General features: G+C 72.9%; 56 protein-coding genes and 3 pseudogenes. 30 read left to right on the top strand and 29 right to left on the bottom strand.

The annotated features are described in order from the left end of the window. Positions 1-7: 7 nt before the first annotated feature. The 3 genes and pseudogenes from ACFWIS_RS28795 to ACFWIS_RS28805 all read right to left on the bottom strand — a co-directional run bounded on the left by ACFWIS_RS28795 (position 8) and on the right by ACFWIS_RS28805 (position 1476). Complete coding sequence (locus ACFWIS_RS28795; RefSeq protein ID WP_380463684.1) at positions 8-526, bottom strand: hypothetical protein; 519 nt, start codon at positions 524-526, stop codon at positions 8-10. Positions 527-651: 125 nt separating this feature from the next. Next, positions 652-888: pseudogene (locus tag ACFWIS_RS28800) on the bottom strand (5-methyltetrahydropteroyltriglutamate--homocysteine methyltransferase); the annotation flags it as partial. A gap of 27 nt (positions 889-915) precedes the next feature. Next, complete coding sequence (locus tag ACFWIS_RS28805; protein WP_380463686.1) at positions 916-1476, bottom strand: GNAT family N-acetyltransferase; 561 nt, start codon at positions 1474-1476, stop codon at positions 916-918. Positions 1477-1574: 98 nt separating this feature from the next. On the opposite strand from ACFWIS_RS28805, the gene ACFWIS_RS28810 reads away from it, so the two are divergent. Beyond that, positions 1575-2312 (top strand): ArsR/SmtB family transcription factor, encoded by a 738-nt coding sequence (locus ACFWIS_RS28810; protein WP_380463688.1) that lies wholly within the window; start codon positions 1575-1577, stop codon positions 2310-2312. Positions 2313-2427: 115 nt separating this feature from the next. On the opposite strand, the gene ACFWIS_RS28815 is transcribed toward ACFWIS_RS28810, so the two are convergent. The 3 genes from ACFWIS_RS28815 to def form a co-directional block, all read right to left on the bottom strand. Then, a complete protein-coding gene (locus ACFWIS_RS28815; protein WP_380463689.1) occupies positions 2428-3636 on the bottom strand; it encodes a serine hydrolase domain-containing protein in 1209 nt (402 codons plus the stop codon). Positions 3637-3829: 193 nt separating this feature from the next. Continuing rightward, positions 3830-4471, bottom strand: a complete 642-nt coding sequence (locus tag ACFWIS_RS28820) for a class I SAM-dependent methyltransferase (protein ID WP_380463690.1) — start codon at positions 4469-4471, stop codon at positions 3830-3832. A gap of 9 nt (positions 4472-4480) precedes the next feature. Next, a complete protein-coding gene (def, locus tag ACFWIS_RS28825) occupies positions 4481-5062 on the bottom strand; it encodes a peptide deformylase (RefSeq protein ID WP_380463692.1) in 582 nt (193 codons plus the stop codon). Between the two features lie 46 nt (positions 5063-5108). Here def and ACFWIS_RS28830 point away from each other — a divergent pair, with 46 nt between their 5' ends. Further along, positions 5109-5687 (top strand): winged helix-turn-helix domain-containing protein, encoded by a 579-nt coding sequence (locus ACFWIS_RS28830; RefSeq protein WP_380463694.1) that lies wholly within the window; start codon positions 5109-5111, stop codon positions 5685-5687. Between the two features lies 1 nt (position 5688). Here ACFWIS_RS28830 and ACFWIS_RS28835 read toward each other — a convergent pair whose 3' ends face one another. Beyond that, the gene (locus ACFWIS_RS28835) at positions 5689-6219 is read right to left on the bottom strand and encodes a hypothetical protein (protein ID WP_380463696.1); all 531 of its coding nucleotides are present in this window, start codon (positions 6217-6219) and stop codon (positions 5689-5691) included. An 83-nt stretch (positions 6220-6302) separates the two neighbouring features. On the opposite strand from ACFWIS_RS28835, the gene ACFWIS_RS28840 reads away from it, so the two are divergent. After that, on the top strand, positions 6303-6470 hold the full coding sequence (locus ACFWIS_RS28840; protein ID WP_380463698.1) for a hypothetical protein: 168 nt from the start codon (positions 6303-6305) through the stop codon (positions 6468-6470). Between the two features lie 85 nt (positions 6471-6555). On the opposite strand, the gene hemC is transcribed toward ACFWIS_RS28840, so the two are convergent. The 4 genes from hemC to ACFWIS_RS28860 all read right to left on the bottom strand — a co-directional run bounded on the left by hemC (position 6556) and on the right by ACFWIS_RS28860 (position 11995). Further along, positions 6556-7491, bottom strand: a complete 936-nt coding sequence (gene hemC / locus ACFWIS_RS28845) for a hydroxymethylbilane synthase (RefSeq protein ID WP_380463700.1) — start codon at positions 7489-7491, stop codon at positions 6556-6558. Positions 7492-7516: 25 nt separating this feature from the next. Beyond that, on the bottom strand, positions 7517-8773 hold the full coding sequence (locus tag ACFWIS_RS28850) for a hypothetical protein (RefSeq protein ID WP_380463702.1): 1257 nt from the start codon (positions 8771-8773) through the stop codon (positions 7517-7519). A gap of 89 nt (positions 8774-8862) precedes the next feature. Beyond that, positions 8863-11193: an FtsX-like permease family protein gene (locus tag ACFWIS_RS28855; protein WP_380524038.1), complete on the bottom strand. Its 2331-nt coding sequence runs from the start codon at positions 11191-11193 to the stop codon at positions 8863-8865. A 73-nt stretch (positions 11194-11266) separates the two neighbouring features. Further along, positions 11267-11995, bottom strand: coding sequence for an ABC transporter ATP-binding protein (locus ACFWIS_RS28860; protein WP_380459523.1), 729 nt, complete (start codon positions 11993-11995; stop codon positions 11267-11269). Positions 11996-12134: 139 nt separating this feature from the next. Here ACFWIS_RS28860 and ACFWIS_RS28865 point away from each other — a divergent pair, with 139 nt between their 5' ends. The 4 genes from ACFWIS_RS28865 (at position 12135) to ACFWIS_RS28880 (ending at position 16374) form a co-directional block, all read left to right on the top strand. Continuing rightward, positions 12135-12965, top strand: coding sequence for a sensor histidine kinase (locus ACFWIS_RS28865; protein ID WP_380459525.1), 831 nt, complete (start codon positions 12135-12137; stop codon positions 12963-12965). 106 nt (positions 12966-13071) lie between these two features. Continuing rightward, entirely contained in the window at positions 13072-13773 is a 702-nt protein-coding gene (locus ACFWIS_RS28870; protein WP_380459609.1) for a response regulator, read from the top strand. Positions 13774-13971: 198 nt separating this feature from the next. Continuing rightward, the gene (locus ACFWIS_RS28875) at positions 13972-15180 is read left to right on the top strand and encodes a cytochrome P450 (RefSeq protein ID WP_380459527.1); all 1209 of its coding nucleotides are present in this window, start codon (positions 13972-13974) and stop codon (positions 15178-15180) included. Positions 15181-15216: 36 nt separating this feature from the next. Continuing rightward, a complete protein-coding gene (locus ACFWIS_RS28880; RefSeq protein ID WP_380459529.1) occupies positions 15217-16374 on the top strand; it encodes a type III polyketide synthase in 1158 nt (385 codons plus the stop codon). Between the two features lie 33 nt (positions 16375-16407). Here ACFWIS_RS28880 and ACFWIS_RS28885 read toward each other — a convergent pair. After that, positions 16408-16991, bottom strand: a pseudogene (locus ACFWIS_RS28885) (zinc ribbon domain-containing protein). 173 nt (positions 16992-17164) lie between these two features. On the opposite strand from ACFWIS_RS28885, the gene ACFWIS_RS28890 reads away from it, so the two are divergent. Together ACFWIS_RS28890 and ACFWIS_RS28895 are read left to right on the top strand one after the other, a co-directional pair. After that, positions 17165-17758, top strand: coding sequence for an NUDIX domain-containing protein (locus ACFWIS_RS28890; protein WP_380459531.1), 594 nt, complete (start codon positions 17165-17167; stop codon positions 17756-17758). An 82-nt stretch (positions 17759-17840) separates the two neighbouring features. Continuing rightward, positions 17841-18293 carry an SHOCT domain-containing protein gene (locus ACFWIS_RS28895; RefSeq protein ID WP_380459533.1) on the top strand — a complete coding sequence of 151 codons (453 nt, stop codon included), beginning with the start codon at positions 17841-17843 and terminating at the stop codon, positions 18291-18293. 37 nt (positions 18294-18330) lie between these two features. On the opposite strand, the gene ACFWIS_RS28900 is transcribed toward ACFWIS_RS28895, so the two are convergent. Further along, positions 18331-20847: a Tex family protein gene (locus ACFWIS_RS28900; RefSeq protein WP_380459535.1), complete on the bottom strand. Its 2517-nt coding sequence runs from the start codon at positions 20845-20847 to the stop codon at positions 18331-18333. A 358-nt stretch (positions 20848-21205) separates the two neighbouring features. On the opposite strand from ACFWIS_RS28900, the gene ACFWIS_RS28905 reads away from it, so the two are divergent. Both ACFWIS_RS28905 and ACFWIS_RS28910 read left to right on the top strand, forming a co-directional pair. Further along, complete coding sequence (locus ACFWIS_RS28905; protein WP_380459537.1) at positions 21206-22105, top strand: aminoglycoside phosphotransferase family protein; 900 nt, start codon at positions 21206-21208, stop codon at positions 22103-22105. Positions 22106-22346: 241 nt separating this feature from the next. Beyond that, positions 22347-23693, top strand: coding sequence for a methyltransferase domain-containing protein (locus ACFWIS_RS28910; RefSeq protein ID WP_380459539.1), 1347 nt, complete (start codon positions 22347-22349; stop codon positions 23691-23693). A 31-nt stretch (positions 23694-23724) separates the two neighbouring features. Here the strand turns inward: ACFWIS_RS28910 and ACFWIS_RS28915 are convergent, their stop codons facing one another. Next, positions 23725-24627, bottom strand: coding sequence for a LysR family transcriptional regulator (locus tag ACFWIS_RS28915; protein WP_380459540.1), 903 nt, complete (start codon positions 24625-24627; stop codon positions 23725-23727). Between the two features lie 72 nt (positions 24628-24699). Here ACFWIS_RS28915 and ACFWIS_RS28920 point away from each other — a divergent pair, with 72 nt between their 5' ends. From ACFWIS_RS28920 to ACFWIS_RS28940, 5 genes are all read left to right on the top strand, one after another. After that, the gene (locus ACFWIS_RS28920; RefSeq protein WP_380459542.1) at positions 24700-25098 is read left to right on the top strand and encodes a RidA family protein; all 399 of its coding nucleotides are present in this window, start codon (positions 24700-24702) and stop codon (positions 25096-25098) included. Between the two features lie 84 nt (positions 25099-25182). Continuing rightward, on the top strand, positions 25183-25695 hold the full coding sequence (locus ACFWIS_RS28925; protein WP_380459544.1) for a DUF6232 family protein: 513 nt from the start codon (positions 25183-25185) through the stop codon (positions 25693-25695). After that, on the top strand, positions 25692-26015 hold the full coding sequence (locus ACFWIS_RS28930) for a hypothetical protein (RefSeq protein WP_380459546.1): 324 nt from the start codon (positions 25692-25694) through the stop codon (positions 26013-26015). Before ACFWIS_RS28925 ends, ACFWIS_RS28930 begins: the two co-directional genes overlap by 4 nt. Positions 26016-26112: 97 nt before the next feature. Next, on the top strand, positions 26113-26745 hold the full coding sequence (locus ACFWIS_RS28935; protein WP_380459548.1) for a TetR/AcrR family transcriptional regulator: 633 nt from the start codon (positions 26113-26115) through the stop codon (positions 26743-26745). A gap of 22 nt (positions 26746-26767) precedes the next feature. Beyond that, entirely contained in the window at positions 26768-27502 is a 735-nt protein-coding gene (locus ACFWIS_RS28940) for a tyrosine-protein phosphatase (protein ID WP_380459550.1), read from the top strand. Positions 27503-27718: 216 nt separating this feature from the next. Here ACFWIS_RS28940 and ACFWIS_RS28945 read toward each other — a convergent pair whose 3' ends face one another. Beyond that, complete coding sequence (locus tag ACFWIS_RS28945) at positions 27719-28636, bottom strand: pentapeptide repeat-containing protein (protein WP_380459552.1); 918 nt, start codon at positions 28634-28636, stop codon at positions 27719-27721. A 137-nt stretch (positions 28637-28773) separates the two neighbouring features. Between ACFWIS_RS28945 and ACFWIS_RS28950 the strand changes: the two genes are divergently transcribed. After that, a complete protein-coding gene (locus ACFWIS_RS28950; RefSeq protein ID WP_380459554.1) occupies positions 28774-29415 on the top strand; it encodes a GNAT family N-acetyltransferase in 642 nt (213 codons plus the stop codon). A gap of 72 nt (positions 29416-29487) precedes the next feature. Here ACFWIS_RS28950 and ACFWIS_RS28955 read toward each other — a convergent pair whose 3' ends face one another. Beyond that, positions 29488-30267, bottom strand: a complete 780-nt coding sequence (locus ACFWIS_RS28955) for an SGNH/GDSL hydrolase family protein (protein WP_380459556.1) — start codon at positions 30265-30267, stop codon at positions 29488-29490. Positions 30268-30589: 322 nt separating this feature from the next. Further along, positions 30590-30943 (bottom strand): annotated as a pseudogene (locus ACFWIS_RS28960) (winged helix-turn-helix transcriptional regulator); the annotation flags it as partial. 97 nt (positions 30944-31040) lie between these two features. Here ACFWIS_RS28960 and ACFWIS_RS28965 point away from each other — a divergent pair. Further along, the gene (locus tag ACFWIS_RS28965) at positions 31041-32255 is read left to right on the top strand and encodes a pyridoxal phosphate-dependent aminotransferase (protein ID WP_380459558.1); all 1215 of its coding nucleotides are present in this window, start codon (positions 31041-31043) and stop codon (positions 32253-32255) included. 19 nt (positions 32256-32274) lie between these two features. After that, positions 32275-32607: a YnfA family protein gene (locus ACFWIS_RS28970; RefSeq protein ID WP_380459560.1), complete on the top strand. Its 333-nt coding sequence runs from the start codon at positions 32275-32277 to the stop codon at positions 32605-32607. 37 nt (positions 32608-32644) lie between these two features. On the opposite strand, the gene ACFWIS_RS28975 is transcribed toward ACFWIS_RS28970, so the two are convergent. The 3 genes from ACFWIS_RS28975 to ACFWIS_RS28985 all read right to left on the bottom strand — a co-directional run bounded on the left by ACFWIS_RS28975 (position 32645) and on the right by ACFWIS_RS28985 (position 35305). Further along, complete coding sequence (locus tag ACFWIS_RS28975; protein WP_380459562.1) at positions 32645-34312, bottom strand: purple acid phosphatase family protein; 1668 nt, start codon at positions 34310-34312, stop codon at positions 32645-32647. Positions 34313-34504: 192 nt separating this feature from the next. Then, positions 34505-34759: a hypothetical protein gene (locus tag ACFWIS_RS28980; protein ID WP_270148018.1), complete on the bottom strand. Its 255-nt coding sequence runs from the start codon at positions 34757-34759 to the stop codon at positions 34505-34507. A gap of 117 nt (positions 34760-34876) precedes the next feature. Then, a complete protein-coding gene (locus tag ACFWIS_RS28985; RefSeq protein WP_380459565.1) occupies positions 34877-35305 on the bottom strand; it encodes a (2Fe-2S) ferredoxin domain-containing protein in 429 nt (142 codons plus the stop codon). 166 nt (positions 35306-35471) lie between these two features. On the opposite strand from ACFWIS_RS28985, the gene lepB reads away from it, so the two are divergent. Both lepB and ACFWIS_RS28995 read left to right on the top strand, forming a co-directional pair. After that, a complete protein-coding gene (gene lepB / locus ACFWIS_RS28990; protein WP_380459566.1) occupies positions 35472-36143 on the top strand; it encodes a signal peptidase I in 672 nt (223 codons plus the stop codon). A gap of 245 nt (positions 36144-36388) precedes the next feature. Further along, positions 36389-37327 carry an SGNH/GDSL hydrolase family protein gene (locus tag ACFWIS_RS28995; RefSeq protein ID WP_380459568.1) on the top strand — a complete coding sequence of 313 codons (939 nt, stop codon included), beginning with the start codon at positions 36389-36391 and terminating at the stop codon, positions 37325-37327. 135 nt (positions 37328-37462) lie between these two features. On the opposite strand, the gene ACFWIS_RS29000 is transcribed toward ACFWIS_RS28995, so the two are convergent. Then, the gene (locus ACFWIS_RS29000; RefSeq protein ID WP_380459570.1) at positions 37463-38599 is read right to left on the bottom strand and encodes a HoxN/HupN/NixA family nickel/cobalt transporter; all 1137 of its coding nucleotides are present in this window, start codon (positions 38597-38599) and stop codon (positions 37463-37465) included. A gap of 305 nt (positions 38600-38904) precedes the next feature. On the opposite strand from ACFWIS_RS29000, the gene ACFWIS_RS29005 reads away from it, so the two are divergent. Together ACFWIS_RS29005 and ACFWIS_RS29010 are read left to right on the top strand one after the other, a co-directional pair. Further along, positions 38905-40764, top strand: a complete 1860-nt coding sequence (locus tag ACFWIS_RS29005) for a CocE/NonD family hydrolase (protein ID WP_380459572.1) — start codon at positions 38905-38907, stop codon at positions 40762-40764. A 48-nt stretch (positions 40765-40812) separates the two neighbouring features. Beyond that, a complete protein-coding gene (locus ACFWIS_RS29010) occupies positions 40813-41505 on the top strand; it encodes an aspartate/glutamate racemase family protein (RefSeq protein WP_380459574.1) in 693 nt (230 codons plus the stop codon). Positions 41506-41626: 121 nt separating this feature from the next. Here ACFWIS_RS29010 and ACFWIS_RS29015 read toward each other — a convergent pair whose 3' ends face one another. Further along, a complete protein-coding gene (locus ACFWIS_RS29015) occupies positions 41627-42169 on the bottom strand; it encodes a TetR/AcrR family transcriptional regulator (protein WP_380459576.1) in 543 nt (180 codons plus the stop codon). Positions 42170-42282: 113 nt separating this feature from the next. Between ACFWIS_RS29015 and ACFWIS_RS29020 the strand changes: the two genes are divergently transcribed. Beyond that, positions 42283-42789, top strand: a complete 507-nt coding sequence (locus ACFWIS_RS29020) for a carboxymuconolactone decarboxylase family protein (protein WP_380459578.1) — start codon at positions 42283-42285, stop codon at positions 42787-42789. Then, the gene (locus ACFWIS_RS29025) at positions 42786-42989 is read left to right on the top strand and encodes a hypothetical protein (RefSeq protein ID WP_380459580.1); all 204 of its coding nucleotides are present in this window, start codon (positions 42786-42788) and stop codon (positions 42987-42989) included. Before ACFWIS_RS29020 ends, ACFWIS_RS29025 begins: the two co-directional genes overlap by 4 nt. Before the next feature lie 142 nt (positions 42990-43131). On the opposite strand, the gene ACFWIS_RS29030 is transcribed toward ACFWIS_RS29025, so the two are convergent. The 3 genes from ACFWIS_RS29030 to ACFWIS_RS29040 form a co-directional block, all read right to left on the bottom strand. Further along, positions 43132-43713 (bottom strand): SMI1/KNR4 family protein, encoded by a 582-nt coding sequence (locus tag ACFWIS_RS29030; RefSeq protein ID WP_380459582.1) that lies wholly within the window; start codon positions 43711-43713, stop codon positions 43132-43134. 84 nt (positions 43714-43797) lie between these two features. Further along, complete coding sequence (locus ACFWIS_RS29035) at positions 43798-44367, bottom strand: hypothetical protein (protein WP_380459584.1); 570 nt, start codon at positions 44365-44367, stop codon at positions 43798-43800. Between the two features lie 52 nt (positions 44368-44419). Further along, positions 44420-45493: a hypothetical protein gene (locus ACFWIS_RS29040; RefSeq protein ID WP_380459586.1), complete on the bottom strand. Its 1074-nt coding sequence runs from the start codon at positions 45491-45493 to the stop codon at positions 44420-44422. A 108-nt stretch (positions 45494-45601) separates the two neighbouring features. Here ACFWIS_RS29040 and ACFWIS_RS29045 point away from each other — a divergent pair, with 108 nt between their 5' ends. After that, entirely contained in the window at positions 45602-46153 is a 552-nt protein-coding gene (locus ACFWIS_RS29045) for an HAD domain-containing protein (RefSeq protein ID WP_380459588.1), read from the top strand. 59 nt (positions 46154-46212) lie between these two features. Here the strand turns inward: ACFWIS_RS29045 and ACFWIS_RS29050 are convergent, their stop codons facing one another. Then, entirely contained in the window at positions 46213-47031 is an 819-nt protein-coding gene (locus tag ACFWIS_RS29050) for a methyltransferase domain-containing protein (protein WP_380459590.1), read from the bottom strand. Positions 47032-47634: 603 nt separating this feature from the next. On the opposite strand from ACFWIS_RS29050, the gene ACFWIS_RS29055 reads away from it, so the two are divergent. Next, positions 47635-48318: a GntR family transcriptional regulator gene (locus ACFWIS_RS29055; RefSeq protein WP_380459611.1), complete on the top strand. Its 684-nt coding sequence runs from the start codon at positions 47635-47637 to the stop codon at positions 48316-48318. Positions 48319-49316: 998 nt separating this feature from the next. Here ACFWIS_RS29055 and ACFWIS_RS29060 read toward each other — a convergent pair. Further along, the gene (locus ACFWIS_RS29060) at positions 49317-49625 is read right to left on the bottom strand and encodes a cupin domain-containing protein (RefSeq protein ID WP_380459592.1); all 309 of its coding nucleotides are present in this window, start codon (positions 49623-49625) and stop codon (positions 49317-49319) included. 71 nt (positions 49626-49696) lie between these two features. On the opposite strand from ACFWIS_RS29060, the gene ACFWIS_RS29065 reads away from it, so the two are divergent. Both ACFWIS_RS29065 and ACFWIS_RS29070 read left to right on the top strand, forming a co-directional pair. Then, complete coding sequence (locus ACFWIS_RS29065) at positions 49697-50491, top strand: hypothetical protein (protein ID WP_380459594.1); 795 nt, start codon at positions 49697-49699, stop codon at positions 50489-50491. Positions 50492-51047: 556 nt separating this feature from the next. Next, a complete protein-coding gene (locus ACFWIS_RS29070) occupies positions 51048-52097 on the top strand; it encodes a trypsin-like serine peptidase (protein ID WP_380459596.1) in 1050 nt (349 codons plus the stop codon). Between the two features lie 78 nt (positions 52098-52175). Here ACFWIS_RS29070 and ACFWIS_RS29075 read toward each other — a convergent pair whose 3' ends face one another. Then, a complete protein-coding gene (locus ACFWIS_RS29075; RefSeq protein WP_380459598.1) occupies positions 52176-53084 on the bottom strand; it encodes an aminoglycoside phosphotransferase family protein in 909 nt (302 codons plus the stop codon). Between the two features lie 43 nt (positions 53085-53127). Further along, entirely contained in the window at positions 53128-53823 is a 696-nt protein-coding gene (locus ACFWIS_RS29080) for an SDR family oxidoreductase (protein WP_380459600.1), read from the bottom strand. Between the two features lie 68 nt (positions 53824-53891). Here ACFWIS_RS29080 and ACFWIS_RS29085 point away from each other — a divergent pair, with 68 nt between their 5' ends. Then, complete coding sequence (locus ACFWIS_RS29085; protein WP_380459602.1) at positions 53892-54713, top strand: LysR family transcriptional regulator; 822 nt, start codon at positions 53892-53894, stop codon at positions 54711-54713. The last annotated feature ends 88 nt before the right edge of the window (positions 54714-54801 follow it).

A 54801-nucleotide genomic window follows, 5' to 3' on the forward strand; every position in this document is an offset into this window, starting at 1 on the left:
GGATCCTTCAGGCCGTGCGGCGGCGGTAGTAGGCGATGCCGAGGGCGATGGTGATCGGCCCCCAGAGCATCGCCGGGCCGATGCAGACCCGGGCCAGCGCCTCCCACCAGCCGTTGCCGAAGCCGACCTCGTCCAGCAGGCCGAACCAGGCCAGCGGCTGGAGGCCGAAGAAGCCGAACAGCACCAGGCCACCCAGCAGCGTGGCGAGCAGCGGCCCGAGCGGCGGCACCCGGCGGCCGCGCAGGAGCGGCACCCAGCGGGGGAACACCTCGCCCCAGCCGCTGACCAGCCCCAGGGTGAGCAGCGCCAGCGCCTCGGTGACCAGGCTCAGACCGAAGACGTACGGGGTGGCCCACCAGGTGTGCGGCGGGCTGCCGGGGTCGACGGTGCCCATCTCGAAGCCGAAGGCGAACGGCAGCCGCCACAGGCAGTGCGGCAGGAGGACCAGCGGCAGGGCCTTGGCGAGGCGCAGGGCCCAAGCGGGAACGGGGCGTTCGGTGTCACCGACCGGGAGGTTCATCAGCATGGGTCCACCGTCGCGGACACCAGCCGTCCGCCACCTCCGCCCCGCGGCCCGGCCTCCTCCCCCGGGAGGGCCAACCGCGGCTCACCACAAGGGAGGAGGAGGGAGCGGCCTCCGGCGCGGGAAGGTCAGAGGCCGAGCTGCTCGGCGGCCAGGGCCGTACCCTCCAGGCGGGCCCTGATCTCGGCGAAGGCCGTCTCGCGGGAGGTGGACCGGTCGTCCGCGAAGGGGGCGAAGCCACTGTCGTCGCAGGTGCCCAGGCGGTCGGCGGGCAGGTGGCGGGCGGCGGTGAGGACGCGGTCCCGCACCTGCCCGGCGGTCTCCACCCGGGGGTCGCTCGGGTCGGTCACGCCGACGAACAACCTCACCGCGCCCCCAGCGGCATGAGGGACTCAGAGCTCCTTGGTCATGAAGACGCGACTGGTGCCGGCCGGCACGCACGGAACGTCCCCCATGCGGCGCCAGCCGTTGCGCTCATAGAACTCGGGCGCCTGGAAGCTGATGGTGTACAGGACGGCAGCCCGGCAGCCTCGCGCCCGCCCCTCCTCCTCGGCCCGACGCAGGATCTCGCTGCCCAGACCCGAGCCACGCAGCTCGGGCGGCAGGTGGAAGAGGTCGATGAACAACAGGCCCAGGGAGGTCCGGCCGGTCAGGCCGCCGAGGACGCGGCGGGTGCCCGGGGCGCGGACCAGGACGGCCAGGGGACGACGGTCGTCGATACCGGAGACGTCGGTGTTGAAACGGTCCAGGGCTTTCGAGATCACCTCCGTGTCAACGGGGCGGGGCGCATCGGTGAGGACGAGTTCCAGCGCGGGCTTGCTCGGCAGATCCGGTGCGTGCGAGGGCGTGCGGGCCATGGCGAGAGCGGCATCCGCGACCGGGGCCAGCGGACTGGCGGCGTGGGCACCGGGCACCGTGCAGCGCCGCAGGTACTGCTTGATGAGTCGCACCATCGGGTGTTCGTGCTCCTTCGGAGGGCGGTACGGGACGGGGAGCGTAGAACGCCGTCGGTTCGGTTCCGGCCGAACCGACGCTCCGGAATACTTGCGGCATGGCGGCTCACAGAGCGGGCAGGTCGGACAAGGCACACGACGATGTCGGCATCGACCTCGCCGCGGTGGCGCGGCTGCTCGCGGAGGACACCCGCGCCGACATCTGCCTGGCCCTGCTGGACGGCCGTGCCTGGACGGCGCGCGAGCTGGCCCGGCACGCCGGGGTGGCGCCCTCGACGGCTACCGAGCACCTGAACCTGCTGGTGAGTGGCGGTCTCCTGACCGAGGAACGGCACGGCCGCCACCGCTATCTGCGGCTCGCGGGCCCCAAGGCGGCGGCACTGATCGAGAGCCTGGCCGAACTCGCCCCGCGCCGCCCCACCCGCCCCACGTCACTGGGAGCCACCGGCCGGGCCCGCGCCCTGGCCCGCGCCAGACTCTGCTACGACCACCTCGCCGGCACCCTCGGCCTGGCCGTCACGGACGCCATGGTCGCGGATGGCCTGATCACCTGGGAACCGGAACCACGCCTCACCCCGACAGGAGCGGCGCACCTCGCCGAGCACGGCGTCGCACTACCCGCCGCCACCCGGCGCCCACCGGTGCGCTCGTGCCTGGACTGGACCGAGCGCCGCCCCCACCTCGGCGGTGCCGTCGGAGCCGCGATCTGCTCCCACGCCCTGGACGCGGGCTGGGTCACCAGAATCGGCACGGGCCGCGCTCTGGCACTGACAGAACCCGGCCACCAGGCATTCCGCGACCGTTTCCACGTCCCCGAGGACCGGCTCCCCGCCTGAGACGGGCCAGCCCTTCGGCACCGGTGGGCGCCCGGCCGCCGCACACCGCCGGTCCCACCCGCGATCCCGCTCCTTGGTGGTGACGCGGGTGGTCCGGCTTGGCGGCCCCGCCGCGTCAGACCACCGAGCTCAGCCCGAAGGAGGCCGCCACCAGCCCGAGGACGTACGGCGTCTCGGCGCCGTTCAGGGTGGTCGGGTCCATCGAGTAGACGACCTTGCGGGAGAGGTCGCGGGTGGCGAAGACCCCACTGGTGGAGCCGGGGCGGGAGCCGGTCTTGCCCCAGGCCGTGATGCCGTGGGACTGCAGGCGCTCCAGGCCCATGCTCATGCACGCCTTGCCGTCCGGGCAGTGGCCGCTGTGGGCGGCGACGGGCACGTCGGGCACGGTGAACAGCTGCTCCTGCTGGGCCGCGGGGAGCAGCCGGCCGCGGAACAGGGCGGTCATGAAGCGGTCCAGGTCGGCGGCGCTGGAGATCATGCCGCCCTCCGCCCAGGGCCAGGGGCTCTGCTCGGTCACGTCCGCCCGGTGGGTACCGCCGTCGGTGTCGGGGACGGACAGGTAGGGATGGGTGGCGGGGTGCCGCAGCTCGGGGTCGTCGCCGTCCGGGAGGGCGGTGTCGTGCAGGCCGAGCGGCCGGATGATCCGGTCGCGCAGCTCGTCGGCGAAGCCTCGGCCGGTGACCTTCTCGACGACCAGCCCGGCCACGAAGGTGTTCATGCCGTTGTACTGCTGCTCGGTGCCCGGCCGGAAGCCCAGCGGGTAGCCGTGCATGGTGGCGATGACCTGCTCGGGGGTGAAGGAGTCCAGCCGGTGGGCCTCGAACCAGGTGGTGCTGCCGTCGCCCCAGGGCACGTTGGAGCCGTTGGGCAGTCCGCTGGTGTGGTTGAGCAACTGGCCGACGGTGACCCCCTCGTAGGGGAAGTCCGGCAGGTACTGCCGCACGGTGGCGTCCAGGTCGATCCGGCCCTCGGCGGCGAGCTGGAGGACGACGGTGGTGGTGAAGACCTTCGAGACCGACCCGATCCGGAACCGGCCGTGCGGGTCCACCGCCATGCCGTCCTCCGCCGAACTGCCCTCGAACCGCCCGGTGGTGCCGGTGATGCGGACGAAGGCGGCGGAGACGTCGGCAGCGGGCCGCTTGGCCAGCGCCGCCCGGACGGCCGCCCGGTCCAGCGGCGCCGGCGCGGACGCGCCTGCCGCACCGGCGGGAGCGGCGGGAGCGGCGGCGAGGGCGGGGGTGCCGGCGCCGACCGTCAGCGCGGCCGCCAGGGCTCCGGCGGCGGCGACGAGGGCCCAACGGCTGCGGTGGGTAGCGGCGTTCACGGTGTTTCGGCTCCAGGCTGGTCGTCATCGGGCCGGAGGAGTCCGGCCCGTCGACGAGTCTGCCGACCCGCCGCGCCCCGAGCATCAGGGTCGGGGCCCCGGTGATCCCTGGTCTTCCGTCAGGGTTCGACCCGGAGAACCCCACCCCGGAGAACCCCACCCCGGAAAGCCCCTGTCCACGAGCGCCCCCGGATCAGACGTGCCCCAGCAGGCAGACGTACGAGCGGTCCGTTCGCTGCGGGTGCGGCTGTTCCAGCCGGGTGGTGACGGTGAAGCCCGCCCGCTCCAGCAGCTCGGCCAGCCGCCCCGCCGGGACGAGGTGCGAGGCGTACGACACCGGATGGCCGTAGGCCGTGGTCGGACGCCGCTCGCCGTCGCCGACGTGGCCGCCCAGCAGCAGGTGGCCGCCGGGGGCCAGCACACGGGCGAACTCTGCGAAGAGTCCCGGCAGTTGCGCCGGCGGGGTGTGGTGGACGGAGTACCAGGCGAGGATGCCGCCGAGGCTGCCGTCGGCGGCGTCCAGGGCGGCCATCGAGCCGACGGTGAACCGCAGTCGGGGGTACGCCCGGCGGGCGAGGGCGATCATCCCGCCCGAGACGTCGACGCCGTGGGCCGACAGCCCCAGCCCGGCCAGGTACGCCGTCACCCGGCCCGGCCCGCAGCCGAGGTCCGCGACCTCGCCGCCGCCCGACTCCCGGACCAGCTCCGCGAAGGCGGCGAGCATCGCGCGGGAGACCGGGTCCATGCCCTCGGGCGGGACCACCAGGCGGAGGTAGTCGGCGGCGACGGTGTCGTACGACGCGCGGACGGCGGCGAGGTGGACGGGCTCGGTCACCGCGCCACCCTAACCGGCCTTCGCGGTCCTGGCGGCGCGCTCGGCGAAGACCTTCTCCCTGCGGTCGGCGGTCTGCTTCATCATCCGCTTGCGGTCGCGGGCGGAGAGCCGGTCGAGGTAGAGGCCACCGTTGAGGTGGTCGGTCTCGTGCTGGAGGCAGCGGGCGAAGTAGCCGACGCCCTCGATCGTCACGGGGGCGCCGTGCTGGTCGACGCCGTGCACCACCGCGTGGGCGGGGCGGGCGAGTTGGGTGTTGGCGCCGGGAACGGAGAGGCAGCCCTCGACGTCCTCGGCCAGCCGGCGGCCGGGCTCCTGCTCCTCGACCACCGGGTTGAGCACGTGTCCGACGTGCCGGACGCCGTCCTCGTCGGTGCAGTCGTAGACGAACAGCCGCAGGTCCACGTCGACCTGGTTGGCGGCGAGGCCGCAGCCGTCGGCGACGTACATGGTGGCGAACATGTCGTCGATCAGCCGGGCCAGCCGCTCGCTGCCGAAGTCCTCCTCGGTCGCCGGGCGGCAGGTGCGGCGGAGGATCTCCTCCCCCACCTCGGTGATCCTCAGGACGGTCGGACGGTCGCGCGGCTCGGACACGGATGCTCCCCCTTCGGTGGACTTGCTGTCGACTTTGCAAAGTAGCATGCTTTGCAAAGTGACCGAAGACCTCGTCAGATCCGGTGCCCTCCCCGAACACGCCGTCCGCACAGCGCTGCTGGAGCTGCTCGCCGAACGCGGCACCCTCACCTCCACCGAGGCCGCCGCCCGACTCGGCCTCAGCTCCGGGCTGTGCTCGTTCCACCTGCGGCAGCTGGCCCGGTACGGCCTGATCGAGGAGGCCCCGGCCACCGACGGGCGGGCCCGGCCGTGGCGGCTCCCCGACAGCGAACCGCCCGCACTTCCCGGACCGCCCGGACCACCCGTCCCGCAGGACGAGTTCAGCGAGCTGGCCAGAGGTTTGGAGGACGAGAGCTACCGGCGCTGGCTCGCCGGGCGCGCCGGGGCCCCGGCCCAGTGGCAGCAGGACGAGGCGTTCAGCGCCGTCGTCCATCTCACCCCCGAGGAGCTGACCGCCGTCGGCGCCGAGGTGCGCCGGCTACTCGCCCACTACCGCGACCGGGACACCGACCCGGCCGCCCGCCCCGTCGGGGCCCGTCCGGTCGCAGCCGTGGCCCGGCTGTTCCCGCTGCTCGACCAGCTCGACCAGCAGCTCGACCGGTAGCTCAGGCGGCGGCGCGAGCGCGGAGAGCCCGCACCACCGGCCCGACCACCAGACCCACCACCGCCCCCAGCACGACCCCCTGCACACCGTCCCAGACGTCCTGCGCGTCGCAGGCCCGCCCGATCGCGGGCACCGCGTACTGCAGCGCCGACACCGCGAACGGCAGCACGGCCGTGCCCGCCAGCGCCACCGCCGCCCGCCGCCCGGTCCCGGCCAGGGCGGCCGCGAACCCCACCGGGGCGTAGGTGGCCAGCTTGAGCTCGATGTGCCGTACGTGCAGCAGCTCGTACGGCGAGCGCGGTCGGGCTCCGGCCACCGCGCAGTGCCGCACGGCGTCCCGGGAGAGCTGGAACGCCTCCGGCAGCAGCGTCGCCACCACCACCCCGCCGAGCCCGAGCAGCAGCAGGAAGCCCACCGCCCAGTGGGCCCGCAGCAGCCGCCCCACCGGCCGGTTCAGCAGGGCGGCCGGCACCAGCGAGAGCAGCAGCCCGGGCCAGAAGTTCGGCATCCCGCCGAGCACCGCACTGATCACGCCTCAACGGACGCCCCGAACAGCCGCTCGGTTCTCCCTCGCACGCGGGTTCCGGTACCGCCCGCGCGCGGTACAAAGGAAGCATGGCAAGCAGGACGATCGCCGTGGTCTACGTGCTCGCGATGGTGGCCGTCGTGGTCGGCGTGGACGTCCTCTTCTTCCGGCACCACTTCTGGGGGCGGCTGGCGGTGAACGTCGGGATCGTCCTGGTGTTCGCGGCCTGCTACGCCAGGTTCCTCCGGCGTTCCTGAGCACCACCGTCACGCAGCCGGAATCGGCTCAGCCGTGGGCGCGGCGGAACAGTTCACGGAGGCAGGAGGATCACCGGACCCGGCCTCAGTGCGGGATCGAGGAGATCAGCTCCTGCGCCCCCTGCCGCTTGAGCGCCAGCGCGACCGAGGTGCCGAGGTCCTCCGGGCTGAGCACGCCCGCCCACTCATGGGCGTCCAGCACCCGCTTGCCGTCCGGGGTGAAGACCCGGCCGCGCAGCGAGAGCCGGCCGTCCCCCTCGGCCCGGGCGAAGCCGGAGATCGGGCTGTTGCAGTGGCCCTGCAGCACGTGCAGGAACATCCGCTCGGCGGCCGCCTCCCGCCAGGTGTCGTGGTGGCCGAGGCCGGCCACGGCCTCGATGGTCGCGGCGTCGTCCTCCCGGCACTGCAGCACCAGGATCCCGGCGCCGATCGGCGGGCACATCTCCTCGACGCCGAGGACCTCGGTGATCCGGGCCCGCTCGCCGATCCGCTCCAGGCCGGAGACGGCGAGCAGCAGCGCGTCGACGTGCCCCGCCGCCAGCTTGGCGAGCCGGCTGTTGGCGTTGCCGCGGATCGGGACGCACTCCAGCTGCGGGTGGGAGGCGGCGAGTTGGGCGGTGCGGCGGACGGAGGAGGTGCCGATCCGGGTGCCGGGCGGGAGTTGGGCCAGGGTCAGGCCGCCGGGGTGGACGAGTGCGTCGCGGATGTCGTCGCGGCGCAGGTAGGCGGCGAAGACGGTACCGGCGGGCAGCGGGCGGTCGGCGGGCACGTCCTTGAGGCAGTGCACGGCGACGTCGGCCTCCCCGGCGAGCAGCGCGGCGTCCACCTCCTTGGTGAACGCGCCCTTGCCGCCCAGGGCGGCGAGGTCCCCGGTCCAGCGGTCGCCCGAGGTGGTGACCGGCACCACCTCGGTGCGCAGTCCCGGGTGCAGCGCGGCGAGTTCGGCGCGGACCCGGTCGACCTGGGCGAGCGCCATGGGAGAGGAGCGGGACACGATGCGGATCAGCTCAGCGGTGGCCATGGCGCGATGATAGGCGCTCCTACGGTCACGGCCGGGGGCGCGTCACGTACTCGGCGTAACGGCGTGGCACGGTGACCCGCCGGACGTCCCGCAGCAGCGGACCGACCGCGCCCAGCGCCGTACCGGCGGCCACCAGCAGGCTCGCGCCGCTGAAGCCGTGGCCGTCCGCCGCGCCGACGGCCCCCAGCGCCAGCACCGGCAGCACGGCGACCAGACCGGTGCCGAGCACCTCCGCGACGGCGAGCCGTCCGCGCAGGTAGGCCAGGAACTCGACGGTGGGCCGGCCGGGCCGGATCCCGGGGACGAACGCCCCCTCGCGCATCATCACGTCCGCGCTCCCGAGCACCGACCGCCCGGCCAGTACGGCCAGCCACGCGCCGGCGGCGGCCAGCCCGAACAGCAGCGCCAGGTACGGCAGCCGGGGCAGCGGGAACGGGGCGAGCAGCAGGGCCGCCGCCACCGCCGGGACGAACCCCCGGTGGCTGAGCACCAGCGGCAGGTAGCGGGGCTCGCCGCCGCCGGACCGCACCCCGATCATCCGCCGGGCGTACTGCACCGGCACGCGCCGCTCGCCCCGGCGCCCGGCGATCACCAGCGCGGTGGTCGCCACCAGGGAGAACAGCACCGCCGCCAGCACCAGCGCGTAGCCGCCGGGGCCGGACTCCCCCTCCACCGCCCACAGTTGGCCCGGCAGCACGGCGAGGACCTGGGCGAGCAGCAGCACCGACACCCCGTCGCCGAGCCCGTGCCGGCTGATCCAGCGGGCCAGCCACAGCACCGCCAGCGCGCCGGCCGCGGTGCAGCCGGTGAGCACGGCGACGGCGGGCGCGCCGTGCCACCGCAGTACGCCGTCCCCGGCGGCCGGGCCGGGCAGCAGTCGACCGGTGTCGGCGGCCAGAGCGAGCGCCAGCCCGCCGAGCAGGCCGAGGGCCAGGGTGGTCCAGGCCTCAGCCCGCCGCATCCCGGCGCGGCTGCCGGCCGCCCGCTCGGGGCGCAGCGCGGCGAGCCGGGGGTGCAGCCGGGTGAGGGCCAGGACGAGCGGGCGGGCCAGGAAGACCACCAGGACGCCGAACGGGAGCAGCGCCAGCCGGTACACTCCGCCGCCGGTCACCAGGTCGGCCAGGCCGCGCAGTTGGTCGCCCGGCAGGGTGCGGTCGGCGACCCGCCGCAGCACGGCCGGATCGACGCCGGGCAGCGGCATGCTCTGCCCGAGCCGGAACAGCACCACCCCGCCGAGCGTGACGGCCGCTCGCAGGACCAGTCCGGAACGGTGGACGGACACTCGCCTCAGCTCCCCCGATGTCGACGGGAGTTGGGACGCGACGGACGGCCGGGCGGTTCCCCGCCCGGCCGTCCGCGTGCCCCGTGGGCTCACTCGTTGTGCAGTACCTCGGCGATCGGCAGCCGGGCCGCCGAGCGGGCCGGGACGAGCGCGCCGAGGACGGCGATCGCGATGCCCGCGAGGGCGAGGACGGCCAGCAGCGGGGCACCCCAGACGTCGATCATGCCGTCCGTGAAGTGGATGATCCGGACGTTCTCGACGATCAGCCGGTGCACCAGGATCCCGACCGGGATCCCGACGATCCCGCTGACCACGCCCTGCCAGGCCACCGAGGTGACCGTCATCCCGACGACCTGCCGGGGCGTCATCCCGATCGCCTTCAGCATCCCGAGGTCGCGGCGGCGCTCCCGGATGGTGAGCAGCAGGGTGTTGAAGACGCCGAGCGCGGCGACCACCGACAGCAGGACGGAGAAGGTCGTGCTGAAGGTCCTGATCGCGACGACCGGCCCCGCGGTGCCCGCCGTGACCACCGAGGTCGACAGGGTCGGGTCGGCTGCGGAGACCGCGTCCTGGTAGGCCTTGGCGTCGGCGCCGGCGGCGAGCCGTACGTCGTACTCGACCACGTGCCGGTCCGGGGTGAGCAGGGCCCGGGTGGCGTCGTTGGAGGTGAGCGCGTTGGCGTTGCCCTGGGACTCCAGGCCGACCAGGGTGACGGTGGTCTGCCGGTCGTCCAGCACCAGGGTGACCTTGTCGCCGAGCTTGAGCCCGCGCTGGTCCAGGAAGGCCGGTCCGGCCTCGGCCTCGCCCAGCCCGGTCGCCGGGCGGCCCTCGACCACGTTCAACCGGCTGTGGTCGACCATGGCGTCGCCGCCGTAGAAGTTGGCGAAGACCACCTGGGGCTGGCCCACGACGGCGACCCGGACCAGGCCGCGGACGGAGACCCGGTCGGCCCCGGGGGCGGCGTGCAGCATCGCCTCGGTCTGCTCCTGGGTCAGCCGGGGGGCGCCCTTGTCCACGGTGAAGCCACCGGTCAGTACGTCGATGTGGGTGTACTCGTCAGGTGCGGACATGGCCTTGGCCAGGGTGCCGGTCACCCCGGTGGTCACCGTCACGGTGACCACCCCGAGCGCGATCGCCGCCATGGTCAGCGCGGTGCGGGCCGGGCGGGCGAAGGGCTGGCCCAGGCCGAGGCTGACGGCCCGGGGCAGCCGGGTGCCGCTCAGCCAACGCTGGACCTTCAGCCCGCGCCCGGTGCGCGGGGCGCTGCCGGCCGAGATGGCCTGGGCGGCGGAGAGCCGGCGGGCCCGCGAGGCGGGCAGCAGTGCGGCGAGGGCGACCAGCAGCGGGACGCCGAGCAGGGTGGCGACCGGCAGCCAGCCGGCCGGCGCGATGACGGCGGTGCCGGTCGCGATCCCGGAGAAGGCGGTCTGGAGGATCGGGTACGCGGCCGCCCAGCCGGCCGCCGTCCCGAGGACGGTGCCGACGGCGGCGGGCACCGAGACCATGGTCAGGTAGACCGTGACCACCTGGCGCGGGGTGAAACCGATCGACTTCAGCACCCCGATGTGCCGGTAGCCGGAGACCACCGCGCCGCTCACCACGTTGCCGACGATCAGCGTGGCGACGATCAGGCCGAGCACCCCGAAGACCGTCATCAGCGGCAGGTAGGCGTCGGCGCCGGCCGAGAAGGCCTGCTTGAGCACCAGGTAGGACTGCCCGTTGGCGACCGCGTCCTTCGGCAGGCCCTCGGTGGCCTTGTCGAGCGAGGCGGTCAGCTGCTGCTCGGTGTCCGCGTCGGCGAAGCGGTAGAGCATCTGCCGGCCGACGGGGTGCAGGGCGGCCGCCTGCTCGGGGGTGACCCAGCCGCCGGCGGACTGGCTCATGTCGGCGGCGGAGCCGACGATGGTGAGCTTCAGCCCGGTGTTGGTGGTGACCGACTTGCCGAGGTTTCCTTCCCCGGAGCCCCCGGCCGTGGCCATCACCAGTTCGCCGGGGGCGGTGGCCCAGCGGCCGGACAGCAGCTCCACCCGGTCCACCGGCGCGGCCGCCGGATCGGGCCGGCCGACCAGGGTCAGCGGGCCCGGCGGGCGGCCGACCCAGTCCGTGGGGATGGTCACCACGGCCTGGTCGAAGGGCCCGGCGGCGGCCTCGACGCCCGGCCGGTGGGCGGTGGCGGCCAGTTGCTCCGCCGAGGCCTCGGCCGGGTCGAAGACGGCGTTGACGTGCGCGCCGCGCTCGGCCTCGAAGGCGGTGTCGAAGGGGGCCCGGGCGGCACTGATCACCGCGAGGGCGAGCAGCACGGTCGCGGTGGAGCAGAAGACGACCAGCCCGATCACGACGGTCTGCACCCGGCGGCGCTTCACCGCCGCCCGGGAGGCACGCCACACGGCGCCGCTCCCCCTGATGGTTCGCTCGCTCATGCGCCCACCTCGCTGCGCTCGGCGGCCGCTTCGCGGAACCCGCACCTCTCGATGGTTCGCTCGCTTCGCTCGCTCACGACGACGCCTCGAGCATCCGCTCGCGCGCCACCTTGCCGTCCGCGACCTCGACCAGCCGACTGGCGCAGCGGGTGGCCAGGTTGGGGTCGTGGGTGACGATCATCAGGGTCTGCCCGATCTGGTTGAGGTCGATCAGCAGGTCCATCACCTGCTCGCCCGAGCGGCTGTCCAGGGCGCCGGTCGGCTCGTCGGCGAGCAGCAGCGCCGGGCGGTTCATCAGGGCGCGGGCCACCGCGACCCGCTGGCGCTCACCGCCGCTGAGGGTGGCCGGGTAGACGTCCTTGCGGTGTGCGACGCCGAGTTCGTCCAGCAGTTCCAGTGCCCGGCGGCGGGCCTGCCGGGCGCTGGTCCCGGTCAGCTGGGCGGCCAGGGCGACGTTGTCCAGGGCCGGGAGGTCGTCGATCAGGTTGAAGAACTGGAAGATCATGCCGATGTGGCGGCGGCGGAACAGGGCCAGGCCGTTCTCGTTCAGCCCGCCGAGGTCCTGCCCCTGCACCCGTACGGTGCCGGAGGTGGGCCGGTCCAGTCCGGCCACCATGTTCAGCAGGGTGGACTTGCCGCACCCCGAGGGGCCCATCACGGCCACCGCCTCACCCGCGCGGATCCGCAGGTCGACACCGTCGAGCGCCCTGGCGTCGCCGAACTCCTTGTGCACCCCGGACAGCTCGACGACGAACGGCGCGTCGTCGGAGCGGGTGGTGGTCCCGTCGTGGTCGTTGCTCATGCCGACGAAGGTAGGCGCGGCGGCCCGGGCCGGACGTCCCACCCCGGGTGTAACCGCAGGTGGCCGTAGTACCGGGGATGTACGGCGGCGGCACCCCCGGATGATGTGGATCAAGGGCCGACCTGGGAGGCTGGGCGTCGTGTGGGGAACTGGGACTGACTGGATCGCGCTCACGGTGGCGGGCGCCGCCTGTGCGGCCGCCGGCTGGCTGGGCGTCGCGCTGGTACGGGCACGCCGGCTGTACCGGGCCGCCATCGGCGAGCGCGGCTGGCTGCTGGAACGGGAGCGGGAGAGCGCCGCGAGCGCCGCCGTGGACGCCGAACGAGCGCGGATCGCCGCCGAGTTGCACGACATCGTGAGCCACAACGTGAGCCTGATGGTGGTGCAGGCCGGGGCCGCCCGCGAGGTGCTGGCCACCATGCCGGAGGAGGCGGCGGCCGCGATGGGCGCGGTCGAGGCGGCCGGACGGGACACCATGACCGAACTGCGGCACCTGCTGGGCCTGCTCGCCCCGGCCGCGGACGGCAGTGAGGAGCCGGAGCGGAACGACTTCACGCCGCAGCCCAGCCTGACCCGAATGAGCCCGCTGATCGACCGGTTCGCCTTCGCCGGGCTGCCGGTGGAGGTGCGGATATCCGGCGAACCGCGGCCGCTGCCCGGCGGCATCGACGTGACGGCCTACCGGATCGTCCAGGAGGCGCTGACCAACGCGCTCAAGCACGGGGACGGGGGGACGGCCCAGGTGACGGTGCGCTACGCGGACCACTACCTGCGGGTGGAGGTGCTGAACAGCGGCCAGAGCGTGCTCTCCGGGGCGCCCGCCCCCGCGCCCCGGCAGGCGGACGGCGCCGGACGCGGGCTGATCGGCCTGCGCGAGCGGGTCGCGGTCTACGGCGGGGACCTCGACGCCCGGCGCCGGATCGGCGGGGGCTACCGGGTGCGAGCCCGCATCCCGCTGGACCGGCCGTGACGAAGAGGACCGTGACGGCCGTGACCGGGGGGCCGTGGAGGCCGTCGCGGAGGGGACCGTGGAAGCCGTGACCGGGAGGACCGTGGAAGCCGTGGCGGAGGGGACCGTGGAACAGGACGAGCAGCGCCGCCCCCGGGTGGTGATCGCCGACGACCAGGAGCTGGTCCGCACCGGCTTCCGGATGATCCTCACCGCGCGCGGCATCGACGTGGTCGCCGAGGCCGCCGACGGCGCCGAGGCGGTGGCCGCCGCCACCCTGCACCGGCCCGACGTGGCCCTGCTGGACATCCGGATGCCCACCATGGACGGCCTGGAGGCCGCCCGCCGGATCCTGGCCACGGTGCCCGGCTGCCGGGTGATCATGCTGACCACCTTCGACCTGGACCACTACGTCTACTCGGCGCTGTCCGCCGGCGCCAGCGGCTTCCTGCTCAAGGACGTCACCTCGGCCCATCTCGCCGCCGCGGTACGGCTGGTGGACACCGGCGACGCCCTGCTCGCCCCGTCGATCACCCGCCGGCTGGTCGAGCGCTTCGCGGCCGGCGCCCCGCACCCCGCCGCACGCGGCACCGCCGCCCCGCGGCTGCACCGCGACCTCGCCCCGCTCACCCCGCGCGAGGTGGAGGTGCTCGGACTGCTCGGACGCGGGCTGTCCAACACCGAGTTGGCGGTCGAGCTGACCCTCAGCGAGTCGACCGTGAAGACCCATGTGGCCCGGATCTTCTCCAAGTTGAACCTGCGCGACCGGGCCCAGGCCGTGGTGCTCGCCTACGAGACCGGACTGGTCGCACCGGGCACGAACGACTGATCGTCAACTTCGTTACCGGAGAAGATGATTCGCACGACAATCAGCCATCTCACTCAATAGGGGGAACGGCTCCGGGAATTCACATCTTTGCCAGTCCATGGGGGAACATCTGCGTGACCGCGCCCCGACCGCCGACAGCCGGTCCGGGCGGCATCACCCGCGGCATCACCCGCACGACGAACACCATTGGACAGGCCCGTGACCACCAGCACTCCCGTGTGGGACTGCCCCTTCCACCACACCGACGGCCTGGAGTTCGACCCCCTCCTCAAGCGACTGCTCACCGAGGCCCCGATCGCCAGGATCCGACTGCCGCACGGCGAGGGCGAGGCCTGGCTGGCCACCCGCTACGAGGACGTCAAGGTGGTCACCACCGACCGCCGCTTCAGCCGCGCCGCCGGCATCGGGCGCGACCTGCCCCGGATGACGCCCGCCACCATCGCCCAGGCCGAGTCGATCAACCTGATGGACCCGCCCGAGCACAACCGGCTGCGCCGGCTGGTCGCCCAGGGCTTCACCAACCGCCAGGTCGAACGGCTGCGCCCGGCCACCCAGCGGATCGTCGACGGCTACCTCGACGAGATGGCGGAGCACGGTGCCCCCGCCGACCTCGCGCACTTCCTCTCCGCCCGGCTGCCGCTCACCACCATCTGCGAGCTGTTGGGGATCCCCGAGCAGGACCGCGACCGGCTGCGCGGTTGGGCCGTCGCGATGATGCGGATGGGCCCGGACAGCCGCGAGGGCCAGGAGGCCGCCAAGGCCGGCCTGCGGGCCTACTTCGCCGCGCTCACCGCCGAACGCCGCGCCGCCCCCGGCGAGGACCTGATCAGCGCGCTGGCCACCGCCCGGGACGGCGAGGACCTGCTGGACGCCGACGAGCTCACCGTCATGGCGATGGTCCTGCTGGTCACCGGCCACGACACCAGCACCTACCAGCTCAGCAACATCACGTACACCCTGCTCACCCACCCCGAGCAGCTCGCCGAGCTGCGCACCCGGCCGGACACCCTGCCGCGCGCCCTGGAGGAGCTGCTGCGCTTCATCCCGTTCCGCCAGGGCCCCGGCATCGCCCGGGTCGCCACCGAGGACGTCGAGCTCGGCGGGGTGCTGATCCGGTCCGGCGAGGCCGTGCACGTCTCCTACCTGACCGCCAACCGGGACGCCTCGGTGTACGAACGCCCCGACGAGCTGGACCTCGACCGCACCGACGGACCGGTCAACATGGCCTTCGGCCACGGCCAGCACCGCTGCCTCGGCTCGCACCTCGCCCTGATGGAGCTGCAGGTCGCCATCGGCACCCTGCTGCGGCGCTTCCCCGGGCTGCGGCTGGCCGTCGACCCGGCCGAACTCGACTGGAACTCCGGCTCGATCTGGCGCTTCCCGCGCACCCTGCCGGTCGCCTGGTAGCCCCCCGTCCCCCAGGAGACCCAGGAGACCCCCCTCATGGCCACCCTCTGCCGCCCCGCCATCGCCGTACCCGAACACGTCATCACCCTCGACGAGACCCTCGACCTGGCCCGCACCCTGCACGCCGGCCACCCCCAACTCGGCCTGGCCCTAAGGCTGATCGAGAACACCGGGGTGCGCACCCGGCACCTGGTCCAGCCGATCGAGCAGACCCTCACCCACCCCGGCTTCACCCACCGCAACCAGGTGTACGAGCGGGAGGCCAAGCTCCGCGTCCCGGAGGTGGTCGAACGCGCGCTCGGCCACGCCGAGTTGGGCGCCCAGGACATCGACCTGATCATCTACGTGTCCTGTACCGGCTTCATGATGCCCTCCATGACGGCCTGGCTGATCAACACCATGGGCTTCCGCTCCGACACCCGCCAGGTGCCGATCGCCCAACTCGGCTGCGCCGCCGGCGGCGCGGCCGTCAACCGCGCCCACGACTTCTGCCGCGCCTACCCGGGCGCCAACGTGCTCATCGTCGCCTGCGAGTTCTGCTCGCTCTGCTACCAGCCGAGCGACCTCGGCGTCGGCTCGCTGCTCTCCAACGGCCTGTTCGGGGACGCGATCGCCGCCGTGGTGATGCGCGGCCACGGCGGCCGCGGGGTGCACGTCGAACGCAACGGCTCGCACCTCGTCCCGGACACCGAGGGCTGGATCTCGTACGGGGTCAAGGAGACCGGCTTCCACTTCCAGCTGGACAAGCGGGTGCCCGGCACCATGGAGATGCTCGCCCCCGCGCTGCGCACCCTGGCCGGGCAGCACGGCTGGGACGTCTCCGGGCTCGGCTTCTACATCGTGCACGCCGGCGGCCCGCGCATCCTGGACGACCTCTGCCACTTCCTCAACCTGGAGCCCTCGACGTTCCGCTACAGCCGGGCCACCCTGACCGAACGCGGCAACATCGCCAGCGCCGTCGTCTTCGACGCCCTGGCCCGACTGTTCGCCGACGGCGGGGTGGGCGAGGGCACCACCGGGCTGATCGCCGGCTTCGGACCGGGCATCACTGCCGAGATCTCGCTGGGCAGTTGGGTGGACTCCCCCGTCGAGCCGGTCCGCCGGCGGCCGCGCGCCATCTCCACCTCCGACATCGCCCTCGTCCATCAGGGCGCCCCCCGCCGTTTCCCCGCCGGCACTACGATCTCCGATTGACTTCCCCTCCCGCCCGAGGGCGAGGGGTTCCCCTCAGCCTCGCGGCCGAGCCGCTGCGCGCGTGCGCCGCGGTGGGACGACTTCCTGCTTCACCGACGACTGCCCGCCCGGAGTTCTCCGTTGAGGTCTTACACCGTCTCCACAGGCTGCAACCGCCAGCCCGGCGGCCAGGATGTTCTTCGCCGCGTTCACGTCCCGGTCATGGGTGGTGCCGCAACCGCACGTCCATGCCCGGACGTCGAGCGGCATCCTGTCGCGCAGGACGCCGCAGCCCGAGCAGAGCTTCGAGGTGGGCAACCACCGGTCCCCCGTCTTCGCCAGTGTGAGCCGGCCGTCTCGGAAGCGGAACGCGCTGGTGGTGTACTCCGCACTGTCGCGGGACTTCTTCTTCGCCTTGAACCGGGGATACCTCGACCGCTTCCCGAAGACGTTGGTGAACGCTCCTTGCAGGTGGCGTTGCAGTTGATCCGCTCGCCCCGCTGCCACGCGGCGATCCGGGCCTCCAACGCCATGTCGTAGACCTTCCGCACGCACCCGAACGCAAGGGACAGCTCGGCCGCCTGCCCATCGGTCGGACAGAAGCGGTACTCGAGGGCCCGCTTCACGCGAGTGGCCACGGGTTACATGATAGGCCGTCAGTTTGTACCATTCGGGCTCTCGCGTTCTCGATACCGACTCGTCCGGCTTCAAAACGGCCGACCTCGCCACTTCCCCAGTCTCGACCGAGGATCCACGAGATGTCTCATTCCTTCCCGACTTCCAAGGCCTTCACCTCCTCGGAGATATTCAGATGACCGACACCACGGACCGCGCCGACACCGCGGACGCCTCCGCCAGAGCCGCCGAACTCTCCGCCCTGTTCCCGGCGTTGCACGCGCCGCAGTACTGGACCTGGGGCCGCTACGACGCGCAGTTCTCCACCGAGCCGCCGCCGGACGAGCTGGTCACCAACATCCACCTGGTCGGGTTCGCGGGCGGCGGCGTGGTGCTCTGCCGGGACGACCGGAACCACTGGTTCCTGCCCGGCGGCACCCGGGAGCGGGACGAGTCGGTCACCGACTGCCTGGCCCGCGAGCTGCGCGAGGAGGCCGGAGCCCGGCTGCTCGGCGAACCGGGCTGGCTCGGCGCGCACCGCTGCCACACCGAGGACCCGGTGCCGTACCGGCCGTGGCAGCCGCACCCGGACAAGGCCTGGCTGTGGGGCTGGGGCGAGGTCGAGCTGGACTCGACGCCGACCAACCCGGCGGACGGCGAGCAGGTGGTGGAGGTCCGGGCCGTCCCGGTCGCCGAGGCGCAGCGGCTGCTGCTCACCGGGCACGAGGCCTGGTGGGGCGAGCTGATCGGGCTGGCCGTGGAGCTGCGGCGCCGGGCCCAGCAGGGCTGAGCATTCCCGCCGGGGCGGAAGATCACTGGAATGGCCGAACAGCGGAGAGCTACGTCCGTTTTGCGGTGATATGACTCATTTCATGGACACCAACGCCTTGGCTGCTTCGCTGGCAGTGGATTATCCGGTGCTCAACATCTTCTGGACGATGTTGGAGCTGTTCCTGTGGATCCTCTGGTTCTTCCTGCTGTTCAAGATCATCTCGGACATCTTCCGCAGCCATGACCTGAGCGGCTGGGGCAAGGCCGGCTGGCTGGTCCTGGTGATCATCCTGCCGCTGATCGGCATCCTCGCGTACCTGATCGCCCGCGGCCAGGGCATGGGGAAGCGGGACATCGAACAGGCCCAACAGGCCGACGCGGCCTTCCGGGCGTACATCCGGGACGCCGCCGGGACGCCCTCGGGGGGCGGCGGGGGCGACGCGGGCGCCGGCCGCAGCCACGTCGAGGACCTGGCGAGACTGGCCGACCTGAAGGACCGCGGCGCCATCTCCGAGGAGGAGTACCAGAAGGCCAAGGACAGGCTCCTGGTCTGACCGTCCGAGCAGCACCACGGCCGTTCCCGGAGACCGCTCAGCGCCGTCCGGAGCGCCGGTCCTTGGAGCCGCCGTCGCCGCCGCCGGTCAGGCCGGCCCGGCGCAGCGCGTCCGCCATGGCGCTGTTCGCCAGCGGGGCGTTGCCGCCGGAGCCGCCGCCGCGCCGCTCCTGGCCACCACGGCCGCCCTGAGCACCCTGAGCACCCTGGCCGCCACGGCCGCCCTGAGCGCCGCCCTGGCCGCCCTGAGCGCCCCGGTCGCCGCCGCGCCGCTCCTGGCGCGGCGGGCGGGCCTGCCGCTCACCCCGGTCACCGCGGTCGCCGCCCCGCTCCCGGCCCCCGCCGACCTCGTCGTCCAGCCGCAGGGTCAGCCCGATCCGCTTGCGCGGCACGTCCACCGTGAGCACCCGGACCTTGACGATGTCGCCCGGCTTGACCACCTCGCGCGGGTCCTTGACGAAGTTCCGGGACAGCGCCGAGACGTGCACCAGGCCGTCCTGGTGGACGCCCACGTCGACGAAGGCGCCGAAGGCGGCCACATTGGTGACCACGCCCTCCAGCACCATGCCGACCTCCAGGTCGCCGATCTTGTCGACGCCCTCCTTGAAGGTCGCGGTGCGGAAGGCCGGGCGCGGGTCGCGGCCCGGCTTGTCCAGCTCGCCGAGGATGTCGGTGACGGTCGGGACGCCGAAGGTGTCGTCGGCGAAGTCCGCCGGGCGCAGCGCCCGCAGCCGCTCGCCGTTGCCGATCAGCTCGCGCAGCTCCCCGCCGGTGGCGGCGAGGATCCGGCGCACCACCGGGTAGGCCTCGGGGTGCACGCTGGAGGCGTCCAGCGGGTCCTCGCCGCCGGGGATGCGCAGGAAGCCCGCGCACTGCTCGAAGGCCTTGGGGCCGAGCCGGGAGACGTCCTTGAGCTGCCGGCGGGTGCGGAACGGGCCATTGGCGTCGCGGTGGGCCACGATGTTGTCGGCCAGCGTGGCGGTGATGCCGGAGACCCGGGTGAGCAGCGGTGCCGAGGCGGTGTTGACGTCGACGCCGACGGCGTTGACGCAGTCCTCGACCACGGCGTCCAGCGAGCGGGAGAGCTTCACCTCGCTCAGGTCGTGCTGGTACTGGCCGACGCCGATCGACTTGGGGTCGATCTTGACCAGTTCGGCCAGCGGGTCCTGGAGGCGGCGGGCGATCGACACCGCGCCGCGGATCGACACGTCCAGCTCCGGCAGCTCCTGGGAGGCGAACGCCGAGGCCGAGTAGACCGAGGCGCCCGCCTCGCTGACCATCGCCTTGGTGAGCTTCAGCTCGGGGTGGCGCCCCAGCAGGTCCTCGGCGAGCTTGTCGGTCTCCCGGGAGGCGGTGCCGTTGCCGATCGCCACCAGGTCGACGTCGTGCTTCTTCGCCAGCGCGGCCAGGGTGTTCAGCGCCGCGTCCCACTTGTTGGCGGGCTGGTGCGGGTAGATCGTCTCGTACGCGACCACCTTGCCGGTGGCGTCCACCACGGCGACCTTCACCCCGGTGCGGAAGCCCGGGTCCAGGCCCATGGTGGCGCGGGTGCCGGCCGGCGCGGCGAGCAGCAGGTCGCGCAGGTTGGCGGCGAAGACCCGTACCGCCTCGTCCTCGGCCTCGGCCCGCAGCCGGGACCGCAGGTCGATGCCGAGTCGCACCAGGATCCGGGTGCGCCAGGCCCAACGGACAGTGTCGGCCAGCCACTTGTCGGCCGGGCGGCCGCGGTCGGCGATGCCGAAGCGGGCCGCGATGCGCTGCTCGTAGTCGTTCTCCCCGGGCAGGTCGCCCTCGGAGTCACCGTCGTAGGGCGAGAATTCGAGGTCCAGCACCTCCTCCTTCTCGCCGCGCAGCATCGCCAGGATGCGGTGCGAGGGGAGCTTGGGGTACGGCTCGGCGAAGTCGAAGTAGTCGGCGAACTTGGCGCCGTCGGCCTCCTTGCCGTCCCGCACCCGCGCGACCACCCGGCCGCGGCTCCACATCCGCTCGCGCAGCGAGCCGACCAGGTCGGCGTCCTCGCCGAAGCGCTCGACCAGGATCGCCCGGGCGCCCTCCAGCGCGGCCGCGCCGTCCGCCACCGACTCGTTCAGGTACCCAGCGGCGAGCGCGGCCGGGTCCTGCGTCGGGTCGGCGAGCAGGGTGTCGGCCAGCGGCTCCAGCCCGGCCTCGCGGGCGATCTGCGCCTTGGTCCGCCGCTTCGGCTTGAACGGCAGGTAGATGTCCTCCAGCCGCGCCTTGGAGTCGGCGGCCAGCACCTGGGCGCGCAGCGCGTCGTCCAGCTTGCCCTGGGACTCGATCGACTCCAGCACGGCCGCCCGGCGCTCTTCCAACTCCCGCAGGTAGCGCAGCCGCTCCTCCAGGGTGCGCAGCTGGGCGTCGTCCAGCGAGCCGGTGACCTCCTTGCGGTAACGGGCCACGAACGGCACGGTCGAGCCGCCGTCGAGCAACTCGACGGCGGCCTTCACCTGCCCCTCGCGGACGCCCAGTTCCTCGGCGATCTTGCGCTCGATCGCCTGCTGGGCCTGCCGGGCCACCTGTTCGACTGGCGTGGTCACGAAGCCGGTCACCTTCTCCTTCAGTGCTTTCGCCGTACGCCCAGCATTCTGGCAGGTACCGGTGACGGCTCCCGGCCGCACCCGGGGCGGCGGGCGTGGCGCGAATCGGCCCCGGCCCCAACGAGTTGCGAGCGGAGTCCAGTTGCGGCTTCCCGGGCTGCCGGGCGTGAACACCCTGGGCACCTCCGAGGCCTCCGCCGCGCCGGGCCGCTGTGCGCGGTGGCGCCGGGCGGGAACGTGCCGCGGTACGGCCGGGGCGGCACCGTCCGGGGGCGGATCACCCTCCGCTGATCGAACTCCGGTACGCAGTTCGCCGATCCGGCTGATCCCCGGCGATCCGCGCTGTACGCTGCCGGGCATGTGCGCTGCCGCCCGGATGCACCCCGATGGACCGGTCGTCGACGCTGCCCTGGTTCGGCGGTTGATCTCCGCCCAGTTCCCGCAGTGGGTGGGCCTGCCGGTCACCCCGGTCGGGTCCGCCGGGACGGACAACGCGATGTTCCGGCTCGGGCCCGAACTCGCCGTCCGGCTGCCCCGGGTGGAGTGGGCCGCCGGGGACGTCCGCCGCGAGCACCGCTGGCTGCCCCGGCTGGCACCGCTGCTGCCGCTGCCGGTCCCCGCCCCGCTGGCCGTCGGCCGCCCCGCCGCGGGCTACCCGTGGGAGTGGTCGGTGGTGCGCTGGCTCGACGGCGTCAACCCGGCGGTCGGCGTGCTCGCCGCGCCCGAGGCGCTCGCCCGCGACCTGGCCGGCTTCGTCAAGGCTCTGCGCACCCTCGACCCGGCCGGCGCCCCGGCCGGCCCCCGCAGCGTGCCGCTCGCCTCCCGGGACGGCTCCACCCGTGCGGCGATCGCCCAGCTGACCGGCGCCATCGACACCGCGGCCGCGACCGCCCTGTGGGACAAGGCGCTCCGCCTCCCCGACCACGCCGGCGCACCGGTCTGGATGCACGGCGACCTCACCCCCGGCAACCTGCTGCTGAACCGCTCCGGCCGGCTCGCCGCCGTCCTCGACTTCGCCCTGATGGGCGTCGGCGACCCCACCACCGACCTGCTGCCCGCCTGGAACCTCCTCCCCGCCTCCGCCCGCCCCGCCTTCCGGGCCGCCCTGCGCGCCGACGACGCGATGTGGGCCCGCGGCCGCGCCTGGGCCTTCTCCATCGCCCTGGTGACCATCCCGTACTACCGCCACACCGACTCGGCCCGCACCGCCCACGCCCGCCACGTGGTCCGCGAGGTGCTCGCCGACCGCAGCGTCTGAAGGCCGCCCGCGCGTCTGCAGGTCGGCGCGGAAGGTCGGCGCGGAAGGTCGGCGCGGAAGGTCGGCGCGGAAGGTCACAGCCTGCGAGTCCCCGCGCACGGACGGGTACGGGACGGCGGTGACGGACACGGTGGGGACGGCCGCTCGCCGGAGATCGTCCCGGGACGGGGATGACGCGGGTTGTGGCGGCCCGGAGGGAGCGGGACGCTGTTCTTACACCTCTGGAAGGGGGTTGATCGGCATGTCGTTCATGCAGGTCATCGAATACGAAACCACCGAGGCCGACCGCGTCGACCGGCTCATGGACGAGTGGCTGCGGGCCACCCACGGCAAACGCACCGCCCAGCACGCCACGATCGGCAAGGACCGCGACCGGCCCTCCCACTTCGTCCAGATCGTGGAGTTCCCCTCCTACGAGGAGGCGATGAAGAACAGCGACCTGCCGGAGACCCGGCACATCGCCGAGGAGATGCGGGAGGCGTGCGACGGGGCGCCGCGCTTCGTCAACCTGGACGTGGTCCGGGACATGACGCTCGACGAGGACGCGCTGGAGACCCTGATGGGCCGCGTCGTCAACGATCTGGGCGCCGTGGCGATAGCACCGCTGCTGTCGATCGGCGACCGGCTCGGGCTCTTCCGGGCCATGGCGGACGAAGTACCGCTCACTTCCTCCGAGTTGGCCGAAAGGACGGGCACCCAGGAGCGCAACGTCCGGGAGTGGCTGGCGGCGATGGCGGCCAGCGGCTACGTCGCGCTCGACCCGGACGGACGGTTCCGGCTCACTCCCGAGCAGGTCGCCGCCTTCTGCGACGAGGACAGCCCCTTCTTCGCCCTCGGCGGCTTCCAGGCCTTCATGGCCGCAGCCGCGCAGGAGACCCGCGAGAAGCTGGAGCGCGCCTTCGTCGAGGGCGGCGGCGTGGGCTGGGAGCAGCACCACCCGGACCTGTTCACCGGCACGGCGCGCTTCTTCCGCCCCGGCTACGCGGCGCACCTGGTGCAGGAGTGGCTGCCGGCCCTGGACGGCACGGTGGAGCGACTGCGCACCGGCGGCAGCGTCGCCGACGTCGGCTGCGGGCTCGGCCACTCCACCATGCTCATGGCCCGGGCCTTTCCCGCGTCCGGCTTCACCGGGTTCGACTACCACCTGCCCTCGGTCGAGAAGGCCCGGGCCCTGGCCGAGGAGAACGGGCTGGCCGGGCGCACCGCCTTCGAGGTGTCCGGCGCCGCGGACTTCGGCGGCGGCCCCTACGACCTGATCACCTTCTTCGACTGCCTGCACGACATGGGCGACCCCGTCGGCGTGCTCTCGCACTGCCGGGCGCGCCTCTCCGACGGCGGCGTGGTGATGCTGGTCGAACCGCACGCCCAGGACGACCTCGCCGACAACCTGAACCCCCTCGGCCGGGCCTTCTACAGCGCGTCCTCACTGATCTGCGTCCCCGTGTCCCAGGCACAGCCGGTCGGCCGCGCCCTCGGTGCCGCCGCCGGCGAGGCGCGTACCCGCGAGGTGGCCGCAGAGGCCGGGTTCCCCCACTTCCGCCGAGCCACCGAGACCCCCTTCAACCTGGTCTACGAACTGCGGAACTAAGGCCTGTCCGGCGGAGCCTGCCGGGCAGGACCTAGGACGCCCGGTGCTGCCCGGTGATGGCCAGCAGGTGGGCCACCAGCGGACTGCGGTCGTCGGCGCGCCAGGCGACGGCGGCGCGGGTGCGGGCGGTGCCGGGGTCGATCCGGCGGAAGGCCACGCCGCGCAGCCGGATCCGCCGGATGCTCGCCGGGGCCAGCGAGACGCCGAGGCCGGCCCCGACCAGGGCGCACACCGTCTGCCACTCCACCGCCTGCTGCCCGGTCCGCGGGGTGAAGCCCGCCCCGACGCACAGGCCGGTGATCCGGTCGTACAGCTGCGGCCCCTCCTCCCGGGGCAGCAGCACGAACGGCTCCTCCGCCAACTGCCCGAGCCGGACGGTCCGTTGGACCGCCAGCTGGTGGTGCGCCGGGAGCACGGCGACGAACGGCTCGCTGAGCACCGTCCGGAACCGCAGCTCCGGTTCGTCCGCCGGCGGTTCGCGGAGCAGGCCGACGTCGATGCCGCGCTCGCGCAGGGCGGCGAGCTGCGGCGCACTGGTCATCTCCCGTACGTCCAGCCGCACCCCGGGGTGGCGGTCCCGGAAGGTGCGCAGCAGCCCGGGCAGCACGGTCAGGGCGAGCGAGGCGGAGAACCCGATCCGCAGCCGACCCGCCTCGCCACCCCCGACCGCCCGGGCGGCGGCCAGCCCGTCCGCGAGGTCGGCCAGGGCCCGGCGGGCGGCGGGCAGCAGCTCGCGCCCGGCGGGGGTCAGGGCGACGCCGCCGGGCTCCCGCCGGAACAGCGGGTGGCCGACCTTCTCCTCCAGCCGGCGGATCTGCTGGCTCAGCGGCGGCTGGGCGATGCCGAGGCGGGCGGCGGCCCGGCCGAAGTGCAGTTCCCCGGCGAGCACGGCGAAGGCGTGCAGCTGCGGCAGGGGTAGTTCCGGGCGCTCCATACGCGTAGGGATATCAGATCGGCACCGAGCGAGTATTGGACGTATCCCCGCAGGCCACCTAGCGTTCGGCGCATGACGAACACGACGGATCGACGCGCCGTCCTCAGCGGCTCCACCTTCGAGGAGCAGATCGGCTACGCCCGCGCCGTGGTGGACGGCGACTGGGTGCACGTGTCCGGGACGACCGGGTTCGACTACGCCACCATGACCATCTCCGAGGACGTGGTGGAGCAGGCCGAGCAGTGCCTGCGCAACATCGGGGCCGCGCTGGCCGAGGCCGGCTCCGGCTTCGCCGACGTCGTACGGGTGCGCTACCTGCTGCCCGAGCGTACGGACTTCGAGCCCTGCTGGCCGGTGCTGCGCCGCTGCTTCGGCGAGGTCCGACCGGCCGCGACGATGCAGGTCTGCGGTCTGGCCGACCCTCGGATGCGGATCGAGATCGAGGTGACGGCCCGGCGGCGGAGCGCGTGAGATCCGGCTGATCCGCCGCCAGGCCCCCGCCCGTCCGCAGCCATTGCTATGGTTCTCCCCGCACGAGCGGCAGGGGGAGCGGACATGGCACGGAACGTGATCGACGTCAGGGTGAGCCGGCGGGTGCTGTGGATCGGCGGCGACGCGTACCCGCTGCAGCACATCGCCCGGGCACGGCAGTTGGTGTGGTGGCCGCCCAAGCGCTCGCGGACGGTCATCAGGTTCGTCCGACAGGTGCTGGGGCTGCTGTTCGCCGCCAGCTTCCTCAGCGCGCTCACCCACAACTCGACGGACAAGACGCAGGCGGCGGCCGTCCCGGCCGTCCTGCTGGTGGCGGGCTTCCTGTTCTTCCTCTACCGGTTCGTCACCCGGCTGCGGCAGAAGCCGCTCTACAAGCTGGTCATCGAGACCTCGAACGCCGCGACCACCGCCGTGGTGAGCCACAACCAGTGGCAGATCGGCAACCTGATCCAGATGATCATGGAGGCGATCGACAACCCCCAGGCGGAGTTCGCGCTCCAGGTGGAGAACCTCCACGTCGGCGACAAGATCACCCAGTACGGCGACCACAACACCGGAAAGCGGGTCGGACAGTGAGCAACTCCTTCCACTTCGGTGACTCCGTCACCCAGCACGGCGACCACAACATCGGCATCGTCAAGAACCAGGGCCCGGTCGACCCGCAGGCCGCCCTGCGCGAACTGGTCACCGCCGTAAGGCTGTTGCGCGACCAGGTGCCGGCCGAGGACCGCGAGGTGCTGGACGAGTCGCTGGAGGCCATCGGCGACGGCTCCGAGGCCTCGCCGTCCGCCCTGCGGCGGGCGCTGCGCAACATCTCGGGGGTGGCCTCGCTGGTCCGGGCGGGCGCGCCGGTGGTGGAGTCGGTGCGGCGGATCCTGGACTCGCTCAGCTCCTGATCTCCGCTCCCGATCTCCGCTCCCGATCTCCGCTCCTGATTTTTCGTACCGGGTCAGAAACCTGCCCCGGTCAATCCCGGCTGCTAGCCTGGCCGGCATGACAGGACTGCGGGAGCTCAAGAAGGAACGGACGCGACGGGCCATCTCCGAGGCGGCCATCGCGCTCTTCCTGCAGCACGGCTTCGACCAGGTCTCGGTGGCCGACGTCGCGGCCGCCGCCGAGGTCTCCAAGCCCACCCTGTTCAGCTACTTCGCCAGCAAGGAGGACCTGGTCGTCCACCGCTTCGCCGACCACCAGGAGCAGGCGGCGGACGTGGTCCGGGGCCGGGCCGACGGCGAGAGCGTCCTCGACGCCCTGCGCCGGGACTTCCTGGACGGCCTCGCCCGGCACGACCCGGTCACCGGCCTCAACGACCACCCCCAGGTGCTGGCCTTCACCGCGCTCGTCCACGGCACCCCGAGCCTGGCCGCCCGGGTCGGCTCCTACCTGGCCCGCGCCGAACAGTCCCTCGCCGAGGCGCTGCGCGAGGCCCCCGGCCTCGCGCAGCCCCGCGAACTCACCGCCCCGCTGCTCGCCGCCCAGGTCACCGCCACCCAGCGGGTCCTCGCCCTGCACAACTGGCACCTCATCCACAACGGCGGCCGCACCGCCGACGACCTCCACCCCGAGGCCGTCGCCGCCGCCGACCGCGCCTTCGACCTGCTCACCGGGGGCTACGGCCAGGGTTGACACCGCTGGATACAGTCCGGGCATGACAACGCGTCACGTCGAATTCGAGGACCTGCACAACTTCCGCGACCTGGGCGGCTACCCGGCCGCCGACGGCCGGACGGTCCGCTGGGGCCTGCTCCACCGCTCCGACTCGCTCGGCAAGCTCACCTCCCCCGCCGACCTGGACCGCCTCCGGAGCCTCGGCGTGCGGACCGTGATCGACCTGCGCTACGACTGGGAGATCGCCGCCAAGGGCCGGGTGCCCCACTTCGACGGCCTGGAGTACCACCACCTCTCGATCGAGCACCGCCCGTACGACCAGGCCTCGATCGACCCCGCGCTCGACCCCTGGCGCTACCTCGCCGACCGTTTCGCCGAGGTCGCCGAGGACGGCGTGCGGGAGATCCGCCGAGCCCTGGACGTGATCACCGACGCCGAGGCCCCGGTCGTCTTCCACTGCGCGTCCGGCAAGGACCGCACCGGCCTGATCGCCGCCCTGGTGCTCACCCTGCTCGGCGTCTCCGAGGACGACATCGCCGCCGACTTCGCCCTCACCGAGCGCGCCACCCCGCGGCTCATCGCCGACTGGCACGCCGCCCACCCCGGCCGCACCCTCGGCTGGCCCGGCTACGGCCGCGCCCCGGAGACCGTCATCCGCCTCACCCTCGCCGACCTCGCCGCCCGCCACGGCTCCGTCGAGGCCTACCTCACCGGCCCGGTCGGCTTCGCCCCCGACCGGATAGCCGCCCTGCGGTCACGGCTGCTCACATCCTGACCACCTGCGTCGAGGGCGATCCAACCGCCGGTCGACCGGCCGTCAACCTCGTGCACGCCTCCGCCCCTGCGCCTCCCCGGCCTCGCTGGCCTCGCTGGCCTCCCCGGCCTCCCCGGCCTCCCGCCGCGCGGATCGCCGCGGTCGTCCCCGAGGACCCGCTCCACCGCGGGCCCTGATCCCGCAGCGGCGCGGGCCCTGGGGCGTGTCTGACACGCCCTAGCGGCGACGCGGCTTGCCGGGGCGGCTGCCGCCCCTGCGCGCGGGCTTGCGGTCGGCGGACGCCGGGGCCGGGGCGGTGTCGGGCCAGTGGGTGGGGCGGGTGAGGGCCGCCGGGAGGCGGGTGGTGGCGTCGCCGCGGGCGGCGTCGAGCTGGGCCTGGGTGAGGAAGAGGGCGGTGGTGAGGTCGGCGCCGGCCAGATGGGCGTCGCGGAGATCGGCGCCGATGAGGTCGGCGAGGCGCAGGTCGGCGCCGGAGAGGTCGGCGGCGACCAGGAGGGCGCCGCGCAGGTTGGCACCCTGGAGGTCGGCGCCGCGCAGGCGGGCGCCGAAGAGGTCGGCGCCGCGGTGTTCGCGGCGGCGGGGGACGGAGACGCGGACGAGTTCGCTGGCCCGCAGCAGGAGGTCGCTGATCCGCCCGCGGTGGGCCGGGACGTCGACGGCGAGGATCTCCTCGGGGGTCCCGCCGGCGAGGCGGTCGGTCTCTTCGAGGGCCTGCCGCAGTTCGGGGTGAACGGGCCGGGCGGCGGCGAAGGTGAGCGCCTCGGTGAGGTACCGGAGCAGTTCGTGGAGCTGCCGGACGACCGGGAAGACGTCGAACATCGGCTTGGCGCTCGCGGGCTCCTCGCGCCAGCTGACCCCGCCGAAGGTGACCTGGGAGACCCGCTGTCCGGCGCCGAAGCAGTCGTAGACGGTGCAGCCCTGGAAGCCGCTGTCGCGGAGCCGGGCGTGGATGCCGCAGCTGAAGTCCGTCCGCAGGTTGCGGCAGGGGGTGCCGGCGGCCTTGTCGATGGCGAAGTCGGCGCCGGCGGCGAACGGCAGGGCCGCGCAGCAGAGTCCGAAGCAGCTGCCGCAGTCGGCCTGGAGCGGGTTCGGCGCGGCCGCCGTGGGGTCCTGCGGCGACTCGGTCTCACTCACGGTCCGGGGTCCTTCCAGCGGCTGGACGCCGGTGGAGTCCGGCGCGTCGAACCCGTCAAGATTACTGGGCAGGCCACCCCCCACGCAGGTAAGGTGTAAGTGCCCAGAGAGACCCTTACATGCGGAGGAATCGCGCCATGCCGCAGTCGAACATCACCGAGCTGGTCCGGATGTGGATCAGCGGCTGGACCGTCTCCCGGGGCGCCGCCGACCCGGTGGAGCAGCCCTGGGGCTGGACCATCGACGTCGGCGCGCCGACCAGGGAGGTCGGGCGGCACGTGCTGCCCGAGCCGACCGAGGCGGAGGTCCGCAAGCTCGCCGAGGCGACCACCGCGCCGACCACCTGGCTGAAGCTGTTCGCCGAGGACTCGACCGTCCGGCCCTGGCTCGGCCCGCAGTGGCGGCTGGACCCGCCGGGCTTCCTGATGACCGCCCCGCTCACCCCCGAGCGGCCGGCCGTCCCGGCCGGCTACACCCTGACCCACTGGGAGCGGGGCGGGATCCTCCGGGTGCTGCTGCGCACCGAGGAGGGGCACCTCGCCGCCCGCGGCCAGACGGGCCTGGCCGGCGCGGTGGCCGTGCCGGACCAGATCGTCACCGCCCCCGAGCACCGCCGCCGGGGCCTGGGCTCGGTGGTGATGGGGGCCCTGCGGTCCGGCGCGTACGAGGCGGGCGCCCGCACCGGCGTGCTGGTCGGCACGGTGGACGGCCAGGCGCTCTACACGGCTCTCGGCTGGACCACCCGCGCCCCGATGGCGAGCCTGGTGCTGGAGCCCTGACGAGCGGCCCCGCCGACGGGCCCCGGGCAGGGCCCAGCCAGGCCCTGCCCGGCCGATCCTGCCGGGCCCGCCCTAGCGGTACGGCAGCAGCTCCGGCCGCTTCGGCGGGCGGCCGTCGCCGGAGGAGCGGCCGGTGAGGCGGCGGCCGATCCACGGGCCGAGGTGGGTGCCCAGCCAGCGGGCGTCGGAGCGCAGCTTCTCGGCGCGGCCGGGCGGGGCGGCGGCGGGCAGCGGGGCGCGCCAGTCGAAGGCGGCGGGGCGGCCGAGGGCTTCCAGGACGCCTTCGGCGACCCGGCGGTGGCCCTCGGGCGAGAGGTGCAGGCGGTCCTCGGCCCAGAGCCGGCGGTCGTCGAAGCACGGTGCGGAGAACAGGTCGACGACGGCGATGCCGTCCTGCCGCCCGAGCTCCTGGACGAAGGCCTTCATCCGCCGGATGGCGGGCAGCAGCCGGGCGCTGCCCGCCATCCGGCGGGTGGGGTCGGTGCTGGTGAACAGGACGACGCTGGCGCCGCCGGCGCGCAGTTCCTCGACGCAGCGGCCGAGCAGCCGCTCGACCCGGTCGATGTCGCAGCCGGGGCGCAGCACGTCGTTGAGGCCGCCGGCCAGGGTGACGAGTTCGGCGCCCATCCCGACCGCGGTGGCGAGCTGCTCGTCGTGGATCTGGCCGATCAGCTTGCCGCGGACGGCGAGGTTGGCGTACCGGAAGTCCTCGGTCTGGCCGGCGAGCGCGGTGGCGACCCGGTCGGCCCAGCCCCGGTAGTGGCCGTCGGGACGGAGGTCGTCGCACATGCCCTCGGTGAAGGAGTCCCCGATGGCGACGTAGCTGGTGTAGCTGCGGCTGGTGGTGGGCACGGGCGGCCTCCGCTCTCCTCTACTGGCTCCGGTGGCTCCGGCGAAGCGATCCGACGATCGTACGCGTGCACTTGCCAACCAGTTCCGCGGGGGCCCGGCCCGCTCATTCGGCGTCCAGTGCGCGTTTATCGCCCCGGGCCATCCTGGGTCCACGGGGCGGCGGCCGGCGACGGGGGCCTTGCCGCCGCCCCCTCATCCGGCCCGTGGCCGCCGCCCCCTCACCGCACCGGCTGGGCGTTCACCCCGCGACGGTCGCCACCGTCGCCGCCGGAACCGCCGGAGCAGTCGTCGCCGTCGGAACCGTCGCCGTCGCCGTCGCCGTGAACCAGTGCTCGCGCACCGCGTCGGTGGGCCGCTGTTCGCCGAGGGCGCCGAGCCCCCACTCCCCCAGGGCCTCGATCACCGGCCGCAGTCCGCGGCCGCGCTCGGTCAGCTCGTACACCGTGGCGTTGGCCGGCCGCTCCAGCTTGCGGCGCACAGCGAGTCCTTCGCCCTCCAGCTGCTTGAGCCGGGCGGCGAGGATGTCGGTGGAGACGCCGGGCAGGTCGGCGTGCAGGTCGGTGTAGCGGCGGGGGCCGCGCAGGAGTTCACGGACGATCAGGAGGCTCCAGCGCTCCCCCACCGCGTCCAGGGCGCGGGCGACGGCGCAGTACTGGTCGTAGCTTCGGCGTGACATGTGGATCAGCATAGCCAAAAGGTTGGACTTTCCAAGTGCCAACTTGGTAGAACAAAGCTGAAGCAACGGAGCGGTGGTGACGGTCGGGAGGCCGCAGATGGAGTTTCGCCAGTCCAGCAAGCTGAATGACGTGTGCTACGAGATCCGGGGCCCGGTGGTGGACCAGGCAAACGCCCTGGAGGAGGCCGGGCACAGCGTGCTGCGGCTGAACACCGGCAACCCGGCCCCGTTCGGCTTCGAGGCGCCCGAGGAGATCATCCAGGACATCATCCGCAACCTGCCCTCGGCGCACGGTTACAGCGACTCGCGCGGCATCCTGCCGGCCCGCCGCGCGGTGGTGCAGTACTACCAGCAGCGCGGGGTCCAGGGCGTCGGCGTCAACGACGTCTACCTCGGCAACGGCGTCTCCGAGCTGATCCAGATGGCGATCACCGCGCTGGTCGACGACGGCGACGAGGTGCTCGTCCCGATGCCGGACTACCCGCTGTGGACGGCCTCCGTCCGGCTGGCCGGCGGCAAGGCCGTGCACTACCTGTGCGACGAGCAGGCCGAGTGGTACCCGGACCTCGACGACATCGCCGCCAAGATCACCGCCCGCACCAAGGCGATCGTCGTCATCAACCCCAACAACCCCACCGGCGCGGTCTACCCGAAGGAGCTGCTGGAGGGCATCCTCGACCTGGCCCGCCGCCACCAGCTGATGGTGCTGGCCGACGAGATCTACGACAAGATCCTCTACGACGGCACCGAGCACCACTGCCTGGCCGCGCTCGCCGACGACGTGCTCACCCTCACCTTCAACGGCCTCTCCAAGGCCTACCGGGTGGCCGGATTCCGCAGCGGTTGGCTGGTCGTCTCCGGCCCCAAGCAGCACGCCACCGACTACCTGGAGGGCCTGACCATGCTCTCCGGCATGCGGCTGTGCCCCAACGTGCCCGCGCAGTACGCCGTCCAGGCCGCGCTCGGCGGCCACCAGTCCATCAACGACCTCGTCCTGCCCAGCGGCCGGCTCACCGAGCAGCGCGACATCGCGATCAAGGCGCTCAACGAGATCCCCGGCGTCAGCTGCGTCAAGCCCAAGGGCGCCCTGTACGCCTTCGCCCGGCTGGACCCGGCGGTGCACCGGATCGTCGACGACGAGCGGTTCGTGCTGGACCTGCTGCTGCGCGAGAAGATCCACGTCGTCCAGGGCACCGGCTTCAACTGGCCCCGCCCGGACCACTTCCGCTTCGTCACCCTGCCGCGCGCCGACGACCTGGAGACGGCGATCAACCGGATCGGGCGCTTCCTGGCGACGTACAAGCAGGTCTGAGCGCCTACGATCCACCGTCATGACCACCCTGCGCTCCATCGCCCTGTTCGCCGTCGCCGCGCTCGCCGAGATCGGCGGCTGCTGGCTGGTCTGGCAGAGCGTGCGCGAGCAACGGCCGTGGTGGCTGGCCGGGTTGGGCGTGGTGGCGCTGGGCGCGTACGGCTTCGTCGCAGCGCTCCAGCCGGACGCGGACTTCGGCCGGGTGCTGGCCGCCTACGGCGGGGTGTTCGTGGCCGGCTCGCTGTTCTGGGGCGTGGTCGTGGACGGCTTCCGGCCGACCCGCTTCGACGTGCTGGGCGCGCTGGTCTGCCTGGCCGGGGTCGGCGTGATCATGTACGGGCCCCGGCGCTGAACCTCCAGCGCCGGGGCACCGTCACGAGCGCGGGGACCTACCAGCCCCAGCCGCCGCCCTGGCCGTCCTCGTCGCTGTTGGAGTCCCAGCCCTCGCCGACCGTGCGCAGGATCGTGTAGTTGTCGATCCGGGTGCCGTTCTCGGCCAGCGCGGTGACCTTCATGACCGACTTCCGGCCCAGGTGGGCCGGGGTGACGTCGACCTTGAGGAAGGAGTAGCCGGTGTAGCGCACCCGCGACCACTGGATGGTCTCGGGGGTCTTCACCCGGCCCTTGCTCCAGTAGTAGGTCTGGACCTCGTCCTGGTGGTTCTCGTGCCCCTCGTAGGTGTCCGGCACGTCGAACTTGTACAGGCTGCGGCCGGCCGCGCCCGCGGTCACGTAGACCACGCCGTCCTTGGCCGGCTCAATGGTGGCGCCGCTCGGCACCTGCTTCGAGACCTTGTTGCCGAGGATGGCGTCGGTGCGCTCGTAGATGTGGTTGTGGCCGTTGATGACCAGGTCCACCCGGTACTTCTCGAACAGCGGCACCCAGGCCTCGCGGACGCCGCCCTCGGAGGCGTGGGCGACGGTGGTGGAGAAGGCGCAGTGGTGGAAGAAGACCACGACGAAGTCGACGGTCTCGTCATTGCGCAGGTCCTTGAGGGTGCGCTCCAGCCACTTGGTCTGCCTGTTCGCCGAGAGGCCCAGGTTGGCCGGGATCTCGTAGGAGACGTCGTTGGCGTCCAGCGAGATGACGCCGACGTTCTTGTAGCGGAAGGTGTAGACGCCGGGGACCGTGCGCGGGTCCGGACCGTTGTCCGGCAGGAAGAAGCGGGCGTTCTCTCCGCCGTAGCCGTTGGGCGAGTACCAGGCCTCGATGTCGTGGTTGCCGTACGCGACCATCCACGGGATGTCGGCGGCGACGGTCTCGGTCTGGACCAGGAAGTCGTCCCAGGTCTTCGCGTTGAAGACGGACTTGTCCGGGTCGGTGCCGGAGCCGGCCGGGTCGGCGTAGCAGATGTCTCCGGCGTGCAGGTGGAAGGCCGGCTTCTGGGCCTTGATGATGTTGTCGTTGCCGGCCGCGTGGGCACTGACGCCCTGGTCGCCGAAGGCGGTGAAGGTGAACGGCTCGTACACCTTGCCCCAGCGGTGGTCCCGGGAGGGCGCGGTGCGGAAGGTGTGCAGGGTGGAGATCTGCTGCTGCGAGGCGGGGTCGAAGCCGTCGTGGCCGACGCCGTAGTAGTAGGTGGTGTCGGGCTGGAGGTCCTCCAGCGCCACGTGCAGGTAGTACTGGTCCACCGGCTGGCCGCTCGGGGTCAGCGCCGGGGTGTGCAGCGCGCGGACCTCGGCCTGGATCTTGTGGCCCAGCTCCCACGGGGTCTTGCCGAAGCGCAGGAACGGCTTCCTGACCGGCGCCGGGACCTGCCAGGAGACGCGGAACTGGGTGTCCGGTTCGGGGCCGAACTGGAGGTGGCGCCCGGTCGGCGCGACCAGGGATCCGTCGATGCCGGCCGTCGTGGCACCGGTCAGCAGCTGGGGCCCCGCCGGGGCGGCGAAGGCCGGTGCACTGCCCAGTGCACCGGCGACGGCGACGGCACCCACGGTCACCGCGCCGGCGCGCAGCATGCGGCGGCGGGAGAAACGGGCCCGCAGGTACTCGTGCTGCTCGGCCATGCTCATGCGGTCGGCAAGCGTGGCCGGCACGCCCATGTTGGGGATATCCATGCGCGGGACTCTGTCAGCGGTGCGTTGACCACGCGCGGACTTCCGGTGAACGGGCCTCAGCGCGCCCCCCAATCGAACACCAATGTTCGACCATGAACAGGCAAAGAGCATGTCCACATCGAAGTGATGCCGGATCATGCCCCGGGCCCGCGGCGCGGGCCGGACGGGAGAACAGGTCGGGCGGAGCGGGCGTCAGGCGGAGGGTTCGTCCCAGAGGTTCGCCGACCGGTTGCCGGTGCCGTCACAGGTACGGCAGATCTCGTCCCGGTAGGCCTGCTTGGCGCCGGTCGCGTCCACCCGGTAGCGGACGTACACCCCGGTGCCGTCGCAGAGGAAGCAGTTGCCGCCCCCGCCGCCCACCTCGGTGGTGCCGGTGCCCTGGCAGGTACGGCAGTTGAGGCCGGCGGTCCGGCCGGTGCCCGCGCAGATGCGGCAGACCGTCGTCATCGTCTTCCTCCCTTTGCGCGGAACCGCTCGATGCCACCGGTCATGGTAGTGGCCACGCCCCGACACCGTCCCGGGGCGTGGATCTGACGAACCGTCAGCATCATCCGGGGCGTCCGGTCATTCCGGCAGGCCCTCGCGGACCCGGCGGGAGACCGAGATCAGCTGGAGGTCGAGCAGCCCGGGCGGATCGGCCAGGCCGGGCCCGCCCGCCCGCACCCAGGCGGCTATGTCGTCGATCATCTCGTCCATCAGCACGAAGCCGAGCCAGACCGGACGGCCACCCGCCGCCCGCCCCTCGCTGGACGGGCCGACCACCACCACGTTGGACTGGGAGCAGACGTCCAGGCACTTGACCGCACGGACCCGGCCCGCCGGGCCGACCGCCGTCCGCAGCCGTTCGTACTGCCCCGCGTGGTCCACCCCCGGGTGCTTCGCCTCGGTGCCGCAGCAACAGCCCCGGCAGACGGTGACGGTCACCGGGGAGCCGGCACCCCGCTTGCCCTCGCGGTCACGGTCGCGGTCGCGGTCGCGGTCTCGGCGGCTCATCCGCTCTGATCCCCCTCCTGGTCGGCGGGCCCGGTCGACGGCACGCTCTGCACCGGAACTGTACCTGTCAGGCCGCAGGGCCCCGAGGCCAGCCCGAGCGCCCGAGCCGCCTGAAATAGGATCCGGCGGAGGAACGGTCGGGGAAAGACGAAAGAGGAACGGGCGGATGCCGAAGCAGAGGGCCCGGGGCCTGTGGTTCGCGGTGGCCGTGGCGGTGTTCGGCCTGCTGTGCGGGGCGCTCGGACTCTCGGTGGTGCTCACCGGCGGCTACTCGGTCCACCGCATGGACGGCACCGCGATGGCACCGGACCTCCGGCCGGGCGACCGGATGCTCGCCGACCGGGTCGCGGCCGCGGACGTGCGACGCGGCGGGATCCACATCGTCGACTCCCCGTGGGGCCTGCCCGGCTCCCCCGTGTTCCGGGTGATGGCCCTCGGTGGCCAGCGGATCGCCTGCACCGGCGGACAGCTCAGCCTCGACGGGTCGCCGCTGGACGAGCCGGCCGATCGCCGGGCCGGCACCTGCGCCCACGACTTCGACGTCACCGTCCCGCCCGGGCGGGCCTTCCTGATGGGCGATCACCGCGACACCGCGGTCGACTCCCGGCAGCACGTGGACGACGCCCGGCAGGGCACGGTCGACCTCGCCCTGCTGACCGGGAACCGGGTGGTCTGGCACTCCGGCAGCGGCTCCCCCGCCCTGCCCGGCAAGCTGATCGGCGCGGCGTTCCTGATGGTCCTGGGGGCGCTGGTCACCGTGACCGGCCTGCTCGCCGCGGTGGTGCTCGTCTCCTTCGCCGCCGCCCGGCGGCGGCCCGCGGCCGATCCCGCCGACTGAACCGAATTCCACTCCCGTACGTATCGCCCGCGCGTATCGCCGCGCGTACCGCCATTGAATCGACGCCAATTCCGAAACGCGGTGGAGCGGAATTCGAAATGGCACCCGGTGCCATCTGACGGGATTTCCGGAAATCCCGTCGAAACCATGGACGACGGCGAAACCTGGCAGTAACTTACCTGCGAGTAGCTGTGGCCCGGCTCGGCATGACCCCCACCCGTCGTTTCTCTCCCCCAGGAGGAACCGTGCTCCGCCCTGCCCGGAATTCCCGGCGACTCCGCAATTCCGGCGTTCTCGCCGCCGTCGCCGTGGGCGCCGCCCTCGCGCTCACCTCCACCACCGCCCAGGCGGCCACCCCGGCCCCGAAGCACTACGTGGCCCTCGGCGACTCCTACGCCGCCGGCGCCGGCGTACTCAGCCCGTCGGCCGGTCTGTGCCTGCGCTCCGACCACAATTACGGCCACCTGGTCGCCGCCTCGCTCGGGGCCGGCGGCTACACCGACGTCACCTGCGCCGCCGCCAAGGTCAAGGCCATGACGCAGCCGCAGTACGACGCCTTCATCCGGGTCAACGACCCCCAGCTGGACGCGGTGACCGCCGACACCGACCTGGTCACCCTCGGGATCGGCGGCAACGACCTCGCGACCAGCGACCTCGGCCTCGGCGAACTGGTCGCCACCTGCATCGCCGGCGCCGTCGTCAACCCGCTCGGCACCCCCTGCAAGGACGTCTACCACCACGGCTACTGGGACTGGCGCACGATGTCCTGGCAGTACGGCAACGACGACCTGGCCGAGCGGATCAACACCACCATCGCCCCGCAGATCGCCACCACCCTGCGGCAGATCCACGCCAAGGCGCCCAAGGCCAAGGTGCTGCTGGTCGGTTACCCGTCCGTGCTGCCCGCCGACGGCAACGCCTGCGTCCTGCGCCAGCCGGTGACACCGGGCGACGTCGAGTACATGCACGGCGTGCTCGACGAGCTGAACGCCGCCCTCAAGTCCACCGCGGCTGCCAACGGCGCCACCTACGTGGACACCGCGACGCCGACCCGCGGGCACGACGTCTGCTCGGACGACCGCTGGATCGAGGGCGCACTGCCCGGCTCGCCCGCCGTGCCGTTCCACCCCAACGCGACCGGCGAGAAGGTGATGGCGGACGCGGTGCTCGCCGCACTCGGGTGACTGACCGCCGCACGTGAGTCGTAGGTGACTCCGGAAAGCCCCGATGGGCCGGTGACCAGACCCCGGTCACCGGCCCATCGGTTCCTCCTCGGGCGCGCCGTTCCGACTCGGCGGTGCCGTTCCGACTCGGCGGTGCTATTCCGACTCGGCGGCGGAACCGGCCGCCAGCCCCGCCGACCACTTCTCCTCGACCCGGCCGAACTTCCAGAACGCGATCGCCCCGGCCCAGGTCAGCACGAACAGTCCGACGATCGCGTAGCCGACGAAGTTGAGGTCCAGGCCGCCGACCCAGGCGATCGGCCCGCTGGTGATGTCCAGCTTCTCGCCGAGCAGGCCGATCAGTTCGACCAGGCCGATGACCAGTGCCACCAGCACCGACAGGCCGGTGACGGTCAGGTTGTAGTAGATCTTGCGGACCGGCTTGGAGAACGCCCACTCGTAGGCGAAGTTCATGAACGAGCCGTCGATGGTGTCCAGCAGGCTCATCCCGGCCGCGAACAGGATCGGCAGCGTCAGCAGCGCGTACCAGGGCAGCGAGAAGGCCGCCGCGCCGCCCGCCAGCACCAGCAGGGACACCTCGGTGGCGGTGTCGAAGCCCAGGCCGAACAGCAGGCCCACCGGGTACATGTGCCACGGCTTGGTGACCGCCCGGGTCACCTTGCCGAGGATCCGGTTCATCAACCCGCGCCGCTCCAACTGGCGCTCCAGCTCGGCCTCGTCGTACTCGCCCAGGCGCATCCGGCGGAACACCTTGAGGATGCCGTTGAAGGCGCCCAGGTTGATCAGGCCGAGCAGCAGCAGGAACGAACCCGAGACGGCCGTGCCGATCAGGCCGGTCAGCTTGTGCAGGGTCGAGTCGTCCGCCTGGACCTGGTCGGCCAGCGTGCGGATGCCGAAGGCCAGCAGCGCGCAGAGGCCGAAGACGATCGAGGAGTGCCCGAGCGAGAACCAGAAGCCGACCGACAGCGGCCGCTTGCCCTGGCCCATCAGCTTGCGGGTGGTGTTGTCGATCGCCGCGATGTGGTCCGCGTCGAAGGCGTGCCGCATGCCGAGGGTGTAGGCGGTCAGGCCCATGCCCGCGCCGAAGACCTGGCCGCCGACGTCGTAGTGCTCGGGCGCGACCAGCGCGAGCAGCGTGAACCAGCCGATGACGTGCAGCGCGAGGATGAAGCCGCCCATCCCGGCCAGCCGGATCCACTCCTCGCGGGTGAGCCGGTCGCGCCATCGGACGGCTGCGGCGCCTGCCGGGGCACCTGTGGCGGCGCTGGGCATCGTGTGGTCCTTTCGGGTGGGTCGGGTTCGGTGGTCCGGGCGGAGCTGGGCCATCTTTCCCCCCTCGGGCAAGCAGTTGCAAGTCATGTGCAAGTGCTGGACGGCGGCGAACGGTCCACGACGGCGCAGGCCGGGGGCGCGCGACGCGCGGCCGCACTCTGCCGGGGTGTCACCACCACAGGGCTTTCATCAGGAAATCGGGCGGTTCCTCCCCTAGGGTCGGAATGCCGAGCCCACGGCGCGATCCCCGTCCGCGCCGCGGGCCGCTCGGCAGTCACCGGCCCGGGACCCCGATGGGAGCGGCCATGCCGTCGTACCCGTTCCACACCACCCGCGAGGACCTCCGCATCCCGCTGCCCGACGGCACCGAGCTCGCCGCCCGCCTGTGGCGCCCGGTCAGCGACGAGCCCGTCCCCGTCCTGCTGGAGTACTCGGCCGACCGCCTCGCCGACCGCACCGCAGCCGAGGACGCCCGCCGCCACCCCTGGTACGCCGGCCACGGCTACGCCGCCGTCCGGGTCGACACCCGCGGCCACGGCAACTCCGGCGGGCTGCCCGGCGAACCCGGCGGCGAGCAGGAGCTCACCGACGGCACCGCCGTCGTCGACTGGCTCGCCCGCCGCCCCTGGAGCAACGGGCGGGTCGGCCTGCTCGGTGTCGGCGCCGCCGGCACCACCGCGCTGCGGCTCGCCGCCCGGGTGCCGGAGACCGTCGGCGCGGCCGTCACCGCCTGCCCCGAGGGCGGCCACCGCCTCGGCGGCGCCGTCCTCGCCGCCGACCTGCACACCCGGCTCACCACCCTGATCGCCGACGCCGCCCTCCCCCCGGACCCGCGCCACCTCGGCGACGCCTGGCGGCCCGCCTGGCTGGCCCGGCTCGAATCCCTGGAGCCCCCCGTCGACGCCTGGCTCGCCGCCGGGGACACCACCGTGCCGGTGTCCGTCCCGGTGTTCGCCGTGGCCGGCTGGGGCGACCCGTCCTGCTCCTTCGTGCTGCGGCTGCTCGCCGAATCCCCCACCGCGCACGCCCTGCTCGGCCCCTGGCCGCACGGACTGCCCGAGGCCGCCCTGCCCGAGACCCTGCGCTGGTGGGACCACTGGCTGCGCGGCGTCGACACCGGCGCCCTCAAGGAACCGGCCCTGCGCAGCTGGATCGGCACCCGCTGGACCGGCGACGACACCTGGCCCTCCCCCGACGTCCGGGAGATCCACTACGACCTGGACGGCCAGCTGCGCACCGCCGGCACCGCCTCCGACGACCGGTACGTCCACGTCCGCTCCCCCCAGCACACCGGCCTCAACGCCGGCGCGTACGTCCCGCACGGCCGCCCCGCCGACCGGCCGCCGGACCAGCGCGAGGAGGACGGCCGCTCAGTCTGCTTCGACTCCCAGCCGCTGCCCGAGCCGGTCGAACTGCTCGGCGCGCCGACGGCACGGCTGCGGCTGCGGTCCGGGGCCGCCCCCGTCCAGGTGGTCGCGCGGCTGTGCGCGGTCGGCCCGGACGGCACCTCCGCCCTGCTCACCCGGGGCGTGCTGACCACCACCGGCCCGGACGCCGAGGTCGACCTCGCCGCCTGCGCGGCCAGCGTCCCGGCCGGGCACCGGCTGCGGCTCGCCCTCTCCTCCGTCTACTGGCCCTGGGTGTGGCCCACCCCCGACGACACCGGCTACGCCGTCGACCCCTCCCGCTCCACCCTCAGCCTGCCCGTCCGCCACCTGGCCGCGGATGTCGGCGCCGCCCCCGTCACCCTCGCGACGCCTTCGCTGCCCGACCCGCTGGACATCCACCTCACCGAACCGCTCACCGCCCGGCCCGAACACGTCACCGTGCACGACATCGGCCGCCACGAATGGCGCACCGAGCTCTCCCCCGCCACCGACGGCACCCGCACCCACCCCGACGGCCTGGTCCGCGACGAGCACACCGTCACCGCCTACCGCATCCTCACCGGCGCCCCGCTCAGCGCCCAGGCCCGCACCGATCGCACCGTACGGCTGGAGCGCCCGGACCTCGGCTGGGACGTCACCGTCCAGACCCGCACCCAACTGCGCTGCGACGCCGGGCACTTCCTCAGCACGGTGCAGCTGCGGGCACTGGAGGCGGGGTCGGTGGTGTTCGCCCGGGAGTGGCAGCACCGGGTCGCACGGGAGAGCGAGTCAAACTAATCCTTATATAATTGCTTTCCATACATCAATTGTCTTATAACTAGCCGCATGAAAACCCTCGGCCTGATCGGCGGCATGAGCTGGGAGTCCACCGCCGAGTACTACCGCACCCTCAACCAGCTCACCCGGGACCGCCTCGGCGGACTGCACTCCGCCCGACTCGTTCTCTACTCCGTCGACTTCGCCGCAGTCGAGGAACTCCAGACCGCCGGGCGCTGGGACGAGGCCGGCGCGCTCCTCGCCGACGCGGCCCGCGCCCTGGAGGCGGCCGGCGCCGACCTGCTGCTGATCTGCACCAACACCATGCACAAGGTCGCCGACCAGGTGGCCGAAGCCGTCTCCATCCCCCTGCTGCACCTCGCCGACGCCACCGCCGGCGCCGTCCGAGCCGCCGGACTTCGCCAAGTCGGCCTACTGGGAACGGCGTTCACCATGGAACAGGACTTCTACCGCGGCCGCCTGGCCTCCGGCGGCCTGACCGTCCTCACCCCCCGGCCCGCATCCCGCGCCCTGGTCCACCGGGTGATCTACGACGAACTGTGCCTCGGCATCGTCCGCGAGGAGTCCCGCGCGGCCTACCGGCAGATCATCGCCGAGTTGGTCGCCGCGGGCGCCGAGGGCGTCATCCTCGGCTGCACCGAGATCGAACTCCTGGTCCGCCCCGAGGACAGCCCCGTCCCCCTCTTCCCCACCGCCCGGCTCCACGCCGAGGCGGCGATCGACGCCGCGCTGTCCGCATAGGCCGGCACCGCGGAGAAGGCCGATCCGATGGTCGACGTACAGGACCACCCCGTCGAGTCGCCGATGGGCCTCCGCACGGCCCTCGTCACGGTCGATTGCCGCCTGAGCCGCCAGCACCGGTTCAGGAGGCCAGCAGGGACTCCGCGATGCTGCGGGCCCGCCATGCGGCCTCCGGGGTGCCCTCGCGCAGGGCGGTGACGATGGCGCCGTCCATCAGGAGCGCGAACTGCTTGGCACGAACGGCTGGTTGGGGGATGTCCGCGTCGCACAGGAGCTGCTCGACGAGTTCGATGACGCGGGTCTTGTGCAGGGCCGCCATGCGGCGCGCCGGACTGGACGGGTCCGCGATCTCGGTCATCGTGTTGATCGCGACGCAACCGCGGTAGTCCTGCGCCGCGAAGCGTTCGGCGAGCGCGTCGAAGACGTTGAGCGGCTGGCCGCCGTAGGCCGCGACCCGCTCGCTCAGCCAGGCGCGCCACCGTGCGTCGCGCCCCTCCAGAACCGCGGTCACCAGGGCCTCCTTGCCGGCGAAGTGCCGGTAGAAGGAGGCCCGGCCCACGCCGGACTCGGAGAGGATGCGCTCCACGCCGACCGCGCGGATTCCGTTCGCGTAGAAGAGGGACTCGGCGGTGGCGAGCAGGCGCGCCCTTGCATTTACTGCCATGCACTCGATCCTAACCACCCTTGACGCCAAACGGCACTGATCGGTACCGTCCTGCTGTCGGTACCGATCGGTACCGTTTTTTTGGGGGACCGCATCACCTCGGGGGAGAAGTCGTGCAGAAGTCCGTGGACAAGGGCGAGTTGCTCGAACGCGTACAGAAGCAGCTGGGGCGGGTACCGAATCTCTACGCCTCGATGGCCGAGGCGCCCGCCGCCCTGGAGGGCTACCTGGCGATGCGCGACCAGCTGGGCCGCGGCGTGCTGCGGGCCAGGATGCGCGAGCAGCTCGCACTCCTGGTCGCCCAGGAGAACGACTGCACCTACTGCGTCAGCGCCCACTCGCTGCGCGGCAGCACGATGGGGCTGAGCGACGAGGAACTCCTCGCCACCCGCGACGCCTCCGACACGGACCCGCACGCCCAGGCCCTGCTGGCCCTGGCCCGCGAACTCATCCGCACCCGCGGACAGATCGGCGACGAGACCCGCGCACTGATCAGCGCGGCCGGCGTGACGGACGCGGAGGCCGGCGAGGTGGTGGCGCACGTGGCGCTCAACACCCTCTCCAACTACTTCAACCACCTGGCCCGTCCGGAGCTGGACTTCCCCGAGGTGAAGGCATGAGCGAGGACTGGACCGAGGCGGCGGTCGAACTGAACGCCGGCTACACGGTGGTGAACGCGGACGGCGCGGCCGTCTCGTCCGCCCCGCGGGCACTGGTGGCCCTGCAGGGCGGCTTCGCCAAGCTACGCCTGCCGGGCACCGACACGGTGCAGGTGGTCTCGGCCCCGGCCGTCCGCCTCATCACCCTCCGCCCCGCGTGACCCTGGCGGTCGGAGCTTCGACCGCCACCCCCATACCTGCGGCTGCACGGCCGCCCGGGTCGGGACGCCCCGCAACCGACGTTGCGCGGCCGCCCGATCCGGGACGCCGGGCAGCCGCGGCCCGTCCTGGTGGAGGACTGAACTACCCGAGGAGGAGCGTCACTTCCCTCGCCAGCCAGTCCAGGTACCAGTCCGCGAAGTCCGGCCCGGGATTCAGGCCCTCGCCGTACGCGAGGTCGTCCGACCACACCTGGCCGCTCGCCTCCCCGGTCACCACCAGCCGCAGGAACCCGCCGCACCCCAGCTCGGCCAGCACCATCGAGCCGGTGAACCAACAGGGATCGAAGGCCTCGTCGTCGGGGGCGTGCCGAGCGCAGACCTCCAACTCGGGCCAGGGCTGGAAGCGTTCGGCGTGCGGGAAGGGGACGGCGAACTCGTCGGCCCAGTCGGCACCCAGGTCGCTCTGCAGCCGAGCCCAGACGTCACCGCCCCAGCGGTACAACCCGTAGGCCGGCCCGGCACCGCCGCGTCCCACCGTGGTGATGAACGTCCGGTACGACAGCGGGAGTTCGAAGCCGTGGGCCCGCTCGAAGCGGGCGACCTCCGCCTCGGCCACCGGCGGATCCAGCCGGTACCGGTGCCGCCCCGCACCGAACCGCTCGTTCTGCGGGTCGGCCTGCGCCAGCTCCCACAACTGCGCGCGCACGCCCTCGACGTCCCACATGCCGCCATGCTCGCACGGAGCGGCCGCACTGCGGCGCTACTCGCCGACCCGGCGCAAGCGCTGAGGGCGCGGACCCGCCCCGGTTCAGCGTTGGGCGATCGCCGCGGCCAGGAGCATTCCGGCGGGGAGTGGTGCGAGCATGACGAGGAGGAGCCCGAGTGTTCGCCCTCCGGAGACGTACCACCGGGTCGGCTTCAGCCCCAGGAGCGTCATGGCCCACGGTGACACGTAGCCCGCGCCGTACCGGCGCACCGCATCGGCGATCAGCTGGACGTCCCGGTCGGCGACGGTGAGGATCACTCCCCCACCGGAGCGGTCCGACAGCCGCACGAACGTCACCGAGCCGGACCTGGAGAGCGCCTCCCAGGCGCGCACGGTCGCCAGGTTCGTCAGGTCCACCTCCCGCGCACCCGACCAGGTGCGGGCTCGGACGATTCCTCCGGCCACCCGCCAACCCCTCCGCCGCGCCGTCCCGGCGTCCAGCACGATCGCGGGACCGATCACGGCCACCAGCCCGGGCACGATCACCGCCCCCGAGCGGCCGAAGGCCGGGCCGACCACCAACGGCGGCACCACGATCGCCAGCAGGAGCACCGCCCAGCCGCCGGCGAAGAGGACGCGCCGCCTTCGGACGGACTGAGTCGAAGCGTTCACCGCACAAACGTAGACCCGCCGACCCCTCCGACACCATGGCCACCGGAGCCCGCTAGCCGGGCCGATCAACCGCCGCCGTGGGCTCGACCGGGTTCTCCCCGCGCACAGTTCGCAGGACCTGAACGAGGCGCAGCGCCTCGGCGAGCCCGAAGCGGAACGCCAGCAGCAGGAAGGTGAGGAGCGGGACGGTGATCGCCGCCAGGGGCGCGGTGACGAAGGCGGGGAGGCCGAGCATCCCGGTCGTGACGGCCACCGAGAGGGTGAGCAGCAACGCCGTCACGGCGGCGACGGCCAGCCTTCGTCCATCGGCCCGGTCCGGCGATTCGGGGGCGCTCGTCGGCAGCTCCGGGGGCTGCCCCATCGCGCCCAGGAGGTCGGCGAACCGCCCGTCAGCGGTCTGCTCGGCGATGGCCCCCGCGAGCTCCGCCAGCTTCCGGGTGGCACGCTCCCGGTCCGGCAGCAGTTCGTCGGCGGTCCGTTCCAGCAGGGCCGCGACCTGCCGGGCATGGTCGAGCAGGCGCTTGCGGGTGCTCGAGCGGGAGCCGTAGTCGGTCGCGACCCGGCCGGCCGCATCGATCAGCGCCTGCCCCAAGGCCTGGGCCTTGACGCTCAGTTCGGCCGCCTCCTGGTGCCCCGACCCGGGTTCGCGCACTCGGGCGCACGCCCGCAGGACGGCGAGCGCGGGGAGCACCGGCTTGTGCGAGGGCCGGACGGCGACGGCCCGAACCGCGCTCCGCACCACGGTGGTGACGACGAACGCGGCGGCGCAGAAGCCGACGATCTGCGCGACCTGCACCTTGTCCCGGTGGGTCGGGCAATGACCGAGTTCGGCGCCCGCGGAGGGAAGCAGCCCCCCGGGCGTGCAGTTCCCCTTCATCGCCGCGAGGATGAACCCGACCACGATCACCGCCACGTACCCGGTGGCGAGGATCCGGGGCACCATGTCCCCGGCCGCTTGGTGGGCCAGCGCACGGCGCAGCAGACCGACGTCGAGCGGCGTCCCCAGCACCGCCCGGAGGTCCTCGGCCGCCGTGGCCGTGCGACGCTCCACCGTCCGGTGGTGCAGGCGCCGAAGCGGTCGCCACAACGGCGGTGCGGCGGGCGGCGGGGACTGAGCGATCGTCATGGAGTCAGCTTGCCGCTCGCCTATGACAGCCGGCCGACGGCAGGCGATATCCGCTTGGGCGCGACCGGCCCGCCCGGTACCGTCCAGGGACGATCGAGGGGGTGTGACATGGTGCGGCCGCTGCTGTTGCTGGACGTGGACGGTCCGCTGAACCCTGACGCGGCGAAGCCGCACCGGCGGCCCCCGGGGTACGGCACCCACCGGTTGATGACGCCGCGCTGGCGGGCCGCCGAGCGGCGCCGACTGGCGGCGTGGGGCCTGCCGCACAAGGAGCCGAAGCCGCTGCGGGTATGGCTCGATCCGGCGCACGGGCGGGCGCTGACCGCACTGCCCTTCGACCTGGTGTGGGCGACGACGTGGGAGGAGGAGGCCAACTCCTTCATCGGGCCCGTCCTGGGACTGCCCGAACTGCCGGTCATCGCCTGGTCCGACCCGCGGCCCGAGCCCGGGGGCGGGGTGTTCTGGAAGACCCCGGAGATCGTCGCCTGGGCGCGGGGCCGTCCCTTCGCCTGGGTCGACGACAACATCACGGCGGCGGACCGCGCCTTCGTCCGGGCCCACCACGACGGCCCGGCGCTCCTCCACCACGTCGACCCGAAGACCGGGCTGACGACGGACGACTTCACGCGACTGGCCGACTGGGCAGGCACGCTGGACTGAACTCCGTGCGCGGGAAGTCGGACGGGCCGAGTTCCCGCGCACGGTGACTCGGCGGCAGGTCAGCCAGGGCGGTGAGCGACGGCGACGAAGAGCGTCACCGACAGGTGGAACGCGCCCTGCTCGGCGGCGGCCGTGAGGTCGGCGTACAGCCCGTCGCGCTGCTCCTCGGTGATCAGGCCGCGCCCGAGCGCCGCCGTGGCGAGACCGCGGACGATCGGCCAGGTGACGGCACCGGGTTCGTACAGCAGCACGTCCGCGCCGACGTGGTCGACGCTCAGACCGGCCGCGGCCAGCCAGCCGGTGAGCCGGCGCCCGGCGTCCGGGGTGGCGGCGGTGCCCTGGGCGATGGTGGCCAGCGCGGGCCGCAGTTCGGGGGCGACCGGGTGGAGCACGAAGGTGGCCCAGTCGGTGTCGAGCAGCGCGACCCGGCCGCCCGGGCGCAGGACCCTGGCCATCTCGGCGACGGCCCCCGCCGGGTCGTTCAGGTGCTGGAGCACCCGCTCGCACCAGACCGCGTCCAACTCGCCGTCGGCCGGCGGCAGCGCGAGCGCATCGCCGGCCAGGAACCGCGCCGGGCTGCCCACCGCGGCGGCCCGCCGCTCGGCGACGGCCCGCAGGCCGGGGTTCGGCTCGATCCCGGTCGCGGCACCGTCCGGGCCGACCGCCGCCGCGAGCACCAGGGTCTCCGAACCGGTGCCGGAGCCGACGTCCAGCGCCCGCTCCCCGGGGCGCACGGCCAGGCACGCGTGCGCCCACTCGCGCAGCCGCCGCACGCCCGGGTTGGCGGCCTGGACGTCCAGTGCGGCGACCAGCCGGTCGGTGACCGCCGGGTCGGCGTTGGGCGCGTGAAAAGCCGAGGTGGGGTGCTGTTCTGACACGACGTCCAGTGTAGGAGGAAGAGGAACACGTCACCGGTCGCACGGTGACCGACCATGCGACCCACGGGAGGGCACTCCCTGTCCATCGGCCCCCGGCCGAGGCGGTGACCTCGGCGGCCTCGCCCGTGCCGAGCTTGATGCTCGCCATGCCGAGCGGCCCGCTGGCCTTCCACACCGTCGGGCCCCGGCGGTCGCTGATCTCCTTGAGCTCGACCGGCCCCCAGACGGTTTCTGCGGCCCTCAGCGCTGCTCGGGCCTCGGCAGGGAACTCGCCCATTCTCGAACTGCCTTCCACTCACAAGGGATGTGCTCGAAGACGTTGCGGCCGTCGTCGGCCGAGACCGCCAGGGCTGCCGCGAGGTCGGGGCGGTCTCCAGGAACTCGGGGGTGTGGGAGCACTGCGCGGCCACAGCCACCAGCGCACGGGTCGGGCTGCGGAACCCGCTCCGGTCGGCTCAGCGACTTTGGACGGTCGGCGCGGCCGGGGCGGGGGCTTGAAGGTGCTACTCGTCCAGGTTCGAGGGGTCGCCTGGACGTTGATCGCTGGCACCGTCAGGCCATGACCGACGCGGGCGCACCGCAGAGCCGCTTCCGGCCGCAGACCTGAACGGCACTCTCGTCTCGGGAGAGCTGGAACCGGGTGCGAAGCTGCCCAGCAACAAGGAGATCGCCGGGCGTTGGAACGTCGCCGTAGCCACGGTGAGCCGCGCACTCCAGCACCTCCAGGTGGATGGTTGTCTGCGCACGTCACCACGCGGAACGTTGGTCGCAGACGACCCCCGCGTGAGTGCCAGCAGCCGCGACCGCCTTGCCCGGGTACAAAGGGTGCAGTCCAACCTCATGGACGGCGAAACCAGTCGTGTGACAGCTTCCGAAATCGTCACCCCGCCGCTCTACGTAGCGGATCTGTTCGACCTGGAACACGGGGCCCAGTTGGTACGTCGCGAGTACATCGCTGGGCGTGGCAAGTCGCGAACCCTCTTCGCGGTGTCCTGGTATCCCGCGCACTTCGCTGCACTAGTACCCGACTTGCTCAACACGGCACCGGGACGGAACGACGGAATCACGGCAAGGGTCCTCGAAGCTACGGGCCGGACCATCACGGCGGCACGCGACGACATGCACGCGCGAACGGCTGACCAGCGAGAAGCCGCCGCTTTGGCGGTGCCGGTCGGCAGTTCCATCCTGGCACTCGTCCACCGCTGGTCGGACGACGAAGGGTTGATCGAGTACACGGAGTCCTGCCTGCCAGCCCAGTTCACCATCGGCTACGAGTACACGCCGTAGATCGTCCCGGAACACAAAAAGACCGCCAGCGGGAATCCGCTGGGGGTCTTTTCCGTTTGGGGCATGCTGCGACCCTTGATCACCCGGTTAAGTGCGCTTACAGGGTGCCTTTATCGTGGGTTGAATCCGTCAACGTTCCTGGCTTGCAACCACACTGGCGTCCGGGGGCCTGGAAAACGGCACCACACCCAGGGCGCGTTTGTCGAGCTGGGGCCGAGATCGCTGAGCGGCCAGGCCGTGAACTTCCGGAGCGCCCCGCCCTCACCCTGCCGGAGAAAGACTCATCAGCCGCGAGGGAGGACCCGGCAACCAGTGGCAGTGACGGCCTTTTGCCGGGCCTGCCTTGGACATGGTGTCCCAGAAGGGACGACCTTCCTGCGAGTTTTGCACCTCCCTGTCCACGTACACCTTCAATTCGTCATGCGAACCTGTCAGCCATGACCCAGAAGACGCCTTCCCGAAGTCGCCCGCAATTCGAACTGCGCTGTGGCGGCCTGCACTTGACCATTCAGCGCATCCCTGCGTGGTTGATCACACTGGCAACGCTGGGCGGAAGCAGCGTGACCGCTTGGTGGACGAGCCGGTGAGCCGACGTCAGAACGGCGGACGCTGGTGGTCGAAGTCCCGTCGGGTCTTGCGACTTGCCGAGCACCTGAACGTTGCCGTCGACGTCCTCTCCGCCGAGTGGAAGCGGCTGCCGGTGGTCGATGTCCACGCCGCTGGGCAGGAAGCACCTTGTGCGGCCAGATCAACCGCGGGGGCGGCACGCTGTGCAGTAGACGAGCCAGGCATCCGAACGCCGCGCTTGCTGAGCGCCGACAGGCAGCTTGTCCTTCGGCGCGTATGCGTAGCGCGGGCAGGACCGGCAGCGGACGGGAACCCACAACCGGTCACCACCATCCCACAGCGCTCGCCCCGCCGGCCGAACCCAAGCAGGTCCGCTGCCCTAAGCGCGATTCGCGGCGCCTCGCCCGCCCCCGGCGAGGCGCCGCCACCGGTCACGCCTCCTCGGGGACCTCCACGATCAGCAGCGTCCCCCAGCTACCCGCCCGCACTGCGTGCCGGGCGCCCGCCGGGATTCGGTACAGCTCGCCGGCGGCGACCGTCAGCTCCTCCCCCTCCACGTCCAGCTCCAGGACGCCGTCGGCGACGAACAGCGCCTCGGCCGTCCCGTGCGCCTCCTGCTCCAGCTCGCGCCCGTCCATCCGGAGCACCTTCACCGCTGCCGTTCCGACCCGGCCCAGTACCACCGAGCGCCAGGCGTCGGGCAGTTGGGCCGCATGTTCCTTCACGTCCACCAGGCTCATGACCACGGACGTTATCGGGGCCGACCGCTGAGTTGGTCGACCGTTTGGCAAAACCTGCCAGGATCTCCGGAGTGAATGCTCGCGCGCTGTACGAGGCGCTACTCGACACCGACGGCCCCTACGAGGACGTCATCGGCCCCTGGCTCGCACAGGCCATGGCCGCCGACTACCGGGCACGCCTCCAGGCCGCCACCACCCCGCACGATCATTGGTGGGCCGATGACCCGGACCTCCTTGAGGAGCTCTACGCGCTCAGCCGGGTCAGCGACTTCCTCCTCCTCGACCCGCAACTCCCGCCCTACCTCCACCTGTTCACCGCCCTCGGGATGACGCAGATCGGGCCGTCCCCCTTCGACCCCTTCCTGCACGAGATCACCGAGGTCGAACAGGCCGACGACGCGGACGCCCCCATCGAGATCCTCGACGGAGGCGTCCGCTGGCCCGCCCTGATGCTCGGCGAGCTGCTGTTCAGCCGCGCCGGCGTCCGGGTACGGGCCGGCGCCGCGCACGCGGAACGCGGCGTGGCCGACCGCTGGCCGCTCTACTGGACCCACCGCCGCGCCCACCGCCCCACCCGCGACCTCTCCCAGGGCTGGGGCAACAACTCCCAGTGGCGCACCGACTTCCGCCTCGACTACCGCACCCCCGCCGGCGACCTGCTGAACGTCGCCGAGTCCGCCCCCATCGACGGCGACCCCTCCCGCGACCCCGATGACTACGGCAACCTCGGCCCCGACGAACGCCTCCTCACCCCCGCCGAGCGCCGCGAACTCCTGCGCCACCGCACCTTCCTGCGCACCCCCGCCACCCCCGCCGCCTCGCCCGGCTGGGCGGCGGACCTGTGGCCGTTCGAGTGGCGACTGTAGGACCTTCGGGCGGCGTGCCGGTCCGTGGTCGCCGATACAGGACTGAAACGCTCCGTATCGGAATCGATCGTTACCGATGGAAGGATGAAACCTCCCCTAGACGGAAATCTGACGTCCCGTTCCTAATGTGCCACCCATGCCACAGACACACAGGCCCACCAGCCCGACGCTCTTACAAGTCGCCCTGACAGCAGTCACCTTGGCCACCGGGCTGGCACTGTCCCCGCCCGCAGGGGCCGCGCCGGAGGTAGGCCCCGCTGGGAACCGGGTGGCCGTCCACCCGGAGGCGGTCACGGCCGCACAACAGCAGGCCGTCCTGGACTACTGGACCCCGCAGCGGATGGCCGCCCTGACCGCTTGAGCCGCCCGGAGCGCACGGACCGACCGGAGCGCACGGACCGACCGGACCGACCGGACCGACCGGACCGACCGGACCGACCGGCTGAGCCGTGGGTCACGCCTGATCGCGACCGTCCACCGCCACGAGCCGTCCACCGCCGCGAATCACCCTCGACCAACCACCCCGACCAGCCACCCCCGGCCACGAAGGACAACGATGTCAGCCACCCACCGAGCGTTCTCCCGCAAACTCGTCGCCACGGGGGCCCTCCTGTTGAGCGCGACCACGGCGGCGGTGCTGCTGCCGACCGTCGCCCTCGCCGCGGAGCCGGAGCCCATGACAACGCACTCCGGCGCCACCACCGCACAGGAACGCAGCCGGATCGACGCCTACTGGACCCCCGCGCGGATGAGGCTGGCGGGCGCCCTGATCCCCGAGAACACCCCCGTACCCGAGGACGACAACACGCCCGACGACCCGCACCCGCTGCCCGCGAACACCCCGGACCCCGGCGCCACCTGGACGCACGGCGGAGCGGTGACCCGGAGCGTCGGCCGGCTCTTCTTCACCTTCTCCGACGGCTACGACGGCAGCTGCACCGCAACGGTCGTCACCAGCGCGAACCGCAGCACCGTGATCACGGCAGCGCACTGCCTGCGGGGCGTCGGAGCGCCCACCGCGGACGACACGTGGCGGCACAACCTCTACTTCGTGCCCGGCTACCGCAACGGAACGAAGCCGCTCGGCGGCTTCAGCATCAGGAGCATGGCCACCTCCTCCCGGTGGGACGCCGATCCGGGCACGACGACGTCCAGCGACGTCGCGGTGGCCGGCCACGACACGGGAATCCTCGTGGCGAACCCCTCGGCCGAGGGACGGAGGGTCGCGGACGTCACCGGTAGCCAGCGGATCGCGTTCACCAAGCCCGTCAAGGGCGAGTTCATCCACGCCTTCGGCTACCCGAAGGACCGGCTCAACCTCCCCGACGCCAAGTACGCCGGATCGCGAATGATCCACTGCGCCGGACCGTCCCAGCCCGGCCCCAAGGCGCCCCTCCTGTGGGGTGAGTCCTGCGACATGGGGCACGGCGCGAGCGGCGGCCCCCACCTCGCACGGTTCGACACCCGGACCGGTGTCGGCACGGTCGTCGGCGTCACCACCACCACGGACGACCTCGCGGGCGGACCGGCCGGCACGCTCTACGCCACGCGGCTCGGCGACGGCGCCCACCGCCTCTACGAGTGGGCGCAGCGGCAGTCGGTCTGATCCGGTACCCGGGCCGGCCACGCGCTCGTTCCGGCCGCCCCGCGCCACCGACCGCCCCGCGCCACCGACCGCCCCGCGCTACCGGGCGCCCGGTCCGGGGCGTCGGTCGGCGAGCAGTTCGCCGATCACGTAGCGAGCGGTGTCCGCCATCCGCCGGTTGGTGTCGCGGTAGTAGTCCAGTTCCATCAGCGCGACGGACAGCGCCCAGCCCCTCCCCCGCTCCCAGGCCGCGTCGTCGGCGCCGACGGCCGCCCGGAAGGCGTCGCGCGCGACGGCGGGCAGCACGTACCAGGCGGGGAGCAGGTCCACGGCCGGGTCGCCGAGGCCCGCGCAGCCGAAGTCGATGACGGCGCTCAACCGGCCCGCACCGTCGACCAGCAGGTTGCCGGGCTGGAGGTCGGCGTGGATCCAGACCGGCGGGCCGGGGTGCTCGGGTGCACCGAGTCCCCGCTCCCACCAGGCGGTGACCGCAGCGGCGTCCACCGCACCCGCCAGCGCCGCGACCGCCCGCCGGACCGCCCCGTCCCGCGCCGCCAGCGGCTCGCTGCGGTAGGACGCCGGGCCGCCCGAAGGCTCCACCCGGTGCAGCGCGGTCACGAAGGACGCCAAGTCAGCTGCCAGAACGCCATGTTGACCAGAAGTACCGGCCACCGGGTTGGCCCCGTCCAGCCACCGCAGCACCGACCAGCGCCACGGGCAGCCGTCCACCGGCTCACCCAGGGCCACCGGCACCGGTACGGCGACCGGGAGTTCGGGAGCCAGGCGGCTCAGCCAGGTGTGTTCCTTGGTGATGTCCTCGGCCGCCCCCGGGATGCGCGGGATCCGTACCACCAGGTCGGTGCCCAGCCGGTACATCGCATTGCTCGTGCCCGCCGAATCCACCAACTCGACGGGCAGGCCGGCCCATTGCGGGAACTGATCGGCCACCATCCGCCGGACCAGCGTCTCGTCCATGTCCAGTTCGTCCGCGTGCATCTTCCGCGCCATGGCGCCCGACCCTGCCAGCAACCACGGCGGGCCTGCAATCCGATTACCAGGGCACGACCTGCCCCAGGTGGTCCACGAAGTGCAGGCCGGGCTTTCCCCGGTGCCGCTCGATCGTCTCCGCCACCCCGGGAACGCTCTCCTCCACGCTCAGTTCGGCCTCGAACCCGCCGAGTCCGGTGCGCACCCAGCCCGGGTCCATCAACAGCAGCGTCCGCGCGCCGTCCGCCCGGCGGGCCGCGTAGCAGCGCATCAGCTGGTTCAGCGCGGACTTGCTGGCCCGGTACAGGTCCTGACCGCCGTCGTCGTTCAGCGAGATGCTGCCCTGGTCGGAGGACATGACACCGATGGTCCCGGTCGGCGCGACCAGCGGGCCGAGCACCTCCACGACGCGCATCGGGCTGAGCGCGTTGGTCACCATGACCTCGGTGAACATGTCCGTCGGGACCTCGCCGATCGGGAGGTCGCCGCGGGTGATGGCGGCGTTGACGAAGAGCAGGTCGAGGGTGCGGCCGTGCAACCGGTCGCGCAGGGCGGCGATCTGCCCGGGGTCGGTCATCTCCAGGGACTCGACGGTCAGCCGCCCGCCGACGGCGTCCGCCAGGTCGTGCAGGCCGGTGCGCCGGGTGCCGCGGACGGTGCCGATGACGTCCCAGTCGCGGCGGAGCAGCTCGGCGGCGAGACCGAGGCCCAAGGTCCGGGAGGCGCCGATGATCAGGGCGGTGTTACGAACGTCGGTCATGGTCCGAGTCTCCGAGCCGGAGGGGCGGGCGTCCAATACCCTTCCGGGCGCATTGATACCGTGCGGGCATGGATCTGGACCTGCGCAAGCTCCGCTACTTCGTCGCGGTGGCCGAACACGGGGGGTTCGGCCGGGCCGCGGGCGCGTTGTTCATCGCCCAGCCGGTGCTCAGCCGGCAGATCCGGGCGTTCGAGCGGGAACTCGGCTGCACCCTGTTCACCCGGACCACCCGCAGCGTCGAACTGACCGCCGCGGGAAAGAAGTTGTACGAGGAGGCGGCACGGATCACCGCCACCGTCGACACCGCCCTGGCCCGCGTACGGGAGGCCGCGCGGGGCGAACAGCTGCTCGTGGTCGCCTTCTCCCCCGGCCTGCACGTGTCGGAGGCGATCCGGGCGTTCACGGCACTCCACCCCGGGATCGGCATCGACGTGCTCCCGCCGCAATGGTGGGAGCGGGACGCGCCGCTGCGCGACGGCCGCGCACACGTCGGCTACCTGCGGCGCCCCTTCGACGACACCGGGCTGCGTACGATCCCGATCGGCCGGGAGGCCAAGGTCGCGTGTCTGCCCGCGACGCACCGGCTGGCCGGCCGGAGCAGCCTCACCACGGCCGACCTCGACGGCGAGCCGATCCTCGACGGCCGGGCCCGGCGGCCCCACACCCTGGACGAGAAGTTCGAGCTGATCGCCGCCGGACGGGGCGTCGCCCTCGTGCCGGTCAGCATCGCGGGCTCCTACTCCCGCCCCGACCTGGTCTACCTGCCGGTCACCGACTTCCCGCCCGTCGAAACCTGCCTGGCCGTCCCGGAGGACGGCGACCGACCTGGCCCCGTACGGGACTTCCTCGACCTCGCCGTCCCCGTGCTGCGCGGCCGGGTCGCCGAGTAGCCGGGTAGCCGGGTAGCCGAGTAGCCGAGTAGCCGGGCCAGGGTCTTCCGTCAGGCCCGCCCACCGCCCGCCGTGCCCGGCGGCCCCG

This window comes from Kitasatospora sp. NPDC127060 (assembly GCF_042724935.1).
Lineage (GTDB): Bacteria > Actinomycetota > Actinomycetes > Streptomycetales > Streptomycetaceae > Kitasatospora.

Coding starts and splice junctions, on each gene's coding strand:
- ACFWIS_RS28905 (WP_380459537.1), top strand. CDS start 21,206: ATGTGCGCTGCCGCCCGGATGCACCCCGATGGACCGGTCGTCGACGCT.
- ACFWIS_RS28890 (WP_380459531.1), top strand. CDS start 17,165: ATGACCGACACCACGGACCGCGCCGACACCGCGGACGCCTCCGCCAGA.
- ACFWIS_RS28840 (WP_380463698.1), top strand. CDS start 6,303: ATGGCAAGCAGGACGATCGCCGTGGTCTACGTGCTCGCGATGGTGGCC.
- ACFWIS_RS28965 (WP_380459558.1), top strand. CDS start 31,041: ATGGAGTTTCGCCAGTCCAGCAAGCTGAATGACGTGTGCTACGAGATC.
- ACFWIS_RS28880 (WP_380459529.1), top strand. CDS start 15,217: ATGGCCACCCTCTGCCGCCCCGCCATCGCCGTACCCGAACACGTCATC.
- ACFWIS_RS29005 (WP_380459572.1), top strand. CDS start 38,905: ATGCCGTCGTACCCGTTCCACACCACCCGCGAGGACCTCCGCATCCCG.
- ACFWIS_RS28985 (WP_380459565.1), bottom strand. CDS start 35,305: ATGAGCCGCCGAGACCGCGACCGCGACCGCGACCGTGACCGCGAGGGC.
- ACFWIS_RS29000 (WP_380459570.1), bottom strand. CDS start 38,599: ATGCCCAGCGCCGCCACAGGTGCCCCGGCAGGCGCCGCAGCCGTCCGA.
- ACFWIS_RS28860 (WP_380459523.1), bottom strand. CDS start 11,995: ATGAGCAACGACCACGACGGGACCACCACCCGCTCCGACGACGCGCCG.
- ACFWIS_RS29085 (WP_380459602.1), top strand. CDS start 53,892: ATGGATCTGGACCTGCGCAAGCTCCGCTACTTCGTCGCGGTGGCCGAA.
- ACFWIS_RS29070 (WP_380459596.1), top strand. CDS start 51,048: ATGTCAGCCACCCACCGAGCGTTCTCCCGCAAACTCGTCGCCACGGGG.
- ACFWIS_RS29060 (WP_380459592.1), bottom strand. CDS start 49,625: ATGAGCCTGGTGGACGTGAAGGAACATGCGGCCCAACTGCCCGACGCC.
- ACFWIS_RS29015 (WP_380459576.1), bottom strand. CDS start 42,169: ATGGCAGTAAATGCAAGGGCGCGCCTGCTCGCCACCGCCGAGTCCCTC.
- ACFWIS_RS29075 (WP_380459598.1), bottom strand. CDS start 53,084: ATGGCGCGGAAGATGCACGCGGACGAACTGGACATGGACGAGACGCTG.
- ACFWIS_RS28925 (WP_380459544.1), top strand. CDS start 25,183: ATGGCACGGAACGTGATCGACGTCAGGGTGAGCCGGCGGGTGCTGTGG.
- ACFWIS_RS28935 (WP_380459548.1), top strand. CDS start 26,113: ATGACAGGACTGCGGGAGCTCAAGAAGGAACGGACGCGACGGGCCATC.
- ACFWIS_RS28950 (WP_380459554.1), top strand. CDS start 28,774: ATGCCGCAGTCGAACATCACCGAGCTGGTCCGGATGTGGATCAGCGGC.
- ACFWIS_RS28795 (WP_380463684.1), bottom strand. CDS start 526: ATGCTGATGAACCTCCCGGTCGGTGACACCGAACGCCCCGTTCCCGCT.
- ACFWIS_RS28975 (WP_380459562.1), bottom strand. CDS start 34,312: ATGGATATCCCCAACATGGGCGTGCCGGCCACGCTTGCCGACCGCATG.
- ACFWIS_RS28830 (WP_380463694.1), top strand. CDS start 5,109: ATGCTTTGCAAAGTGACCGAAGACCTCGTCAGATCCGGTGCCCTCCCC.
- ACFWIS_RS28920 (WP_380459542.1), top strand. CDS start 24,700: ATGACGAACACGACGGATCGACGCGCCGTCCTCAGCGGCTCCACCTTC.
- ACFWIS_RS28910 (WP_380459539.1), top strand. CDS start 22,347: ATGTCGTTCATGCAGGTCATCGAATACGAAACCACCGAGGCCGACCGC.
- ACFWIS_RS28810 (WP_380463688.1), top strand. CDS start 1,575: ATGGCGGCTCACAGAGCGGGCAGGTCGGACAAGGCACACGACGATGTC.
- ACFWIS_RS28895 (WP_380459533.1), top strand. CDS start 17,841: ATGGACACCAACGCCTTGGCTGCTTCGCTGGCAGTGGATTATCCGGTG.
- ACFWIS_RS29010 (WP_380459574.1), top strand. CDS start 40,813: ATGAAAACCCTCGGCCTGATCGGCGGCATGAGCTGGGAGTCCACCGCC.
- ACFWIS_RS28980 (WP_270148018.1), bottom strand. CDS start 34,759: ATGACGACGGTCTGCCGCATCTGCGCGGGCACCGGCCGGACCGCCGGC.
- ACFWIS_RS29040 (WP_380459586.1), bottom strand. CDS start 45,493: ATGACGATCGCTCAGTCCCCGCCGCCCGCCGCACCGCCGTTGTGGCGA.
- ACFWIS_RS29025 (WP_380459580.1), top strand. CDS start 42,786: ATGAGCGAGGACTGGACCGAGGCGGCGGTCGAACTGAACGCCGGCTAC.
- lepB (WP_380459566.1), top strand. CDS start 35,472: ATGCCGAAGCAGAGGGCCCGGGGCCTGTGGTTCGCGGTGGCCGTGGCG.
- ACFWIS_RS29080 (WP_380459600.1), bottom strand. CDS start 53,823: ATGACCGACGTTCGTAACACCGCCCTGATCATCGGCGCCTCCCGGACC.
- ACFWIS_RS28970 (WP_380459560.1), top strand. CDS start 32,275: ATGACCACCCTGCGCTCCATCGCCCTGTTCGCCGTCGCCGCGCTCGCC.
- ACFWIS_RS28940 (WP_380459550.1), top strand. CDS start 26,768: ATGACAACGCGTCACGTCGAATTCGAGGACCTGCACAACTTCCGCGAC.
- ACFWIS_RS28855 (WP_380524038.1), bottom strand. CDS start 11,193: ATGAGCGAGCGAACCATCAGGGGGAGCGGCGCCGTGTGGCGTGCCTCC.
- ACFWIS_RS29045 (WP_380459588.1), top strand. CDS start 45,602: ATGGTGCGGCCGCTGCTGTTGCTGGACGTGGACGGTCCGCTGAACCCT.
- ACFWIS_RS29030 (WP_380459582.1), bottom strand. CDS start 43,713: ATGTGGGACGTCGAGGGCGTGCGCGCGCAGTTGTGGGAGCTGGCGCAG.
- ACFWIS_RS28805 (WP_380463686.1), bottom strand. CDS start 1,476: ATGGTGCGACTCATCAAGCAGTACCTGCGGCGCTGCACGGTGCCCGGT.
- hemC (WP_380463700.1), bottom strand. CDS start 7,491: ATGGCCACCGCTGAGCTGATCCGCATCGTGTCCCGCTCCTCTCCCATG.
- ACFWIS_RS28915 (WP_380459540.1), bottom strand. CDS start 24,627: ATGGAGCGCCCGGAACTACCCCTGCCGCAGCTGCACGCCTTCGCCGTG.